Source organism: Curvibacter lanceolatus ATCC 14669 (genome assembly GCF_000381265.1).
Taxonomy (GTDB): domain Bacteria; phylum Pseudomonadota; class Gammaproteobacteria; order Burkholderiales; family Burkholderiaceae_C; genus Curvibacter; species Curvibacter lanceolatus.
The window spans coordinates 167,860-224,578 of the sequence record NZ_KB906253.1 but is presented as its reverse complement, the minus strand read 5'-3'; the positions used below and the strand labels follow the sequence as shown (position 1 = coordinate 224,578).

53 protein-coding genes (2 of these 53 running past the window's edge) are annotated in these 56,719 nt (G+C 65.0%); 34 read left to right on the top strand and 19 right to left on the bottom strand.

The genetic code is table 11. From position 1 onward, the window contains the following. Positions 1–16 carry the 5' end (the start) of a c-type cytochrome gene (locus tag F624_RS0101055; protein ID WP_245573529.1) on the bottom strand. 362 nt of this gene lie to the left of the window's left edge, so 16 of the gene's 378 nt are visible here — the first part of the coding sequence; it begins with the start codon at positions 14–16; the stop codon falls past the left edge of the window. 11 nt (positions 17–27) lie between these two features. Next, complete coding sequence (locus F624_RS0101050) at positions 28–504, bottom strand: MarR family winged helix-turn-helix transcriptional regulator (RefSeq protein WP_019572393.1); 477 nt, start codon at positions 502–504, stop codon at positions 28–30. A gap of 175 nt (positions 505–679) precedes the next feature. On the opposite strand from F624_RS0101050, the gene F624_RS0101045 reads away from it, so the two are divergent. After that, a complete protein-coding gene (locus tag F624_RS0101045; RefSeq protein ID WP_019572392.1) occupies positions 680–1,012 on the top strand; it encodes a hypothetical protein in 333 nt (110 codons plus the stop codon). A 27-nt stretch (positions 1,013–1,039) separates the two neighbouring features. Here F624_RS0101045 and F624_RS0101040 read toward each other — a convergent pair whose 3' ends face one another. Next, on the bottom strand, positions 1,040–1,690 hold the full coding sequence (locus F624_RS0101040) for a DsbA family protein (protein WP_019572391.1): 651 nt from the start codon (positions 1,688–1,690) through the stop codon (positions 1,040–1,042). A 46-nt stretch (positions 1,691–1,736) separates the two neighbouring features. Then, positions 1,737–2,600, bottom strand: coding sequence for an MBL fold metallo-hydrolase (locus F624_RS0101035; protein ID WP_019572390.1), 864 nt, complete (start codon positions 2,598–2,600; stop codon positions 1,737–1,739). Between the two features lie 105 nt (positions 2,601–2,705). Here F624_RS0101035 and F624_RS0101030 point away from each other — a divergent pair, with 105 nt between their 5' ends. Further along, positions 2,706–3,656, top strand: a complete 951-nt coding sequence (locus F624_RS0101030) for a LysR family transcriptional regulator (protein ID WP_019572389.1) — start codon at positions 2,706–2,708, stop codon at positions 3,654–3,656. Here the strand turns inward: F624_RS0101030 and F624_RS0101025 are convergent. Continuing rightward, the gene (locus F624_RS0101025) at positions 3,618–4,613 is read right to left on the bottom strand and encodes a pyridoxamine 5'-phosphate oxidase family protein (protein ID WP_019572388.1); all 996 of its coding nucleotides are present in this window, start codon (positions 4,611–4,613) and stop codon (positions 3,618–3,620) included. The genes F624_RS0101030 and F624_RS0101025 overlap by 39 nt on opposite strands. Then, on the bottom strand, positions 4,610–5,275 hold the full coding sequence (locus tag F624_RS0101020; RefSeq protein ID WP_019572387.1) for a glutathione S-transferase family protein: 666 nt from the start codon (positions 5,273–5,275) through the stop codon (positions 4,610–4,612). Before F624_RS0101020 ends, F624_RS0101025 begins: the two co-directional genes overlap by 4 nt. 110 nt (positions 5,276–5,385) lie before the next feature. On the opposite strand from F624_RS0101020, the gene F624_RS0101015 reads away from it, so the two are divergent. From F624_RS0101015 to F624_RS0101000, 4 genes are all read left to right on the top strand, one after another. After that, positions 5,386–6,294 carry a LysR family transcriptional regulator gene (locus tag F624_RS0101015; RefSeq protein WP_019572386.1) on the top strand — a complete coding sequence of 303 codons (909 nt, stop codon included), beginning with the start codon at positions 5,386–5,388 and terminating at the stop codon, positions 6,292–6,294. Positions 6,295–6,453: 159 nt separating this feature from the next. Next, positions 6,454–8,031, top strand: a complete 1,578-nt coding sequence (gene garD, locus F624_RS0101010) for a galactarate dehydratase (protein ID WP_019572385.1) — start codon at positions 6,454–6,456, stop codon at positions 8,029–8,031. A gap of 47 nt (positions 8,032–8,078) precedes the next feature. Beyond that, positions 8,079–9,137, top strand: coding sequence for an SMP-30/gluconolactonase/LRE family protein (locus F624_RS0101005; RefSeq protein ID WP_019572384.1), 1,059 nt, complete (start codon positions 8,079–8,081; stop codon positions 9,135–9,137). Between the two features lie 114 nt (positions 9,138–9,251). Continuing rightward, positions 9,252–9,989, top strand: coding sequence for a FadR/GntR family transcriptional regulator (locus tag F624_RS0101000; RefSeq protein WP_245573528.1), 738 nt, complete (start codon positions 9,252–9,254; stop codon positions 9,987–9,989). A gap of 33 nt (positions 9,990–10,022) precedes the next feature. Here the strand turns inward: F624_RS0101000 and F624_RS0100995 are convergent, their stop codons facing one another. From F624_RS0100995 to F624_RS0100965, 7 genes are all read right to left on the bottom strand, one after another. Beyond that, a complete protein-coding gene (locus F624_RS0100995; protein ID WP_019572382.1) occupies positions 10,023–10,973 on the bottom strand; it encodes a 2-hydroxyacid dehydrogenase in 951 nt (316 codons plus the stop codon). 30 nt (positions 10,974–11,003) lie between these two features. Next, a complete protein-coding gene (locus tag F624_RS0100990; protein ID WP_169426513.1) occupies positions 11,004–12,017 on the bottom strand; it encodes a Bug family tripartite tricarboxylate transporter substrate binding protein in 1,014 nt (337 codons plus the stop codon). 28 nt (positions 12,018–12,045) lie between these two features. Continuing rightward, positions 12,046–13,041: a Bug family tripartite tricarboxylate transporter substrate binding protein gene (locus F624_RS0100985; RefSeq protein WP_051107294.1), complete on the bottom strand. Its 996-nt coding sequence runs from the start codon at positions 13,039–13,041 to the stop codon at positions 12,046–12,048. Between the two features lie 90 nt (positions 13,042–13,131). Beyond that, on the bottom strand, positions 13,132–14,085 hold the full coding sequence (locus F624_RS0100980; RefSeq protein ID WP_019572379.1) for a 2-hydroxyacid dehydrogenase: 954 nt from the start codon (positions 14,083–14,085) through the stop codon (positions 13,132–13,134). Positions 14,086–14,144: 59 nt separating this feature from the next. Beyond that, positions 14,145–14,921 carry an SDR family oxidoreductase gene (locus tag F624_RS0100975; RefSeq protein WP_019572378.1) on the bottom strand — a complete coding sequence of 259 codons (777 nt, stop codon included), beginning with the start codon at positions 14,919–14,921 and terminating at the stop codon, positions 14,145–14,147. A gap of 74 nt (positions 14,922–14,995) precedes the next feature. Continuing rightward, positions 14,996–15,928 (bottom strand): helix-turn-helix transcriptional regulator, encoded by a 933-nt coding sequence (locus F624_RS0100970; protein ID WP_211224122.1) that lies wholly within the window; start codon positions 15,926–15,928, stop codon positions 14,996–14,998. A gap of 15 nt (positions 15,929–15,943) precedes the next feature. Further along, a complete protein-coding gene (locus F624_RS0100965) occupies positions 15,944–16,636 on the bottom strand; it encodes a fumarylacetoacetate hydrolase family protein (protein ID WP_019572376.1) in 693 nt (230 codons plus the stop codon). A 281-nt stretch (positions 16,637–16,917) separates the two neighbouring features. On the opposite strand from F624_RS0100965, the gene F624_RS0100960 reads away from it, so the two are divergent. Then, complete coding sequence (locus tag F624_RS0100960) at positions 16,918–17,364, top strand: GNAT family N-acetyltransferase (RefSeq protein WP_019572375.1); 447 nt, start codon at positions 16,918–16,920, stop codon at positions 17,362–17,364. 185 nt (positions 17,365–17,549) lie between these two features. Here the strand turns inward: F624_RS0100960 and F624_RS0100955 are convergent, their stop codons facing one another. Next, entirely contained in the window at positions 17,550–18,122 is a 573-nt protein-coding gene (locus F624_RS0100955; protein ID WP_019572374.1) for a TetR/AcrR family transcriptional regulator, read from the bottom strand. Between the two features lie 201 nt (positions 18,123–18,323). Here F624_RS0100955 and F624_RS0100950 point away from each other — a divergent pair, with 201 nt between their 5' ends. The 4 genes from F624_RS0100950 to F624_RS33135 all read left to right on the top strand — a co-directional run bounded on the left by F624_RS0100950 (position 18,324) and on the right by F624_RS33135 (position 26,821). Then, positions 18,324–19,484: an efflux RND transporter periplasmic adaptor subunit gene (locus tag F624_RS0100950; RefSeq protein WP_157443261.1), complete on the top strand. Its 1,161-nt coding sequence runs from the start codon at positions 18,324–18,326 to the stop codon at positions 19,482–19,484. A 36-nt stretch (positions 19,485–19,520) separates the two neighbouring features. After that, positions 19,521–22,676 carry a multidrug efflux RND transporter permease subunit gene (locus F624_RS0100945; RefSeq protein WP_019572372.1) on the top strand — a complete coding sequence of 1,052 codons (3,156 nt, stop codon included), beginning with the start codon at positions 19,521–19,523 and terminating at the stop codon, positions 22,674–22,676. 196 nt (positions 22,677–22,872) lie between these two features. Then, the gene (locus tag F624_RS0100940) at positions 22,873–23,685 is read left to right on the top strand and encodes an ABC transporter substrate-binding protein (RefSeq protein ID WP_019572371.1); all 813 of its coding nucleotides are present in this window, start codon (positions 22,873–22,875) and stop codon (positions 23,683–23,685) included. Between the two features lie 10 nt (positions 23,686–23,695). Continuing rightward, a complete protein-coding gene (locus F624_RS33135) occupies positions 23,696–26,821 on the top strand; it encodes a bifunctional diguanylate cyclase/phosphodiesterase (RefSeq protein ID WP_169426511.1) in 3,126 nt (1,041 codons plus the stop codon). A 135-nt stretch (positions 26,822–26,956) separates the two neighbouring features. Here F624_RS33135 and F624_RS0100930 read toward each other — a convergent pair whose 3' ends face one another. After that, a complete protein-coding gene (locus F624_RS0100930; RefSeq protein WP_019572369.1) occupies positions 26,957–28,210 on the bottom strand; it encodes a D-alanyl-D-alanine carboxypeptidase family protein in 1,254 nt (417 codons plus the stop codon). A 420-nt stretch (positions 28,211–28,630) separates the two neighbouring features. Between F624_RS0100930 and F624_RS0100925 the strand changes: the two genes are divergently transcribed. Further along, positions 28,631–28,825 carry a hypothetical protein gene (locus tag F624_RS0100925; RefSeq protein WP_019572368.1) on the top strand — a complete coding sequence of 65 codons (195 nt, stop codon included), beginning with the start codon at positions 28,631–28,633 and terminating at the stop codon, positions 28,823–28,825. A 148-nt stretch (positions 28,826–28,973) separates the two neighbouring features. After that, positions 28,974–29,675: an enoyl-CoA hydratase/isomerase family protein gene (locus tag F624_RS0100920; protein ID WP_019572367.1), complete on the top strand. Its 702-nt coding sequence runs from the start codon at positions 28,974–28,976 to the stop codon at positions 29,673–29,675. A 21-nt stretch (positions 29,676–29,696) separates the two neighbouring features. On the opposite strand, the gene F624_RS0100915 is transcribed toward F624_RS0100920, so the two are convergent. Further along, entirely contained in the window at positions 29,697–30,449 is a 753-nt protein-coding gene (locus tag F624_RS0100915; protein WP_019572366.1) for an IclR family transcriptional regulator, read from the bottom strand. 145 nt (positions 30,450–30,594) lie between these two features. Here F624_RS0100915 and F624_RS0100910 point away from each other — a divergent pair, with 145 nt between their 5' ends. Then, positions 30,595–31,662 carry an N-formylglutamate amidohydrolase gene (locus F624_RS0100910; protein ID WP_084679360.1) on the top strand — a complete coding sequence of 356 codons (1,068 nt, stop codon included), beginning with the start codon at positions 30,595–30,597 and terminating at the stop codon, positions 31,660–31,662. Next, complete coding sequence (locus tag F624_RS0100905; RefSeq protein WP_157443260.1) at positions 31,659–32,525, top strand: hypothetical protein; 867 nt, start codon at positions 31,659–31,661, stop codon at positions 32,523–32,525. Before F624_RS0100910 ends, F624_RS0100905 begins: the two co-directional genes overlap by 4 nt. 33 nt (positions 32,526–32,558) lie before the next feature. On the opposite strand, the gene F624_RS34595 is transcribed toward F624_RS0100905, so the two are convergent. Beyond that, entirely contained in the window at positions 32,559–32,843 is a 285-nt protein-coding gene (locus F624_RS34595) for a hypothetical protein (RefSeq protein ID WP_157443259.1), read from the bottom strand. 84 nt (positions 32,844–32,927) lie between these two features. Between F624_RS34595 and F624_RS0100895 the strand changes: the two genes are divergently transcribed. Beyond that, the gene (locus F624_RS0100895; protein WP_084679359.1) at positions 32,928–33,374 is read left to right on the top strand and encodes an antirestriction protein; all 447 of its coding nucleotides are present in this window, start codon (positions 32,928–32,930) and stop codon (positions 33,372–33,374) included. A gap of 145 nt (positions 33,375–33,519) precedes the next feature. On the opposite strand, the gene F624_RS0100890 is transcribed toward F624_RS0100895, so the two are convergent. Then, positions 33,520–34,320 (bottom strand): IclR family transcriptional regulator, encoded by an 801-nt coding sequence (locus F624_RS0100890; protein ID WP_019572361.1) that lies wholly within the window; start codon positions 34,318–34,320, stop codon positions 33,520–33,522. Positions 34,321–34,476: 156 nt separating this feature from the next. Between F624_RS0100890 and F624_RS0100885 the strand changes: the two genes are divergently transcribed. The 12 genes from F624_RS0100885 (at position 34,477) to F624_RS0100830 (ending at position 48,816) form a co-directional block, all read left to right on the top strand. Beyond that, complete coding sequence (locus F624_RS0100885) at positions 34,477–35,580, top strand: porin (RefSeq protein ID WP_019572360.1); 1,104 nt, start codon at positions 34,477–34,479, stop codon at positions 35,578–35,580. 14 nt (positions 35,581–35,594) lie between these two features. Further along, complete coding sequence (locus F624_RS0100880) at positions 35,595–36,512, top strand: N-formylglutamate amidohydrolase (RefSeq protein WP_169426509.1); 918 nt, start codon at positions 35,595–35,597, stop codon at positions 36,510–36,512. Then, positions 36,509–37,483, top strand: coding sequence for a Bug family tripartite tricarboxylate transporter substrate binding protein (locus F624_RS0100875; RefSeq protein WP_019572358.1), 975 nt, complete (start codon positions 36,509–36,511; stop codon positions 37,481–37,483). The genes F624_RS0100880 and F624_RS0100875 overlap by 4 nt, the downstream gene beginning before the upstream one ends. 464 nt (positions 37,484–37,947) lie before the next feature. Then, complete coding sequence (locus F624_RS0100870) at positions 37,948–38,874, top strand: hypothetical protein (protein WP_031253765.1); 927 nt, start codon at positions 37,948–37,950, stop codon at positions 38,872–38,874. A 37-nt stretch (positions 38,875–38,911) separates the two neighbouring features. After that, entirely contained in the window at positions 38,912–39,229 is a 318-nt protein-coding gene (locus F624_RS35600; RefSeq protein WP_019572356.1) for a hypothetical protein, read from the top strand. 12 nt (positions 39,230–39,241) lie between these two features. Beyond that, complete coding sequence (locus tag F624_RS0100860) at positions 39,242–41,287, top strand: putative bifunctional diguanylate cyclase/phosphodiesterase (protein ID WP_019572355.1); 2,046 nt, start codon at positions 39,242–39,244, stop codon at positions 41,285–41,287. Between the two features lie 242 nt (positions 41,288–41,529). Continuing rightward, positions 41,530–43,308, top strand: coding sequence for a methyl-accepting chemotaxis protein (locus F624_RS0100855; protein ID WP_019572354.1), 1,779 nt, complete (start codon positions 41,530–41,532; stop codon positions 43,306–43,308). Between the two features lie 209 nt (positions 43,309–43,517). Next, positions 43,518–44,831 (top strand): adenosylmethionine--8-amino-7-oxononanoate transaminase, encoded by a 1,314-nt coding sequence (bioA, locus tag F624_RS0100850; protein ID WP_019572353.1) that lies wholly within the window; start codon positions 43,518–43,520, stop codon positions 44,829–44,831. Next, complete coding sequence (locus tag F624_RS0100845; RefSeq protein WP_019572352.1) at positions 44,821–46,044, top strand: aminotransferase class I/II-fold pyridoxal phosphate-dependent enzyme; 1,224 nt, start codon at positions 44,821–44,823, stop codon at positions 46,042–46,044. The genes bioA and F624_RS0100845 overlap by 11 nt, the downstream gene beginning before the upstream one ends. Next, positions 46,041–46,733: a dethiobiotin synthase gene (gene bioD / locus F624_RS0100840; RefSeq protein ID WP_019572351.1), complete on the top strand. Its 693-nt coding sequence runs from the start codon at positions 46,041–46,043 to the stop codon at positions 46,731–46,733. The genes F624_RS0100845 and bioD overlap by 4 nt, the downstream gene beginning before the upstream one ends. Next, positions 46,730–47,761 carry a biotin synthase BioB gene (gene bioB / locus F624_RS0100835; RefSeq protein WP_019572350.1) on the top strand — a complete coding sequence of 344 codons (1,032 nt, stop codon included), beginning with the start codon at positions 46,730–46,732 and terminating at the stop codon, positions 47,759–47,761. The genes bioD and bioB overlap by 4 nt, the downstream gene beginning before the upstream one ends. 47 nt (positions 47,762–47,808) lie before the next feature. Further along, positions 47,809–48,816 carry a LacI family DNA-binding transcriptional regulator gene (locus F624_RS0100830; RefSeq protein ID WP_019572349.1) on the top strand — a complete coding sequence of 336 codons (1,008 nt, stop codon included), beginning with the start codon at positions 47,809–47,811 and terminating at the stop codon, positions 48,814–48,816. 35 nt (positions 48,817–48,851) lie between these two features. On the opposite strand, the gene F624_RS0100825 is transcribed toward F624_RS0100830, so the two are convergent. Beyond that, complete coding sequence (locus F624_RS0100825) at positions 48,852–49,949, bottom strand: NAD(P)-dependent alcohol dehydrogenase (RefSeq protein WP_019572348.1); 1,098 nt, start codon at positions 49,947–49,949, stop codon at positions 48,852–48,854. 286 nt (positions 49,950–50,235) lie between these two features. On the opposite strand from F624_RS0100825, the gene F624_RS0100820 reads away from it, so the two are divergent. From F624_RS0100820 to F624_RS0100790, 6 genes are all read left to right on the top strand, one after another. Further along, entirely contained in the window at positions 50,236–50,451 is a 216-nt protein-coding gene (locus tag F624_RS0100820) for a hypothetical protein (RefSeq protein WP_019572347.1), read from the top strand. A 10-nt stretch (positions 50,452–50,461) separates the two neighbouring features. After that, positions 50,462–51,445, top strand: coding sequence for a DUF6976 family protein (locus F624_RS0100815; RefSeq protein WP_019572346.1), 984 nt, complete (start codon positions 50,462–50,464; stop codon positions 51,443–51,445). 346 nt (positions 51,446–51,791) lie between these two features. Beyond that, positions 51,792–54,092, top strand: a complete 2,301-nt coding sequence (locus tag F624_RS32005) for an AMP-binding protein (RefSeq protein ID WP_019572344.1) — start codon at positions 51,792–51,794, stop codon at positions 54,090–54,092. Between the two features lie 15 nt (positions 54,093–54,107). Beyond that, positions 54,108–55,085, top strand: coding sequence for an ABC transporter permease (locus F624_RS0100800; RefSeq protein ID WP_019572343.1), 978 nt, complete (start codon positions 54,108–54,110; stop codon positions 55,083–55,085). A gap of 103 nt (positions 55,086–55,188) precedes the next feature. Beyond that, the gene (locus F624_RS0100795) at positions 55,189–56,181 is read left to right on the top strand and encodes a sugar ABC transporter substrate-binding protein (RefSeq protein ID WP_157443258.1); all 993 of its coding nucleotides are present in this window, start codon (positions 55,189–55,191) and stop codon (positions 56,179–56,181) included. A gap of 151 nt (positions 56,182–56,332) precedes the next feature. After that, positions 56,333–56,719: the start of an ABC transporter permease gene (locus F624_RS0100790; protein WP_019572341.1), read on the top strand. The gene runs 1,809 nt beyond the window's last position; the window shows 387 of its 2,196 coding nt (coding positions 1–387); its start codon is at positions 56,333–56,335; its stop codon lies off the right edge, out of view.

Genomic DNA, 56,719 nt, shown 5'->3' with positions numbered 1-56,719 from the left:
GGATTCGTTGAATCAAGACTGTGGCTCTCAGACTTTGCGGTGGGCCGCCACCTTGGTCAGCAGCTCGAACAGCAGGGTGCGCTCACCAGGGCTGAGGTGGCTCAGCAGGTCGGCCTCCATGCGGTCGATGATGGTCTCCAGCTTTTGCACCAGCGCCTCGCCGGCCGGTGTGAGGCGCAGGTGCTGCACGCGCCGGTCGGTCTCGCTGCGCTCGCGTTGCAGCAGACCCCGCTCTTCCAGCCGCCCCAGCAGCAGCGTGAGGTTGGGGCCAGGCACGTTCATGGCCACCGACAGGCGCTTGGGCGTCACATGCTCATTGGAGGCCACCAACATCAGCAGGCTGAACTCCAGCTTGTTGAGCTGGCATGGGGCCTCGATGTTCGCCTTGAAGAGCCGGTTGGTGGGGATGGACGCCTGCGCCAGCTGGTAACCCAGCAGGCGGGTGAGCCGGTGGTGGTCGAGATGGCCTGGGCCGGTGGGGTCGGTGACACGGGTGCTGGGCATACCCGGCTGAGTGTAGCGCCGGCCTGCTGCCCGGCCGACACATCGACCACGACTGCGCCTGTAGATGAAAACCCTGCACAAAGCTAACCGTATAAACTATATATACTGTTTACACAGATTGCATCTTGTCCGATGCGGCACCCCTCAAGCTCCACCTCGAAAGGAGGTTAGAACAATGACTTATCTGCTGGCACTCTTGGGCCTGGCCTTGCTGATGGCATGGCAGCGTCACCTCCACCTGGGGCGCTACCGCACCGTGCGCAGCCGGCGTGTGGGCTGGCTGACCGCCGAATTGCGCTACCGCGACTTCATGGAGGCCCCCAATCAGGAGGCCTATCCCGAACCGCGCGAAGAGCGGCTGGTGGTGTGGCGCCTGTTCGGCTTTGTGGTGTATGTGCGCCGTCGCAGCGTGGCCCTGCCCAGCCAGTGCGACGCACGCATCAACCACATCAGCGAGCGCGACTTTGACGCCCGCTTTGAAAACGACTTTCGGCTGACCGCCTGGTAGGCAGGCCACCTGCAAGGGCTGCTGGCCTCAGCGCCCGCGCACCAGGCTGAGCAGCGCATCAGGTGCGCCATACAGCACCTGCCCCGTCACCACCCGTGAGCCCCCCGCCGCCTGCACCTGCAGGGCCGGCACCCCTTGAAGCCCCAGCTGCTGCCAGGTACTGCGGGCTTTTTGCATGCGCTCACGGGCGTGGGCCAACAGGCCGGCCTCGCCGGCCTGCAAGGCTTGGGCCGCGGCATGCAGGCCCAGGCCATTGAGCAGGGCCACCACCACCGCAGCATCACTGGTGGCCAGGCCATCCACATAGCGGGCGTGCTGCAGGGCGTGCAAGGTGTCCAGCTCGCGCCCGGGGGCGGTGATCTGCACGGCGCTCAAGGCCCGGGTGGCAGGCCCCGAATCGAAGAGGCGCGTGGGGTCGCCCAACACCTGCTCGTGGTAGGCGGGGCTGAACACCTGCCCCGTCAAGGCCTGGATGCGCTGGTCGTTGGCCCAGGCGTAGGCCGCCATGCCGCTGTCCATGGGGCGGGCCGCCTCGTCGGCAAACAGGCCCACGGGGGCCAGGCCCAAGGCGATGTCGGGCTGGCCCTGCAACACCTTGAGGGCCGGCACAGCGCCATAGCACCAGCCGCACAGCGGGTCAAAGAAATAGCGGACCTGGATCGGGGCGGTCTGGTTCATGGGGTACTCCGAGGGCTTGAACAGGATGGGGTGATCGATCAGCGGCTTACCACTTCATCTCGCCCTTGTTGACCTTGGCACCCAGGTCCAGCGACATCGCACCGGGCAGGCCCGGGTAGGCCTGGTTCATGCCCTGCACCACCGCCGCGCTGTTGGCGCCCTTGGCCAGTTGCTGCTCGAAGGTCTTGAGGTAGGCGCTGGTGAAGCTCAGGTTGGCCGGTGTCAGCGGGGTGGCAGCAGCCATGTGGCCGGGCACCACCACCTCGGGCTTCAGGGCGGCCATTTCATCCAGCTGGGCCACCCAGGCGGCACGCTCAGCCACGGTCTGCGTGTCAGCCGTCCAGACGTGCATCTGGCCAAACACCCCCAGGGCGCCGGTGATGGTCTTGATCGAAGGGATCCACACATAGGGGCGGTGCGCCAGCAGGCCTTGGGTGCCACGCAGTTCGATGACTTCGCCGTCCACGCTCAGGCTGTTGCCTTGCAAGGCCTTGGGCAGCACCGGGGTCACCGGGGCGTTGGCGCCCATCTTGGGGCCCCAGTAGGCCAGCTTGCCGGCCAGCTTGGCCTGGATCTTCTCCAGCACGGCCGGGGTGGCCACCACTTCGGCGGCCGGGAAGAAGGTCTTCAGCGTTTCCACACCGAAGTAGTAGTCGGGATCCGCCTGGCTGACCACGATGGTCTTGAGTTGGCGGCCCGAGTCGAGCACATTGGCGGCGATGCGCAGGGCATCAGAGCGGGTGAAGCCGCCGTCGATGACCACCGCCTCCTTGGCGCCATAGACCAGAGTGGAGTTGACGTTGAAACTGTTCGGACCGGCGTTGTAGACCTGCAGCTGCAAGGGCTCGGCCTGGGCGGCGGCGGCAAAAGCCAGGGACACGGTGGCGGCGATGACGGTGGTGCGGAACATGGTGAGATCCTGAGGTTGGGTTGCGATGGGATGAAGTTTAGTTTCGTAAAACGCACAGATAAACCCGATAATCTGCGCATATCTGTTGCACAAATCGACCAAATCATGGACCGACTCACCGCCATGCGCGTGTTTGCAGAGGTGGCCACGGCCGGCAGCTTCAGCGCCGCCGCCGAGACGCTGGAGATGTCACGCTCGATGGTCACGCGCCATGTCGGCGAGCTGGAGCAATGGCTGGGCGCCCGCCTGCTACAACGCACCACCCGCCAGGTGACCCTCACCGATGCCGGCGAGAACTGCCTGCGACGCTGCCAGCAGATGCTGGCCCTCGCCGACAGCCTGCAGGAAGAGACCGACACCCACGGCGACACCTTGCGCGGCCTGTTGCGCGTGACCTGCAGCGTGTCGCTGGCCTACGCGCAATTGGCGGCCATGCTGACCGACTTTCTGAGCCGGCACCCGCAGCTCAAGATCGACCTCAACGCGAGCGAAGCCGCGCTCAACCTGGTCGAGGCGCGGGTGGACCTGGCCATCCGCATCAGCAGCGACCCCGACCCCATGCTGATTGCCCGCCCGCTGGCGCCGTGCGAATCGCACCTGGTGGCGGCCCCGGGCTACCTGGCCCGCCAGGGCCGGCCCGAGCAACCCGAAGACCTGGGCCGGCACCGCTGCCTGAGCTATGCCAACTTTGGCAAGCATGTGTGGCGCCTGTCGCGCGGCGCCGAGACCCGCGAGGTGGCGGTGGCCGCGTATTTCAGCGCCAACGAGGCCACCGCCCTGATGCAGGCCACCCTGGCCGGCGCCGGCATCGCCCTGCTGCCCACCTACCTGGTGCACGCCGAACTGGCCTCCGGCCGGCTGCACACCGTGCTGCCCGACTGGCAACTGCCCACCCTCACCATCCAGGCGCTGTACCCCTCGCGCCGGCAGTTGTCGCCCGCCGTGCGCGCCTTGCTGGATGAGTTGGTGCTGCGCTTTGCCAACCCGCCGTGGCAGGCCGTGGTGCCGGCCCTGGGCTCAGCTGCGCCAGGGCCCCAAACCCTGCACATGCGGTGAGGCCTGAGGTGGGCCCCAGTGCCAGGGCCAGGCCCCACGCAGGTGCAGCACCTGGCTCAGGTGCAGGCGAAGCACACGCTGCGCGCCGGCAAAGCCGTGCAAGGCCGCGGCGTCGGTCAACAGTTGGGCCTGGGCCAGCACGTACAGCAGATCACCCCGCTCGAAGTCGATGAACAACAGGCCCGCACGCGGCTCCAGCAGCAGATTGCCCAGGGTGTTGAAGTAGAAGTTGCCGCTGAAGTCGGGCACGCTGAGCTGGCCGGGGTGATCGACCCGCACAAAGCCCGGCGGGCCGCCGCGGTGCGACACGTCCACGCCCTGGCGCGGGTCGCTGCTGGTGGCGCTGTGCGGGTGCGCAGTGGCCACAAAAAAGGTGTCGGCCTGGGCCACCAGGGCCTGGGCCTCAAGGCTCAAGGCACTGTGCCGCTCAATGGGCTGGGGCAGGACAGCGGCTATGCCGCCAGAGGGGCGAGGCAACAGCTCACGCGCCACGATGTATTTGGGGCAGTTGCCAAAGCTCTGCCCCACTTCGATCAAGGCACTGTCGTCGTCCCGGGCGGTGATGCGGCCATTGAGCCGGTTGCGCCGACGTGTGGCCGGCTCGATGCCCAGCAAGCCCACGGGCCGCCCCGCCTGCCAATGGTCTGAAGTAGGGTCGCCGGGCAGGCCGTTGCCCTGCCAGCGCAGGCGCAGGTGGCGCGGGTCAGGCACCTGCATGAAGCCGGCGCCCCCAACCCGCAACGAGGCCCAGGGCTGGCCGTCCTCGGCCACGGTGCCGGTGACCACAAAGGGCTGCTGGGCGAAGAACTGCTGGTGTTGTTCGGGCATGTGGTCGCGCAGCACCCGCCCACCCGCCTCGGCCATGCGCTCGCGCAGCATGGGAGACACCTGGTGTTGCAAGGCTTGCTCGCCCTCGTGGAAGGCCTCCAGCGGGCCCGGTGGGCGGGCGGCAGTCATGCGCGCAGGCCCACCGGGCTGCGGGGCATGGGCAGAAAGCCCGGCAAGGCCTCCACCCGGCGCAGCCATTGCTGCACCGCCGGGTAGGCCTGCAGCGACACCTGGCCTTCAGGTACCGCCTCGGTGTAGCTGTAAAGGGACAGGTCGGCCAGCGACACCTGATCACCCAACAGCCAGCTTTGCCCTTGCAGGTGCGCCTCCATCACCGCCAGCAGAGCGTGGGCCGTGGCGATGGGGCCCTCGGTTGGGAGCGGGCGCTTGAACAGCACGATGGCGCGGGCCGCTGCCGCACCCTGGGCCAGCGGGCCGGCCGCGATGCTGAACCAGCGCTGCAACCGGGCCTGTTGCAGGGGATCCTGGGGCCACCATTCGGGCCCGGCATACCGGCGCGCCAGGTACACCAGGATGGCGTTGGAATCGGCCAGCGTCAGCTCACCGTCCTGCAGCACGGGCACCTGGCCCAAAGGATTGAGGGCCAGAAAGGCCGGTGTCTTGTGCTCACCGGCCGCCAGATCGACGTCGATGGCCTCAAAGCGCAGGCCCAGCAGCGACAGAAACAGCTCCACCCGGTGGCAATGGCCAGACAGGCGCATGCGATGCAGGCGCAGGTGAGGCGAAGGGTTGGCCGAGGTGGTGGCTGGGGTGGCCGTGGAAGAGGTCATCTGGGGCTCCTGAAGAGGTGTGGAAACAGGGCACGATTCTGGTTAGTTCAATTGATTGAATAAATGCCTCAAAATTGATCTGACTACTCCATAAATCGGATCAATACCCCATGGACAAGCTCAAGGCCATGCAGACCTTTGTGCAGATTGCCGATGCGGGCAGCCTGAGTGCGGCGGCCCGCGCTCAGGGCGGTTCGCTGCCCGCCGTGGTGCGCACCCTGGCCCTGTACGAAGCGCACCTGGGGGTGCGCCTGTTCAACCGCAGCACCCGGCGCATCTCACTCACGCCCGACGGGCGCCAGCACCTGGCCAGTTGCCGGCAACTGCTGGGCGCCGTGGCCGAAGCCGAGGCCGCGCTGCGCGAGGGCGCCACCCAGCCCACGGGCACGCTGACGGTGACCGCGCCGGTGCTGTTCGGCCAGCTGCATGTGGCCCCGGCCGTCACCCGCTTCGTGCAGCAGCACCCCCAACTGCAATGCCGCGTGGTACTGCTCGACCGGGTGGTGAATCTGCTGGAAGAAGGCTTTGACATGGGCCTGCGCATCGGCCACCTGGACGACTCGTCCCTGGTGGCGCGTGCCCTGGGGGAGGTGCGCCGCCCCGTGGTGGCCAGCCCGGCCTACCTGGCACGCGTGGGGCAGCCCCAGCACCCCCGGGACCTGCAACAGGCCAATTGCATCCACCGCATCGACGGCCGCAATGCCTGGGGCCCGTTCCAGGAGCACGGGCGGCTGTTTGACGTGGAGGTCTCGGGCCAACTCGCCTTCAACCACAACGCGCCTGCCGTGGCGGCCTGTGTGCTGGGGGGTGGCTTCGGGCAATTCTTCAGCTACCAGGTGGCGGCCGAGCTGCAACGAGGTGAGTTGGTCGAAGTGCTTCAGGACTTCCAGGGCCCGCCTACCCCTGTGCAGGTGGTCTACCCCCACGCACGCCTGCTGCCGGTGCGGGCCCGCTTGTTCATCGACTGGATGCGGCAGGAACTGGCGGGCTTTGCGCCCGAAGCAGCCCCCCAGGCCTGAGCCACCGCCCACCCGCAGGTGCTTGTGAAGCTGTCTTGACACCAATATTGTTAACGTTACCATTCATGCCTTGATGTCATTGCACATGAATCTACCTGCAAAAGAAGATCAGCCACTTTTAGAAATGACAACGTCTCTCACTTTGATACGCACCAGAACATGACAGAGCCCAGCACCGCCCCCTTGTACATCGCCATGCACGCGCTCGACAACGTGGCCATCGTGGCCAATGATGGCGGGCTGCCGGCAGGCGCCCGCTTCGCGTCGGGCCTGGTGTTGCGCGATAAGGTGCCCCAGGCGCACAAGGTGGCCCTGGTCGACCTGGCCGAGGGCGAGGCGGTGCGGCGCTACAACGTGCCCATTGGCTATGCCTTGCGGGCCATCCCGGCGGGCAGTTGGGTGCACGAAGGGCTGTTGAAGATGCCCGCGGCACGCGAACTGCAAGGCCTGCCCATGGCCACGGTGAAACCCGACCCGCTGCCGCCGCTGTCGGGCTACACCTTCGAGGGCTACCGCAATGCCGATGGCTCGGTGGGCACGCGCAACATCCTGGCCGTGACCCAGACCGTGCAGTGCGTGGCCGGTGTGACCGACTTTGCCGTGCAGCGCATCAAGGCCGAACTGCTGCCGCGCTACCCCCATGTGGACGATGTGGTGGCCCTGGAGCACACCTATGGCTGCGGCGTGGCCATCGACGCACCCGATGCCGTCATCCCCATCCGCACCGTGCGCAACATCAGCCTCAACCCCAACTTTGGCGGCGAGGTGATGGTCATCAGCCTGGGCTGCGAAAAGCTCCAGCCCGAGCGCCTGCTGCCCCCGGGCAGCATCCCCATCCGCGACGAACGCGGCGTGCCCACCGGCGCCGACGCGCCGCTGGACACCATCTGCCTGCAAGATGAGGCCCATGTCGGCTTCATGTCCATGGTCGATCACATCCTGCGCCAGGCCGAGGTGCACCTGCAGCGCCTGAACGCGCGCCGCCGCGAAACCGTGCCCGCCAGCGAGCTGGTGGTAGGCGTGCAGTGCGGTGGCAGCGATGCCTTCTCGGGCGTGACGGCCAACCCGGCGGTGGGCTTTTGCACCGATCTGCTGGTGCGGGCCGGCGCCACCGTGATGTTCTCCGAGGTGACCGAGGTGCGCGACGGCATCGACCAGCTCACCGCCCGAGCCGCAACCCCCGAGGTGGCCCAGGCCATGATCCGCGAGATGGCCTGGTACGACGCCTACCTGAACCAGGGCCGCGTGGACCGCAGCGCCAACACCACGCCCGGCAACAAAAAGGGCGGACTGTCGAACATCGTCGAGAAGGCCATGGGCTCGATCGTGAAAAGCGGCAGCGCCCCCATCAGCGGCGTGATCGCCCCGGGCGAAAAGCTGACCCAAAAAGGCCTGATCTACGCGGCCACCCCCGCCAGCGATTTCATCTGCGGCACGCTGCAGCTGGCCGCCGGCATGAACCTGCATGTGTTCACCACCGGCCGCGGCACGCCCTACGGGCTGGCCGAGGTGCCGGTGATCAAGGTGGCCACGCGCAACGACCTGGCCCGGCGCTGGCACGACCTGATGGACGTGAACGCCGGCCGCATCGCCAGCGGCGAAAAGACCATCGAACAGGTGGGCTGGGAGCTGTTCGAGCTGATGCTCGACGTGGCCAGCGGCCGCAAAAAAACCTGGGCCGAGCAGTGGAAGCTGCACAACGCCCTGGTGCTGTTCAACCCGGCCCCGGTGACCTGACTCTTTCAACCCAAGCGATTTCTCAACCAAAAACCACGGAGACAAGCATGAGCGAACCCCAACCAACCCCGGCCCGCCGCCAATTCATGAAGGCCGCCACCGGCGCCGGCCTGGCCGCCTTGAGCGGGCTGGCCGCGGCCCAGAAGATCGACTTCAAGCCCAACGCCCGCTACCCCGACATGGCGGTCGAAGTGCTGGACCCCAGCTTTCTCAAGTACCGCATCTACAGCAGCTCGGTCGAGCAGTTGGCCAGCGGCATGCGCTGGGCCGAGGGGCCGGCCTACTTTCCGGCCGGGCGCTACCTGCTGGTGAGCGACATCCCGAACAACCGCATCATGAAGTACGACGAAACCAACGGCGCCTTCAGCGTGTTCCGTGAGCAGGCCAACTACGCCAATGGCAACACCCGCGACCGCCAGGGCCGGCTGCTGACCTGCGAACACTCGCTGACCCGCCGGGTCACGCGCACCGAGCACAACGGCAAGATCACGGTGCTGGCCGACCAGTACGAAGGCAAGCGCCTGAACGCACCCAACGACATCGTGGTCAAGTCGGACGACAGCGTGTGGTTCACCGACCCGCTGTTCGGCATCAACGGCGAATGGGAAGGCTTCAAGGCCAAGCCCGAGCAGGCCAGCACCAATGTGTACCGCATCGACCCCAACGGGCAGATCCGCGCCATCATCACCGACCTCGTGAACCCCAATGGCCTGGCCTTCTCGCCCGACGAGAAGAAGCTGTACGTGGTGGAGTGGAAAGGCACCCCCAGCCGCAGCATCTGGTCCTACGACATCGCGGCCGATGGCAGTGCCTCGAACAAGACCAAGCTGATCGACGCCAATGGCCCCGGCGCCCTGGATGGCTTCAAGGTGGACCGCGACGGCAACCTGTGGTGTGGCTGGGGCTCGGACGGGCGCCTGGGCGTGAACCCGGCCGACCACGACGGGGTGCGCGTGTTCAACCCCCAGGGCAAGGCCATTGCCCACATCCACCTGCCCGAGCGCTGCCCCAACCTGACCTTTGGCGGCCCCAAGGGCAACCGCCTCTACATGGCCAGTTGCCACTCGCTGTACGCGCTGTACGTCGAGGCCGAAGGCGCGGTCTGAGGAGCGCTTGCTTTAAATCAGGCCCGGGTCGGGTGGTGTGGCCGTGGCGTCATGCAAAATCAGGACTGGGCTGACACCCGCCTCCTTGACCCCAACCCCGGCCCGAGCTTGACCTTGACCTCTCCCCGCCAGCAGCCCCCCCGCAAAGCCCCAGCCCGAGCGCTGGAACTGGTTGAACAGTTGGCCGCCCGCATCCAGGCGGGCCAGCTGCGCGCGGGCGACAAGCTGCCGGCCGAAGCCGATCTGATGGTGCAGTTCGGGGTCAGCCGCACGGTGGTGCGCGATGCCCTGACCAGCCTCAAGGCGCGGGGCCTGATCTATGCGCACCAGGGCCTGGGCACCTTTGTGGCCACGTTGAACAATGCCCGCCCCTTTTCGATCGACCCGGCCAGCATGCACACCCTGCCCGACCTGCTGGCCGTGCTGGAGCTGCGCATGGGCCTGGAGCCCGAGGCGGCAGCCATGGCGGCCCAGCGCCGCACCGAGGCCCATCTGCAGCAACTGCGCCAGTCACTGGACGCGGTGACGCAGGCCTGGCTGACCAACCTCGACCCGGTGGGTGCCGATTTCCGCTTTCACTGCGAGATTGCCCGTGCCTCGCAAAGCCCGCACTACATCGCGATGATGGGCACCCTCAGCCCCGGCAGCCTGCCGCGCTGCTGGCAGACCACGCAAGACCCGGTGGAAGAAGGCCGGCGCAACTACCTGGACCACGTGGCCGACGAGCACGAAGAGATCTACTCGGCCATCCTGCACCAGCAGCCCGAGGCAGCACGCGCCGCCATGCGCCTGCACATTGCCAAGAGCCGAGAGCGCCACCGCGCGCTCGAAGCGCGCAGCAAAGCAGGTTGAGGCGGCGCACCGTGCCGCCCGCCCGGGGCCAGCTCAGTTGGCCTGCGACACCAACGGCCGGCCGGCAAAGAAGGCTTCCAGGTTCTCGATCACCCGGTCGGCCATGGCCTGTCGGGTTTCGTGGGTGCCACTGGCCACATGGGGCAGCAGCACCACCTGATCCATCTGGCGCAAGGCCGCTGGCACACGGGGTTCGTCCTCGAACACATCGAGGCCGGCGCCGGCAATCGTGCCGTCGGCCAGGGCCTGCACCAGTGCGGCCTCATCGATCACGCTGCCGCGCGCCACATTGATCAGAAAGCCCTTGGGCCCCAGCGCCTGCAGCACGGCCTGGTTGACCAGGTGGAGGGTGGCCGCACCTCCTGCCGCGGCAATCACCAGGAAATCGCTCCAGCGTGCCAGCTCGATCAGGCTGGGCTCGAAGGTGTGGGCCGAGCCCGGCACCGGATGGCGGTTGGTGTAGCGCACGCTCATGTCAAAGCCGCTGGAGCGCCGGGCGATGGTGCTGCCGATGCGCCCCATGCCAAAGATACCCAGCTTCTTGCCGCTGACGCGGGTGGTCATGGGGTACTTGCCCGACTCCCAGGCCCCACGGCGCACAAAACGGTCGCCGGCCGCGATCTGGCGGGCCGCGTCGATCAACAGGCCAAAGGCGAGGTCGGCCACGCAGTCGGTCAGCACCTCGGGGGTGTAGCCCACCTGCACACCCTGTGCAGTGGCTGCGGCCACGTCGATCTTGTCCAGACCCACGCCAAAGCTGGAGATCACCTTCAGATGAGGCAGGGCCTCGATGACCGATTTGTCAACGCCGATGGCGGCCGAGGTGACCAGGCCGGTGAAGCTGTGGCCCTGCGCCTTCAGAAAGGCAGCGGGGTCGGCCTCATCGGCCAGGTGGTGCACCGCGTAGCGGGCCTCGAGTGCGGCCTCCAGCTGAGGCATCTGGCGGCCGATCTGGAGCAGGCGGGGTTCAGTCGTGGTGGTCATGGGAGAAGCTCAGGCCTTTCAGGAGCGTGTTCAGTCAACATGGATGTTCTTGTCGGCAATGATCTGCGCGTAGCGCTTGCGGTCACTGGCAATCAGCTTGGCAAAGGCATCGGGCGTGCTGCCCACGGGCAAGGCGCCCAGCTCGGCCAGACGAGCCTTGACCTCGTCCAGCGCCAGCACCTGGCGGATGTCGGCCGAAATCTTATCGGTGATCTCGCGCGGGGTACCCGCCGGCGCCAAAAGCCCGACCCATGAGATGGAATCAAAGCCGGGGATGGCGCCTTCGGCCAGGGTGGGCACCTGGGGCAGCGCCGGCACCCGGGTCTTGCCGGTGATGGCCAGGGCGCGCACCTTGCCGCTTTTCAGGTGCCCGCTCGATTCGAGCACGGTGGCAAAGCACAGCTGCACATGCCCCGCCAGCAGATCGCCCACGGCCGGGCCACCGCCCCGGTAGGGCACGTGTTGCACCGCCGTGCCCGAGCCGCTCTTGAACATCTCGGCCGCCAGGTGCATCGAGCTGCCGGCACCCGAGGTGCTGTAGCTCATGGCGTCGGGTTTGGCCTTGGCCAGGGCGATGAACTCTTCCACCGTCTTGGCCGGTACCTGGGCATTGACCATCATCACCAGGGGCAGCTCGGCCACCAGCGACACCGGCACAAAGGCCGTGTCAGGCGCATAGGGCATCGATTTGTACAGCGAGGGGTTGATGGCCTGGGTACCGATGTTGCCAAACAACAAGGTGTAGCCATCGCCCTTGGCCTTGGCCACGAAGTCGGCCCCGATCATGCCGGCGGCGCCGCCCTTGTTGTCGACGATGACCGACTTGCCCCATTTCTGGCTCAGGCGGGTGGCGATCAGGCGTGCGCTGGTGTCGGTGCCGCCGCCGGGCGGAAACGGCACCACCAGGGTCACCGGGCGGTTGGGGTAGTCGCCAGCCTGCGCCTGTGCCTGGGCCGGTATCAATGGGCTCAAGGCCATGAAGCCGAACGCGGCCAGGCCCAGCGTGATCAGGCGGCGGGAAGTCGGGTGGCGGGGTGTTGTCATGCGTGTCTCCATGGGTTTTCTTGGGGGTTCATTCGGGTTCAATGCCGGCCTGTTTGATCACCCGGCCCCAGGCCTCGTACTCGGCCTGTTGAAAGCGGGCCAGATCGCCGGCCGAGCCAATGGCCACCTCGTTGCCGGTCTGCTCGACAAACTGGCGCACGGCCGGGGCGGCCATGGCCTGGCGCAGCAGCTCATTGATGCGGGCGATCACCGGCTGCGGCGTCTTGGCCGGGGCGTACAGCGCGTTCCAGTGGTGGGCCTCATAACCCGGCAGGCCCGATTCGGCCAAGGTGGGCACCTCGGGCACCAGGCGCGATCGGCTGGGGCTGCTCACCCCCAGCGCCCGCAGCTTGCCGGCCTTGACCTGGGGCAGGCTGGTGGTGAGGTCGACAATCATCATGTCGACCTGTCCGGCCACCAGGTCCATCACGGCCAGCGGGTTGGCCTTGTAGGGCACATGGTTGAGGCGCACCCCGGTCATGGCCTGGAACTGCTCCACCGCAATGCGTGCCGATGAACTGCCCGAGCCGTAGTTGAGCTGCCCGGGCGACTTGCGCGCCAGCGCGATGAATTCGCTCACCGTGCTGGCCTTCACCGAAGGGTTCACCACCATCAGCATGTTGCCCTGGATCAGTTGCGCCACCGGCGCGAAGTCGCGCAAGGGGTCGTAGGGCAGCTTTTTGAACAGGTGCGGGTTGGCGGCCTGGGTGGTGTTGGTGGTGATGAAGAGGGTATAGCCGTCGGGCGCAGCCCGGGCCACGGCCTGGGCCGCAATGCCACCGAACGCGCCTGCCTTGTTGTCGACCACCACAGGCTGGCCGGTCAGCCGTGCCCACTCGGTGCCGATGGCTCGGGCCAGGCCGTCGCTGGTGCTGCCCGGGCTGGAGCCCACCACCAGGGTGACGGGGCGGCTGGGGTAGGCCGGGGCCTGGGCCCAGGTCAGCCCGGGCAAGGTCAGCAGGGCTGGGGCCAGGGCCAGGCCCCGCAAGGCGGCCCGGCGTGGGTGCAATCGAACAGTACGCATGTCTTTGTCTCCGTCATGAAATGCCGCGGCCGCTTCGCTGGCGGTCTGTGCGGGCAAGGAATGGCTTGCTGGGCTGGCGTGATTTACGTCTCAGGTGCTCAGGCTGTTGTCGGGCCGCTGGCCGGCCAGGGCCTGGGCCAGGCTGGCCAGCACCATCTCGCCCATGGCGGTGCGGGTCTCCCAGGTGGCACTGGCACGGTGGGCCTGCAAGGTGGTGTTGGGCATCGCCAGCAGCGCTGGCGGCACATGGGGTTCGTCGACAAACACATCGAGCCCCGCGCCCGCGATGCGCCCGGCCTGCAAAGCGGCCACCAGGTCGTGCTCGTTGACCAGCTTGCCGCGCGCGATGTTGATCAGGTAGCCCCCGGGGCCCAGGGCCTGCAGCACCTCGGCATTGACAATGCCCTGGGCCTGATCGGCAGCCGCGCACAAGATCAAGGCATCGCTGCGCCGGGCCAGCTCACGCAGATCGGCCACAAAGTCGTGCGGCACATCGGGCATGGCGCGCAGATCGGTGTAGGCCAGCGGGCAGCCAAAGGCGGCAGCACGGGTGGCCACGGCGCGGCCCACGCGGCCCATGCCCACAATGCCCACGCGCATGCCGCTGAAGCGGCGCGCCAGGGGAATGGCGCTGGGCTGGGGGTGCAACGGCCACTGGCCTTCACGCACAAAGCAGTCGCCCGCGCAGATGCCGCGGCAGGTGGCAATCAACAGGCCGATGGCCAGGTCGGCCACGTCTTCGGTCAGCGCGCCCAGCGTGGCCGTCACGTGGATGCCCCGGCTGCGCGCATAGGCCAGGTCGACCGCATCGGTGCCCACGCCGTTGATGGCCACCACCTGCAGCGCGGGCAGCCGCGCCATCAGCTCATTGCGGATGCCGGTGTGCCCGCCGCTGACCACGCCGCGGATGTGCGCGCCCTGCTCGGCCAGAAAGGCCTCGGGGTCGGCCTGTTCGTAGAAGCGATGCACCTGGTAGAGCGCGTTGAGGCGCTCGTTGACCGAGGGGATCAGGATGGGGCTGAGTTGCAGCACATGGGGTTTCATGAGGCGGGCTTTCGGGGCTGGGAGGGGCTGGAGCGTGCGGCGTTGGGAGTGGGGCAGGTTCAGCCGCGGCCCACAAAAGGCATCTGGCTGGCCATCACGGTCATGTTGAGCACGTTGGCCGACAGGGGCAGCGCGGCCACGTAGCGCACGGCATCGGCCACGTGCTGCACGTCCACCATGGGTTCGGCCGCAATGCTGCCGTTGGCCTGGCGCACGCCGCGGGTCATGCGCTCGGACAACTCGGTGAGCGCATTGCCGATGTCGATCTGGCTGCACACGATGTTGAACTCGCGCCCATCGAGCGCAATGCTCTTGGTGAGGCCCAGCACCGCATGCTTGCTGGCGGTGTAGGGGCTGGTGAAGGGGCGCGGCGTGTGCGCCGAGATCGAGCCGTTGTTGATGATGCGGCCGCCCTGCGGGCTTTGCCGGCGCATCAGGCCGAAGGCGGCGCGGGCGCACAAGAACACCCCGGTCACGTTGGTGTCGATCACGTCTTTCCAGCGCTCCAGGGGCAGCTCGTCCATGGGCACGGCAGGGGCGTTGATGCCGGCGTTGTTGAACACCACATCCACACGACCGAAGCGGGTTTCAACCTGCTCGAACAAGGCGGCCACGCTGGCCGGATCGCGCACATCGGTGGGCACCGCCAGGGCGGTCTGGCCGGCCGCCTGGGCCGCCTCGGCCAAAGCGTTCAGGAGCTCGGGGCGGCGCCCAGCCAACACCACGCTGAAGCCGTCCTGCAGCAGTGCCAGGGCCACCGCCCGACCGATGCCGCTGCCGGCGCCGGTGACCACGGCCACGCGTTGGGGAGAAGTTGCTGTGCTGTCGTTGCTCATGAAAATCCTTGTGCGGTAAAAGGTGGGGAAACTGGGGACGAGTTTGGCGATGCGGATGGGGGGGCGGGTCGCCGTCAAGGCGGCTTGGCCGTGCGTGATTTACGGAACTGCGAGGGCGACACGCCCTGCGCCTTGCGAAAGCAGCGCGAAAAATAGGCCTCATCGGCAAAGCCGCAGGCCCAGGCGATGTGGCTGATGGCCTTGTCACCCTGCAGCAACTGGGTGCAAGCCAGGCGCATGCGCCGCTCCAGCACCAGGTCGGTGAAGCTCAGGCCGGTTTCCTTGCGCAGCAGGTGGGTGAGGTAGTTGGGCGACAAAAACGCGGCCGCTGCAGCGCTCTTCAGGTTGAGCCCGGGCTCGCTCAGATGGGCGCGGATGTATTTCTGCACCCGGCCCAGCGCATCGCGCCGGCCCAGGCGCTGCACCTGGCTGCTGCCCAAGTGCTGCAGAGGCTGCTGGTAACGGTTGCACACCAGGCCGATCAATTGCAGCAGGCAGCCGCGCAGCTGCAACGCCCCCCCGAACTCACGCTGGCCGGCGAGGGTGCGCATCTGCGCCACCAGCTGCATCAGGGCGGCAAAGCCGGCCTCATCGCTCAGCACAAAATCCAGATGCTCCTGAAATCGGAATGGCGCCAGTTCCAGCGCATCGGCCAGCGCGATGTCCTCCAGGTCCAGCGGGTCGCAGCTCAGGTGCGGCAGCAAAAACTCCTGGCTGAAATTGACCAGCACAAAATGCCCCTGAGCCGGCTGGGGAATCCAGTGCAAGCGGTGCGGCAACACAAAGGCCAGTGCCCTGGCGGGCAAGCGCCGCACCACGGCCCCCAGGTGGTGGCAGGTCTCAGGCCCCAGGTTGATCTGGATCTGAAAGTACTCATGCCGGTGCGGGCCCGCCGCTGTGGGGCCATCAGCCTTGTCGCGGATGTCGAAATCCAGCTGCGCACTGCGCTGGGCCATACCAAAAGTGGGCACCGGTGGTGCGGAATCAGATCGGGTGCGGCGGGGCATGGCTCAGCGGATCTTTCAGGCCTTGGGCGAGGCCACCAGAAGCTCGAACCGCCCCACCCCGTCGATGCCTCCGCTCACCCGGTCGCCCGGCAGCAAGGGCCCCACGCCGGCCGGCGTGCCGGTGTAGATCAGATCACCCGGATGCAAGGGCACCGACCGGGACAAGGCGCTGATCAAGCGGTCCACCGGGTGCAGCAGATCGACCAGATCGGCCTGCTGGCGCATCACGCCGTTCACACGCAGCCAGATCGCGCCCTGGCGCAGGTGCCCCACTTCCGACACGGGCCGCAAGGGGGTGCAGGTGGCGCAGGCATCAAAGGCCTTGCTGCCCTCCCAGGGCCGGCCGACCGCCTTCGCGGCCTGCTGCAGATCGCGCCGCGTCAGGTCCAGGCCCACGCCGTAGCCCCACACATGGCTCAAGGCCTCGTCGGGGGCAATCTCAAAGCCATGGCGCCCGATGGCCACCACCCACTCGATCTCATGGCAGAAGTCGGCCGTGAGGGGTGGGTACGGAAGGCTGCCCTCGGCCAGACACACCGCATCAGCGGGCTTCATGAAATAGAACGGCTCCTCAGGCACCGCCCCGCCATCGCCCGGCCAGGGGTAGTTGCGGCCGATGCAGTACACCCGGCGCAGCGGAAACCGCGCCTCGCGCCCCAGCACGGGCAGGCTGGGCGGTGCCGGGGGGGCAAACACCAGGGAAGTCATGTCGTCTCCAATAGGGCCGTTCATGGCGACGGCTTGGCAATGAGTGTCGTTGTCATTTCAGAGGCGTTCTTGGACCCAACACTGCATAAATTGGAAAAAACACCGGTGTTCTCGATTGAATTGAAAAATGACAACGCTGTCATTATGCTCAAAAACGATCGGCGATGAGATGGGCGCTTGTCGCCCATGCCACAGCCCGGCGTACCCCTTCCACGCTGGTGTTCAACAGTGCGTGCGCCCATGCGTATCCTTGGGGATCACATCCAGGGAGTCCCTCCGTCATGGAAATCCGGTCGATCACCCCATCCGAATTGAATGAGCTGCTGGCTTTGTACGCCCACCTTCACAGCACCGACGACCCACTGCCCGAACCAGCGAAGGTGCAGGCCGTGTGGCAGGAACTGCTGGCCAACCCGCGTTACCCGTACTTCGGCGCCTATGTGGGCGGGCAGTTGGTGGCCAGCTGCAACCTCACGGTGATTCCAAACCTCACGCGGGGATGCAGGCCCTATGGGGTGATCGAGAACGTGGTGACCCACGCCGAGCACCGCCAGCACGGGTACGGAAAAGCCGTGCTCAGGCACGCGCTGGACCAGGCCTGGTCCATGGGCTGCTACAAGGTCATGCTGCTCACGGGGCGCAAAGACCCGGCCACGCTCCGGTTCTATGAATCCGCCGGCTTTGACCCCCATGGCAAGCAGGCCTTCATCGCCAAACCGCCGGGCTGATGGCCCCAGGCCTGAGGCCCGTGCTGCCGAGGGGCCCGATCAGAGCTTCCGAATGAAAACTCAAGCAGATCCAGAGCGGCGCGGCACCTGATCCAGGTTGGGGCCCCCTGCACGAGGCTATCGAAGGGGTCATCACGCGAAAAAACAGGCCCGGCACGCACCACCGTGCTCGCCCGCCACGGGGCTCAACGGCCTGCGGGACTCTGGGCGCCGGCCAGAAACAAGGTCTCGATCATGCCCGGCAGGCTGGCCCGCGCAATGCGCCCTCGCCGCTCGGCATCCATCAGGCCGGAGAGCAAGGAGATCAGGCTTTCACTGAGCACGGCGGCGCCGATCTCGATGCGAAAAATGCCCTCACGCTGGCCCCGCACGAAGAACTCGTCGAGCACCGAGAAGTAATCCGTCCAGGTCGCTGCAGCTCGGGCGTCCTGCAAGGTGTCTGGTTTCCAGTAGTAAATCATGAAGGCCGCCAGCTCGCTGTGACGCAATTGGCCCTCGATGAAGCGTCGCAAGGCATCCACCGTGGGCGCCTTGTCGAGCTCTGCCTCCTCCAAGGACCGATTCATCAGATGGGCACCGTGGGCCATCAGCCGATCGACCAGTTCTTCGCGGGTTCTGCTGAATCGGTAGAGCGTTGCCTTGCTGATGCCAATGGCTTGTGCAAGCTCCTGCAAGGTCGCTCGTGGCTTGTCGACCAAGGCAAGGGCAAGAGCGGCGAGAACACGCTCGTCTTCGGCATTCAAAGGGGTGCTGGTCATCAGTAGGGAATGCTTTCGTGCCTGCGCTCCAAAGCCTGGGCGCGAGGGGAGATGCACTTGTTATGCGCCCATTCTAATTTCGGCGACCTGTGCGGCAAAAGAGTCTGACTCGCCTAGAATGAATCTTTTTTGATTCATTTGAATCTTTTTACATCTTCTTCTCATCCGGCATCCAGAGCCCCCTCTCTGATGAACAAGTCCATGCTCCGCTATTCAGAACGAACCGCTGCCTCGGTTTTCGCAACCGCCATCAGCACGCTGCTGGTCGCCTGCCAACCTGGCGGGTCGGTCACGCAGGCCGAGCCCCAGCGGCCCACTGTCGAGGTCGTGAAAGTCGAGCTGCAGACCCTGCCTCTGGTGCAGGACTTGCCCGGGCGCCTGGTCTCGACCCGGGTGGCCGAGGTGCGCGCCCGGGTGGCGGGGATTGTGCTGGCGCGTCATTTCCAGGAGGGGTCTGATGTCAGACCCGGCCAGTTGCTGTTCAGCATCGACCCCGCACCGTTCCGTGTCGCCCTGAACCGGGCGGAAGCCGAGCTGGCCAAGGTCGAAGCCGCCCTGGCCGAGGCCGAGGCCGTGCTGCGCAGATACCAGCCCCTGGTCAAGGCCAATGCCATCAGCCAACAGGAATTCGATGCCGCTGCAACCGCCGTCAAGACCCAGGCGGCCAATCGCCTGGCCGCCAAGGCGGATGTCGAGTCGGCCCAGATCAATCTGGCGCACTGCGAGGTCAAGGCCCCGATCGCGGGGCGGATCGGTCGGGCCCTGGTCACACAAGGCGCCCTGGTAGGGCAGGGCGAAGCCACCGCGCTGGCCAACATCCAGCAATGGAGCCCGATCTATGTCGACTTTGTGCAGCCCGCAGCCGAAGTGGTGCGACTGCGCGAAGCCCAAGCCAGCCTGCCCAAAGGCCACACGCTGTTGCCAAAGCTGCAGATCAGGCTGGAAGGCTCAAACCGGGTTCATGAGGGCCGCCTGCTGTTCTCGGACATCACCGTCGACCCCAGCACCAGCCAGGTCTCCTTGCGCGGTGAATTCAACAATGCGGAGGGCCTGCTGATGCCGGGCATGTATGTGCGGGTGCTGATGACCCAGCGCCAGGACACCCAGGCTGTCTTGCTGCCGCAGCGCGCTGTCAAGCCTGTTGCCGAGGGGCCCTCCCAGGTCCAGGTGGTCGGGGCCGATGACAAGGTGGAGGCCCGCGCCGTGCAGACAGGCGCCATGTATGGCGCGAACTGGCACATCGCCCAGGGGTTGCGCTCCGGCGAGCGGGTGATCGTGGGGGGGCAGCAAGTCCGCCCAGGCGACCTGGTCAGCGTCAAACCCTCTTCGGCTCCCACAGCAGGGCCAGCCGCCCAGCGTTGAGCCACCGACCCTTGTCCGAACCTGAGAACCCCTGAGATGTCTGCATTTTTCATTGGCCGCCCCAACCTGGCCTGGGTCGTCGCCATTTTCATCACCCTGGCGGGCCTGCTGGCGATCCCTTCGCTACCGGTCTCGCAGTTCCCGGTGGTGGCACCGCCCCAGATCACCGTGACGGCCACCTACCCTGGTGCCTCGGCCAGCACCGTGGTCAGCTCAGTCACCAGCATCCTGGAAGAGGAAATCAACGGAGCGCGTGGGCTGTTGTACTTCGACTCGTCCAGCTCCAACAGCTCGGCGGAAATCACCGCCACCTTCAAGCCCGGCACGGATCCGGCGCTGGCCCAGGTGGACGTGCAGAACCGCCTGAAAAAGGCCGAGGCCCGCCTGCCCACGGCCGTGACGCGCCAGGGCCTGCAAGTCGAGCAGGCCAACGCCAGCTTCCTGCTCATCTACGCCCTCAACTTCAAGGGCGATGACGAAGGCCAAGACGTGGTCGCGCTGGCAGACTACGCGGCACGCACCCTGAACAACGAGATTCGACGCATTCCAGGCGTGGGCAAGCTGCAGTTGTTCGGGTCCGAAGCGGCCATGCGGGTCTGGGTGTCGCCACAGAAGCTGCTGGGCTATGGCCTCTCAGTCGCCGATGTGAACAACGCCATTGCGGCTCAGAACGTGCAGGTGCCGGCCGGCAGCTTCGGCAGCCGGCCCGGCACGGTGGAGCAGGAACTGAGCGCCACGCTGGCCGTCAAGGGCATGCTGGAATCGCCCGAGGAGTTCGGCCGCATTGTGCTGCGGGCCAACCGGGACGGCTCCGCGGTCAGGCTGTCGGATGTCGCCAGGCTGGAGATCGGGCGCCAGGACTACAGCTCCGAGAGCCGGCAAAACGGCAAGAAGGCGGTGGCCGTGGCCGTCCAGCTGGCCCCTGGGGCCAATGCCATCCAGACGGCCGATGCCGTCAAGGCCCGCCTGCAGGAGCTGGCGGCCAACATGCCAACAGACATGGAGTACTCGATCGCCTACGACACCTCCTTGTTTGTCAAAGTGGCCATCCAGAAGGTCATCCAGACCTTGCTGGAAGCAGTGGTCCTGGTGTTTCTGGTGATGTTCCTGTTCTTGCAGAACGTGCGCTATACCTTGATCCCCACCATCGTGGTGCCCGTCTGCCTGATGGGTACTTTTGCCGTGATGTGGGGCCTGGGCTTTTCGGTCAACATGATGACCATGTTCGGTCTGGTGCTGGCCATCGGCATCCTGGTGGACGACGCCATCGTGGTGGTGGAGAACGTCGAGCGACTGATGGCCGAAGAAGGCCTGTCGCCCCAGGACGCCACCCGCAAGGCCATGACCCAGGTGAGCGGCGCCATTGTCGGCATCACCCTGGTGCTGGTGGCGGTGTTCCTGCCTCTGGCGTTCATGTCCGGGTCGGTGGGGGTGATCTATCGCCAGTTCTCCCTGTCCCTGGCCGTGTCGATCCTGTTCTCGGGATTTCTGGCCCTCACACTCACGCCGGCTTTGTGCGCCACCTTGATCAAACCGCCAGCACCAGCAGGTCACACCGATCAGCGTGGCTTCTTTGGCGGGTTCAACCGTGCCTTCGCCGGCCTGACAGGTCGCTTCGAAAAGCTCAACAGCCGTTTGCTGCGCCGAACCGGTCGCGCCATGGGCGTGTACCTGCTGGCCCTCGGTCTGCTGGGCTGGCTGTATGTGCGGGTGCCGGAGTCGTTTGTGCCAGCCGAAGACCAAGGCTACTGGATGGTCGATGTGCAACTGCCCCCCGGGGCCACCTACCCCCGGACCGAGGCCCTGGTGAAGCAGGTCGATCAGTACCTGATGTCGCGCGAAGGCATGGACTCGGCCTTCAGCATCCTGGGCTTCAGCTTCTCGGGCATGGGACAAAACGCGGCCTTGGGCTTCCCCAGCCTCAAGGACTGGTCGCAGCGCAGCAAAGGCCAGACCGTCGAGAGCGAGGTGACGGCCTTCAATCAACGCTTTGGACAGCTGCCGGACGGCACCGCCATGGCGGTGATGCCGCCACCGATCGACGGGCTGGGCAATGCCGGCGGATTTGCCTTGCGCCTGCAAGATCGGGGCGGACTGGGTCGTGCCGCACTGACCCAGGCCCGCGACGCGCTGCTGCAGCAAGCCAGTGCCTCCCCGGTGCTGGCCTACGCCATGATGGAAGGCCTGCAGGACGCGCCCCAGCTGCGCCTGGACGTGGACCGCGCCAAGGCGGAGGCCCTGGGCGTTGGCTTCGAGAGCATTGCCACCACGCTGTCCACCGCGTTCGGCTCGGCGCTGGTGAATGACTTTGCCAACGCCGGACGCCTGCAGCGCGTGGTGGTGCAAGCCGACGCCCAGGAGCGCATGACCCCCGAGAGCCTCCTGGCCTTGCATGTGCCCGGCCGTGCCGGCGCACAGGTGCCGCTGAGTGCCTTTGTGAAGGCAGAGTGGGAATCCGGGCCCGTGCAGATCTCGCGCTACAACGGCTACCCGGCCTACCGCATCATGGGCGACGCCGCCCCAGGGCACAGCACCGGCGAGGCCATGGCCGCCATCGAGCGCATCCTGTCGACCCTGCCCAAGGGCATCGGCTATGAGTGGACAGGGCTGTCCTACCAAGAGCGCTTTGCGGGGCAGCAAGCGCCATTTCTGTTTGCGCTGGCCATCGTGGTGGTCTTCCTGCTGCTGGTCGCCTTGTATGAGAGCTGGGCCTTGCCTGCCTCGGTGATGCTGATCGTGCCGCTGGGTGCCTTGGGATCGGTGTTGGCGGTGTCCGCTTTGGGCCTGGCCAACGATGTCTACTTCAAGGTGGGCCTGATCACCATCATCGGACTGGCCGCCAAGAACGCCATCCTGATCGTCGAGTTTGCCAAGGCCTTGCACGAGCAAGGGCACACGCTGGTGGACGCCGCCAGGCTGGCCGCCCGGCTGCGCTTTCGGCCCATTGTCATGACGTCGCTGGCCTTCATTCTGGGCGTGTTGCCGCTGGCATTGGCCCACGGCGCGGGCGCCGCCAGCCAGCGCTCGCTCGGTACCGGGGTGGTCGGAGGCATGCTCAGCGCCACCTTGCTGGGCGTGGTGTTTGCACCGATCTTCTTTGTCTGGGTGCAGACGCTGTTCAAGCGCAACGCCCCAGCCGACAGCAAGGAGCCCGTCATGACAGCCCATGAAGGCCACGAGGACGCCCCATGAACACCCGAGCATGACGATCCACAGCCCGCGCGGGGGGCGGGTTCAGCGGCTATCTTGATGCGAGTCAATGCGGCCTGCAGGGCCTGTGGCTAAGCTCAGGGTTGCTGGATGGGTCGGCATCGGGGTGGCATGCTGCGCACCCGACCAAGCTGAACCCGCAGGGAAATCTGGCGTATTTTCTTTGCCAGGGTCTCTCATGAAATTTCGCAACATGGCCTGCTTGGTCTGGGTCCTTACCTGGGTTGGCGCCGTACCTTCGTTCGTCCAACCGGCCTGTGCCGCCCCGCCCGATCGGCTGCAACGCATTGCCAGCAGCCGCACCCTGCGCGTGTGCATCTGGCCCGACTATTACGGCATCTCGTTTCGCAACCCCAAGACCCAGCAACTGACGGGCATCGACATCGACAATGCCAACGATGTGGCAACGGCCCTGGGCGCCAAGGCCCAGTTTGTCGACAGTTCATTCGCGACGCTGATCGACGACTTGCACAACGACCGCTGTGACATCGCCATGTTTGCCATCGGCATCACGCCCCAGCGCCAGAACAAGCTGCGCTTCACCCAGCCCCACCTGGCCAGCGACATCTACGCCATCACCACCAAAAGCAACCGCCGCATTCAACGCTGGGACGACATCGACCGCCCGGGCGCGGTGGTGGCCGTGGCCAAAGGCACCCTGCATGAAAGCGTGATGAAAGAGCGCCTCAAGGCGGCCGAGTTGCGCGTGGTGGACACCCCGGCCGCGCGCGAGCAAGAGGTGCAATCGGGCCGGGCCGATGTCTTCATGACCGACTTTCCGTTCAGCCGCCGCATGCTCGATTTCAACGACTGGGCCCGCCTGATCTCGCCCCCTGAGACCTACCACATCACCCCCTACGCCTGGGCCATGGCCCCGGACGAAGCTGCCTTGCAGGCCCGGGTCGACCAGATCCTGGTGGCCATGAAGCGCGACGGTCGCTTGATGACGAATGCGAGCCGCTATGGGCTGGGGCCCATTGTGGCCCGGTAGGCCCGCGCCCGTGTCACGCACACCGGGCGAGCCGCCCGTTCCAAACGCTCCACCCGCCCTGACAGGGTCGTCGGGCCGACCAGTCTCCAGCGCCGTTCGCAAGGGCTCGCTGCTGGCGGCCCTGTTGCTGATACTTCTGTTCGGCTGGCTGGCCGCGCTCGGCGGCTTTCTTTGGAAGTCGCGCAACGACGCGCTCGACAACGCCAGGCAGACCGCCGAAATCCACGCCCGCAACTTTGAAGAGCACCTGACCCAGACGCTGCAGATTGTCGATTTCAGTGCCCACGGCCTGAACACCCCCAGGCCGGTCGAGCCGCTCACACCCCGCCTGCTCGACCTGCTGCGACCCTCGCCCTCGCTGCGTTCGCTGTCCGTGCTCGATGAGCAGGGCCGGGTCGTGGCCAGCACCGATGCGGCCAACCTGGGCATGTGGGTCGACCTTGCCAGCTACTTTCCTTCGGCAGCGATCGAGGCCGATGTGCTGCGCATCGGCATGCCCCAGATCGGGCGCGACTTGCACTCGGCAGAGCGGCTGGTGGCACCCCAGGGCATCGCGCCCGATGCGCCAAGCTTTGTGCCGGCACTCAAGCGCCTGAGCGGCAACCCACAACGCCGCTGGCTGCTGGCCAGCCTGAACCCCGACTACTTCCTGAACCATGCCACCCACCTCTTGCCCGACCCCCTGGGCCATGTGCAATGGCTGCGCTACGACGATGTGCTGCTGATGTCGTCCAGCCTGAGCGAGCACACCGGCACCCACGAGGCTGCAGGCCGTGTGGCTGGCCTGCTCAGTCAGCGCGAACATGGCACCCTGCAGCAGACCCTGCCCGGAAGCCAAGCCGTGTTGACCTCGTACCGTGCCTCCAGTCGCTACCCAGTGGTGCTGGCCGTGCATTTGCACGAGCGGGCCGTGCTGGCCGCCTGGGCCCGGCAGGCACGCCAAGTGCTGAGCGTGGCCTTGCCCGCCCTGATGGCCCTTCTGGGAGTGGGCGGAGCCCTGGTTTGGCGCCAGCGCCGCCTGGACCACAAGACGGCCGAACTGGCCGAACAACGGCGCCTGGCTGCCAGCGTGTTCGAGAGCAGCCTGGACGCCATCATCGTCACCGACGCCCAGGCGCAGGTGCTGTCGGTCAACTCGTCGTTCGAGCGCGTCACGGGCTACGGCGCGGCCGAGATCATCGGCCACACACCGCGCCTGATGGCCTCAGGCCTGCACGACGCGGCCTTTTACGCTGCGCTGTGGCATGAGGTGCACACCGTGGGCCGCTGGCAGGGCGAGATCATCAACCGCCACAAGTGCGGCCACCTCTACACCGCCCTGCTGCGCATCCACGCCGTGCTGGACGACGCAGGCCGGTTGTGCCACTACGCCGGCCTGATCACCGACATCAGCGAACGCAAGGCCGCAGAAGAGCGCCTGCAACTGGCCGCCAGCGTGTTCACCCATGCCAACGAAGCCATCATGATCACCACCCCCGAGGCCGACCTGGTGGAGGTGAACGAAGCCTTCGAGCGCATCACCGGCTACCGCCGCGACGAAGTGCTGGGCCGCAACGCCCGCCTGCTCAACTCGGGGCATCAGGGGCCCGCCTTCTACACCCGGCTGTGGGAGTCGCTGCAGCAGGAAGGCCGCTGGACGGGCGAGATCTGGAACCGACGCAAGTCCGGCGAAGTGTTTGCCGAGATGCTGACCATCAACGCCGTGCGGGGCCCCGAAGGTCAGGTGCTGCGCTATGTGGCCCTGTTCTCGGACATCTCGACCCAGAAGCAACACGAGATGCGGCTGGAGCACATCGCCCATTACGACGCCCTCACCGGCCTGCCCAACCGTGTGCTGCTGTCAGAGCGGCTCAACGCTGCCCTGCCCGAGGCCCGACTTCAATGCCAGCCTCTGGCGCTGGTGTTTCTCGACCTCGACGGTTTCAAGTCCGTGAACGACCGCTACGGCCACGACAAAGGCGACAAGCTGCTGCAGACCCTGGCCGAGCGACTGCAGGGCGCGCTGCGCGAGGGCGACACACTGGCCCGCTTGGGAGGCGATGAGTTCGTGGCCGTGCTGGGCGGCCTGAACCGCAAGGAAGATGCACTGCCGGTGCTGGAACGCCTGCGGGCCAGCGCCGCGCAAGCGATTCGCCTCGATGGCGTTGATCTGGAGGTGTCGGCCAGCCTGGGTGTGACCTTCTACCCCCAATCCGGCGAGGTTGATGCGGACCAGTTGCTGCGCCAGGCCGATCAGGCCATGTACCAGGCCAAACTGGCCGGGCGCAACCGCTACCAGATCTTCGATGCCGAGCACGACAGCCTGATGCAAGACCAGCACAAGGCACTGGCCGCCATCCAGGAGGGCCTGCAAAGCGGTGCCTTCGAATTGTTCTACCAGCCCAAGGTCAACCTGCGCACGGGGGCCCTGGGCGGCATGGAGGCCTTGCTGCGCTGGCGCCATCCCCAGCAGGGCCTGCTGTTGCCCGGCGCCTTCCTGCAGCCGCTGCAGGGCAATCCCCTGCTGGCCAGCGTGGGCGAGTGGGTGCTGGACAAAGCCCTGGCGCAACGCGAGCTCTGGCGGGCCCAGGGCCTGGACATCCCGATCAGCGTCAACATCGATGCCACCCACCTGCAACAGCCCGACTTCATGGCACGCCTGCGCACCACCCTGGCCCGCCACAGCCCGCTGCAAGCGGGCGACCTGGAGCTGGAGATCTTGGAGACCAGCGCCCTAGACGACACCGCCACCGTCTCGCGACTGATGCGCGAGTGCCGTGACATCGGCATCGGCTTCGCCCTCGACGACTTTGGCACCGGCTACGCTTCGCTGACCTACCTGCGGCGCTTGCCGGCCAGCCTGATCAAGATCGACCAGAGCTTTGTGCGCAACATGCTGGAAGACCCCGAAGACCTGGCCATCCTGAAAGGCGTGCTGGACCTGGCCACCGCGTTCCGCCGCAAGGTGGTCGCCGAGGGCGTTGAATCGCTGGACCACGGTCTGGCCCTGCTGGAGCTGGGCTGCGAATGGGGCCAGGGCTTTGCGATTGCGCCCCCCATGCCCGCCGAGCAGGTGGCCGGCTGGCTGGCCACCTGGCGGCCGGACGCGTGTTGGACAGCAGCCCGGCTGGAGCTTGACGAGGCGCTTGAGGCTTGAAAAACGACGGGGCTGGCGTCTTCACACCAGCCCCCCACCGAGCGGCTGCCCCGGCGACTCAGCGGCACAGGCTTGAGCCCATGCAGACCGCCCGCCCGCTTCGGGTCAGGCCGTGTCGCTCAGGCCCAAGCGCACTCACTTGCCGAACAATTTGGCCAGGTGCTGCCAGGCGCGCAGCATCAGACCGGCACGCTCGACCTCGGCCTGGGCTACCAGGGGGGCTTCGCCCACCGGCTTGCCGTTCGAGGTGGCCACCACCTTGCCGATGACAGCGCCCTTGGCCACCGGGGCCTCCAGGTCAGGCTTGATTTCCACGGCCGTCTGCACCTGCTGGCCGCGCGGCACGGTCAAGGTCCAGGGGGCTGCCAAGCCCGCGGCGACCGTGTCAGCCTTGCCAAAGGCGACCTTGGCGGTGCCCACCACCGCATCCGGCTGGAACGGGGTGGCCTTCTCGAAGGTGCTGAAGCCCCAGCCCAACATGGCGCGGGTCTGGTCGGCACGCGCCTGAGGGCTGCTGGTGTTGAGGATGACCGTGATCAGGCGCATGCCGTTGCGCTTGGACGAGGTGACCAGGCAGTAGCCGGCCTCTTCGGTGTGGCCTGTCTTCAGGCCGTCCACGGTGGGGTCGGTGTACAGCAGCGCATTGCGGTTGCCCTGCTTGATGCCGTGGTACTTGAACTCGCGCTCTGCGTAGATCGGGTAGTAGTCGGCGCTGTCGCGGATGATGGCGCGCGCCAGGATGGCCAGGTCACGCGCGGACGACTTGTGATTCGGGTCGGGCAGGCCCGTCGGGTTCATGAAATGGCTGTGCGTCATGCCCAGGCGCTGGGCTTCGGCGTTCATCAGCTTGGCAAAGCCCTCTTCAGAGCCGGCCATGTGCTCGGCAATCGCCTTCGAGGCGTCGTTGCCCGACTGGATGATGATGCCGCGCAGGATGTCGATCACCGTGGCCTGGCTGTTCAGCGGCAGGTACATGCACGACTCGGTGCTGGAGCCTCGGCACCAGGCGTTCTGGCTGACCGAGACCAGATCGGCCTGCTTGAGCTTGCCGGAGCGCAGCGCCTGCTCGACCAGGTAGCTGGTCATCATCTTGGTGAGCGAGGCGGGCGGCAAGGGCTCATCAGCATTGGCTGAGGCCAGCACCTCGCCGGAGTCAAAGTCCATCAGCAGCCAGGCCTTGGCGGGCAGGGCCGGCGGGCTGCCCGCCAGGGTGGTCTGCGCCGCCAGAGGCGGCAGGGCGTTCGCAGCGGCGGCAGAAGCAACGGCCTTCTTGGGCGACGCGGCTTTGCTTGCATGGTGTCCCGCCGCAAAAGACGCCGCGCTGGGCACCAGGGCGCCCGCAGCGATGGCGAAGATGACAGGGAGGATGGAGAAGGTCTTGGTTTGCATGGCGTTTTCAATCGGTTCGCCGATTGTCGCGAATCGGCAGAGGTGATTGTCCCCCCATCGACCTTGTCGATCAGGCTGAAAGGGGCGCAGACGGGCAGAAAAGTCTCTGCCCAAGCCCGATTCACGGCGGCTACAGGCCTCGCGCCGCGGCAGATCGGGCCCCCAAGGCCTGCCCCATGGGGGCTTGACGCCAAGGCCGATGAATCGCCCCGCTACGGGAGGGGGCAACGCAGGATTTACACACTGAAACATCTGAGCCCCACCGCTCTCTGGTGCGTGGCACCCTGCTGGATCAGGTGGCAGGGCTGTTCACACGCTAGCAGCCATGTTGCATGCAGGCCCTGCCCAACACTGCGAGTCAGGCCTTGGTCAGCTTCGAGCGATTAGGCTGGCGACACAACAAGGCCCAGATGAATCCGCATGCGACTGCCCGCAGAACCCTATTTCAGCGACTCCGAGATCGAGCTTGAAACCCGGCCCTGGGTCGCAGGGCCTGACGGCCTGACCCAGCCAGGCATGGCCTTGGGTCCGTATTTGATCAGGATGATGGGCACCGCCATGGCCTTGAGCATCACGCTGGCCGTGCTGGCCTATTGGTTGGACCAGTTGGCTTGAAGCCCCAGGCGCTGAAACGCCCGCCCCAACTGGCCTCCGGCCCGGATCCACCCACCTGCGCCGTCGCATCAGTCTTTCTCCGCGCCTCGGCCCCTCCCACCAAAGCCTCTGGCACCATGGCGAACCTTTGATTGCCCCTGCTGCTGCCATGACTGCCTCACCCAAACTGCTGACGCACACCGAGCAAGGCGTGCTGACCCTGACGCTGAACCGCCCGGGCAAGCTCAACGCCATCGACAACGAACTGGCCGAGGCCTTGCTGCAGGCACTGGAGGCTGCGCGTGACAACACGGCGGTGCGGGCCATTCGCCTGCGTGGCGAGGGGCGTGCCTTCTGCGCGGGCCGTGACGTGTCGGCAGCCCCCACCGAACAAGACCTGGTGCTGGTGCAATCGGTGTCTCAGGCCCTCGTGGGCCATCCCCGACCCGTGCTGGCCGAGGTGCATGGGTGGACGGTGGGGGCCGGCTTCGAGTGGATGCTCAATGCCGATGTCGTCGTGGCCGCCGAGGGCACACGCTTCAAGCTGCCAGAGGCCTCGCTCGGCGTGTTCGTGACCGGCGGCCTGACCGCCACGCTGCCGGCCATGGCCGGGCTGGCACGGGCCAAGGCCCTGACCCTCTTGGGTGATGAGTTCAGCGCCCGCGAGGCCCGCGACTGGGGCCTGATCTGGCGCGTGGTGCCCGATGCAGCACTGCAAGCCCACGGCTTGCAGACGGCCCAACGCCTGGCCGCGCTGCGGCCCGACGTGGCCACCCAGTTCAAGCGGGTGCTCAACCAGATCGGCCTGGCTGGATTTGATCAGGCCGTGGCCGAGGAAAACCTTGCCCAGCGGCGACTGCAGGCAGGCTGACAGGGTCGGCGTGGACTGGCCTCAGGCGCTTTGAATGGCCACAGTGATGGTGGCAGCCGCCGTGTTGAGCGAAGCCATCAGCTCGGCCTGGCGGGCCTGCAAACGGTGCGTCGGACCACTGATGCTTAGGGCGGCCATCACCTGCTGTTGACGATCGAAAATGGGCACTGCAAAGGCAGAAACGCCACGGGTCATTTCTCCGCATGACAAGCTCAACCCTTGCTGCCGGATGCGCTTCAGCTCCAGGGCCAGTCGGCTGGGTTGGTGGATGGTGAGTTCGGTATAGCGCGGCAATTCGCTTGCCATCAAGGCTTGCCGCACATCCTCAGGGGCATAGGCCAACAGCAATTTGCAAGATGCGCCCGCGTGCAGGCGGCGCCGACTGCCCGCCCGGCTGGCAATGCGCTCATGGTGCACGCACTGCCAGCGGTCCACACAGACCGACTCCAGACCATCACGCACACGGATCTGCACGTTCTCATTGCAAGCGGCCGCAAGATTCAGCAAGTAAGGACGGGCCAAACGCACCAGATCCACTTGCTCCTGTGCGGCAATGCCCAGATAAAGCGCCTGAACATCCAACCAATAGGCGGCCGTCCGACCGCGCCGCTGCACCAGTCTCCGCTGCTCCAACGTGTAAAGCAGCCGAAAGGTGCGCGCCTTGGTGTTGCCTGAGCGCGCAGCCAATTCGCTCACGCCCAAGCCTGGGGAATGGGCCACTAAAAGCAGCAGGGCCAAAGCGTGGTCAACAGCAGCAACGGTGTAGTCGGTCATGCTCTTAGCCTATTATATTTATCATAACCATCAATTCATACAATGAAACAGCGGGCGTTTTTCTGCAAAATCTGATGTTATCTGTATTGAGAATCAATATCAACCTCTCTAGCATTCGTTTTTATCGAAAACATCGATTTACCGAATGTCTGCCCACCACCGATCCCCGCCATTGAGAGAGGCCGCTGCGCCAACCTACCTGAACCAGGAGCCAGGGAAATGCGCCCAGCCTGCCTCCATCGGAGGCAAACCTGCTGACCGCGCGCTCTCGCAAGGGGGTCGCTACGCCGACCTGGATCACGGCGGGTGGGCAGCGCACGACCATCCGGCCTACCTGGTCATTCCACCCAAGGCACCCATTGGGCTTCCACTGGTCATCGATCTGCCGCACAGCCATGCCCAATGGCCCCACGGAATGGCAACCGCTGCAGCTGCCAGCGTGCTCGGCTCAGTGAGCGACGCCTATGTGGACCAGTTCTGGCTCAACGCCTGCCAGGCGCGCGCGCCGCTGCTGCTAGCCCGGTTTCACCGCGCCTTGATCGACGCCAATCGAGCGCCCTCCGATATCGACCCACAACTGCTTTGCACGCCTTGGCCTGGCACTGTGCGTCCATCGATTCATTCGAGCCGAGGCGTTGGCCTGATCCGCAGATGGGCTCTGCCGGGCATCCCCATCCACGACCACCTGTTGACGGTGGCCGATGTTGAGACTCGGATCGCCCATTTCTACGAGCCCTACCACCAGGCCCTGGCAGGCCTGATCAACCAGGTGCAAGGCCGGTTTGGCCATTGCCTGCACATCAGCGCACAAGCCATGAAGCCCGTCGGCAGCGCCATGAACCACGACCCCGATCTGCCCCGACCGGACTTTGTCGTGAGCCACCTCAATGGCCTGGCCTGTGCGCCGGCCTTGACAGCCTGGGTGGTTGATCTGCTGCGCAGTCAGGGTTTCGAGGTCTGGGTCAACAGCCACTACATGGGTGCCGAGTTGATACGCCGTCACGCCCAACCCCTGCTCGGCCGTCATGGCCTGCAAATCGAAATCAATCAGGCCTTGTACCTGGACGAGACAACCAGGCAGCCAGGTCCCAGCTTCAACAACCTGGCCCGAGTGCTGCAGTCCATGCTCGACGGCCTCGCCGCCAATCCGCAACGCCTGGCAGACCTGTGTCTGCCAGGGGGATCGGCGGTCACCGAGGCCCAGGAGCGATGACCCGGCCACCCTTCTCCCCCGAATCGGGGGCCCCTCCCGTCGAAGCCAAGCTCAAGGAGCCTGTCGACAAGCCCTCTGCGGCGGGTCCGGCGATGGCCCTGCTGATCCAGGCCAATGCCCTGCTGAAGGCTGAGCAGACACGCACCCAGGCCACCGCCGTGGCATTGCAACACCTGCAAAGTGCCTTGCTTCATTTCGAGCGGTCATTGATCGAGATAAGCCCTCCGGCCCGACGCGCCGCGTCATGGAGGATGGACCTCCCGCCCAGATCCACAGAGTCGGACCTGAACACCTTGAACAGCCTGCTGCAAGCCTGCAACACCCTGGACCAAAGCCTCAAGGAGCTGATCCTCGGCAGCGCACAAGTCACTGGCCCTTGCGTGCTCGGTACGGACAGCGGCGTGGTGGCTTTGCGCAGCCGGGTCAGAAGCACCTTGCTTTTGAATGTCGATGGCCACAGCCTGATCCACTACGGTTTGCAGCTGAACGATCAAGGGGTCTACGGATTCAACATCGGAGACTGCCAGGCCACCTTGAAGCGGAGCCCAACCGGTCTGGCCAACGTGCTGGGCAGCACCGGACACGCACACCCCAGCGGTGTGCTGGGAGCCTTTGTTGGCATGGTCAGGGCCTGGACCGATCGCCACACGGGTCTGATCCGCCAACGACTGCACACCCTGGAGGCACGGCAACGCAACACGATGCAACGCCGGGCTTGGTTGTGCGACCGATGCGAACAGGCGCTGGCTCCCCGAGTGGCCCAGCTGAAGCTGCTGCAAAGGTTGAGATCGGACCTTCAGATGACGGGCCAACGCTTGCACGACCTGGGTCGCCATGACCCCGCCGGGCAGATGCCCCCTTGATGCCTCCGCCCGGACGCCAGGTCGAACTCCATTTCATTTTCTTTCAAGCCCATGCCCTTGCAACACGAACTTCCCACTCTGATCAGCCGCCTGCGTCAGGCGACGGAGCGCCTGGACTGGAATGCACTCGCCCTGACCCACCTGCAGGTGGTCAGGCTGTTGCTGAAGACAAACCACGTGCTCGCCAATGACCGGCCAGACTTCCAGCGCCTGTGCGATGCCCACGCGCATGCGTGCCAGCTCAGCCAGAAGGCCGAACGTTGCTTGCAAGACGAAGTTCAGACCTTGCGAGACATCCTGGCTGACGGAAGAAGCCATGAAAGCCCATGAACCTGGCGCTGAAACCCAGCCAACGCCCCCTCAACAGCCCTCGCCCACCCGAGCCATACCCACTACTTATCCATGTCTTCCGCCTCTCAACCCCTCCCTGGTACCGGCACCGTAGCCGTCCACGTTGTCCCCACCCAGCACCGCAGCACCTTGCTGTCCCACCTGTTCGGCTTTCCCGATGCCACCCATTTCGAAAGCCTGGTCTACAACTGGGGCCAGACCTTCATCGTCGAAGGCAACCGGGATGACTGGGAGTTCGTGAGACTCAGCAACCAGGGCTTGTATCTGTTCCCCGGACGAGACCCAGCCCGTCCGGTGCGCCTGAAGATCGATGGGAGTGGATTTGACGAAGAAATGCCCAGCCATGTGGCGGGCATCGTGGTCACCTGCGTGGCGTTGTCCTACCTGCATCAAATGGGCTCCGAACAGGCCCATCGCCACACCCAGAAGCTCAGTGACTACTTTGTGCGCTTGCAATCAGCCAGCCAGATTTCACGTGCTCTGCAAGGATTGTTCTGAGGCAATACGCAGACGCGCGACCTCGTCAGCAAAATCGGTGATCGAGTTCATGAGCCCCGGCCAAGAGCCACTGAGTCAGCGCGGCAAGTGCGTGCAGCCGCAACACGAACGCCGCCTTGATGCGGCAGGGCCTTCGCACCGACCGTCAATTGTCTGCGCTTGCTGCAGGGCCTGTCACAGCCTCGACGTCGACTTCGCCCGCAAGAACCCGCGACATGCGACGCGCTGCGCTGCACAACTGGGCCACCAACTGCGCCTGGCTGGCCTGAAGGCGCTCCATGGGGCCGGTGATGCTCAGGGCAGCCAGTACTTGACCGCTCTTGCCCCGCACCGGCGCCGCAAACGCACCGAACCCAGGCGTTATTTCACCCATCGAAACACTGTAACCCTCCGCATGGATGCGGCTGATCTCCTGGGTCAGCCGGCTGCGGTGGGTCAGCGTCTGCGGGGTGTAGCGTGGCAGCTCACTCGAAAACAAGGCCTGCCGCACCTCCTCTGGCGCATAGGCCAGCAGCAGTTTGCAGGAGGCCCCGGCGTGCAGGCGGCGGCGGCTGCCAGCCTGGCTGCGGATGGGCTGGTCGCGCGCACTTTGCCAGCGGTCAATGCACACCGAATCCAGCCCGTCACGCACCCGCAATTGCACGTTCTCATGGCATTCGCCCCCCAGCGCCAGCAGGAGCGGCCTGGTCTGTCCCACCAAATCGACCTGCTCCTGGGCGGCCACGCCCAGGTACAACGCCTGCACATCCAGGTGATAGGTGGGGACCTTGCCCATGCGGGTGACCAGGCGCCGCTGCTCCAGGGTGAACAAAAGACGGAAGGTGCGTGCCTTGGTGTTGCCCGATCGTTGTGCCAGTTGGCTCACGCCCAGGCCAGGGTTCTGCGCTACCAGCAACATCAAGGCAACGGCCTCGTCAACAGCAGAGACGGTGTAGTCGGTGGTCATGGTCGGGAAGACATCTTGATGAATTTATGTTTCATTGATTGAAAAACTTAAACGAAATCTACCACTAACGGGTTTCAACTGTTTCTATATATGCCCCTAAATCATAGGATACACATCGCCGGCAAGTCATTTCAATCAACGAAACGAAAGAAACCCATGAAGAACAGCCCCGTGAGCCTGCTGACGCTGGCCGGCGCCACCGCAATGGCGGTGCTCTGCGGATCGGCCAGTGCTGCCGATGACGCCGACGAACCCAATAGCCCCGTTACCCGCAGCAGCCTGAACCTGTACGGCCGCATGGACCTGAGCGTGGAAACCGTGCATGCTGGCGCCAAGTCAAACGTGGGCTACGGCACCGCCGGTGCCAGCCGCACCCAGATGTCTGACAACACCTCACGACTGGGCTTTCGGGGCGTGGAAGACCTCGGCGCTGGGCAGCAGGCCGTGTTCGGCATCGAGTTCGGTATCAACGCGCCCAACGGCAGCCTGGTGTCGCCGCCAATGCGCAACGCCTACGTGGGCCTGCGCGGGCCCTGGGGCACGCTGAACATGGGGCGACTGGACTCCGACACGCCCACGGGCTCACCGCTCTATTCGCAAGCCGCCCGCAATCTGCGCTGGATCGTGCATGACGCCGGGGTGGTGGCGATCGGCACCCGGGTGCTGAACGGCAACAACCGGGTGTCCAATGCCCTCACCTACAAGACGCCCGACTTCAGTGGATTCAATGCTGTGGCGCGGGTCAACCTGGCCGGGCCCGATGCCACCAACCCCACGACCAACCCGGCACTGAAATCGCCCGACGATTTCAAGCAATACCAAGTGGCGCTGAACTACAAAAATGGCCCCTGGGGCCTGGGCACGGGCTACGGCTGGGATGAAAAAAAGGGTGGCTTCCTGGTCAACGATTTCAAGAACAAGGCCCAGGTCGTGGCCAGCTACGAGGCCCCGAGCTTCAAGACCTACGCCCTGCTGAGCCAGGAACAGTTCAATGCCGCACCGGGTGCCCGTTCAGCCGTCAAGGTGTGGCTGATCGGCGCCACCGTGCCCTTTGGTGTGCACCGCGTCACGGCCAACCTGATGCAGCGCGACGTGCAGACTGACCCAGCCGGCAAGCTGAAGAAATTCCAGGCCGACTACAGCCACAGCCTGAGTGCGCGCAGCACCCTGTATGTGTTTGTCGATCGCGACGTGAGCAACAGCCACCTGCCCAACAGCCAGGCCACCGGTGTCGGGGTAGGCATGCTGCATCGTTTCTGATGGCGGAGCCGAACTTGAACCCACTGCCCCTGACATCGGGCCCGTCGCCTGCCTACGACCTGTTGCCGGCACGGCCTGACGGCCCGCACCTGCCCTTGGTGATCGACTCCCCGCACAGCTGGCCTCACTGGCCCGAGGACGTCCCCACCCTTGCCCCCTGGGCCGCCATCCGAAGCTCATGGGATGCCCATGTGGATGCGCTTTGGGCCCAGGCCGCCAACGGGCGCGCACCGGTGCTGTCGGCGCGGTTCCACCGCTCGCTGATCGATGTGAACCGCGCCCGCGACGACATCGACCCCGCCATGCTCGACGCCCCCTGGCCCACCCCGCTGGCGCCCAGCGAGAAGTCCGAACGTGGCTTCGGCTTGATCCGGCGCCTGGCCTTGCCAGGGGTGCCGATGTACCACCACGCCCTGCCGGTGAGCGAGGTAGAACGGCGGCTCAGCGCCTACTACGACCCCTACCATGCTGCGCTGGCCACACTGATCGACAGTACCCAGCAACACTTCGGTCACTGCCTGCATCTGGACTGCCACTCGATGAAATCGGTGGGCAACGCCATGAACCACGACGCAGGTCGCGCAAGGCCCGATGTGGTGGTGAGCGACCTGCATGGCCAAAGCGCCGCCACAGAGGTGACCCAAGCTGTGGCGGAGTTGCTGCGCGCCCAAGGCCTGTGTGTCTCGATCAACGACCCCTACGAAGGGGCAGAACTGATCCACCGCCACGGCCAACCCACCCGCCATTGCCACAGCCTGCAGATCGAGCTGAACCGCGCGCTCTACATGGATGAGGCCCTGTGCACCCTCACGCCGGGCTATGGCTTGCTGGTGCAAGCCTTGCATCGCATGCTCAATGCGCTGGCAGATGACCTTCCTACCCTGCTGCAAGGCCCGATCCAGCCCTCGCTCGTCCCCCTTGAAACACCATGAAGAAGACCCTCATGCCCATCCTGAACCGCCTGCAGGCCTTGGCCTGCGGCCTCGCCCTGGTCGCCACCGGTGCCCTGGCCGCCTACCCCGACAAGCCGATACACATCGTGCTGCCCTTTCCGGCCGGGGCGGCGGCCGACACCGCCATGCGCGTGATCGCGACGCAACTGACAGAACAGTTGAAACAGCCCGTCATCATCGACAACAAGCCCGGTGCGCCGGGCTTCCAGTCGGTGGCCTCGGCCCCTGCTGACGGCTACACCCTGATCCTGGGGGCAGGCTCGCACATCGTGACCGAGCCCATGATCAAGACCCGCCTGGCCTACCAGCCCGAACGCGACCTGACGCCTGTGGGCATGGTACTGACCAATACCCCGGTGTTCACGGCCACACCGTCCCTGGGGGTCAAATCGCTTGGCGATCTGCTGAGCCTGTTGAAGCGCAAGCCAGACGAGCTCAACTACAGCTCAGGTGGTGTGGGCAGTCCCAACCACCTGGCCATGGAAGCGTTCCAGCAAGCCACCGGCACCCGCCTGGTCAACATCCCCTACAAGGGCGGCGCCCCCTCGGTGAACGACCTGGTGGCCGGTCATGTGCAGGTGGGTATCAATGCCATCCCTAGCGTGATCCAATACATCCAGGTGGGCAAGTTGCAACCGCTGGCCGTGGCCGCGCCCCGCCGTCATGCCAGCCTGCCACAGGTGCCCACCTTCACCGAATTGGGCGTGAGCGGACTCGACTACGAGATCTGGTACGGGCTGTTCGCCCCCGCCAAAACACCCAAGGCGCTGGTCCTGCAGATCAACAAGGCTCTGCAGACCAGCTTGGCCGACCCCGGTGTGGTGCGCCAGTTGAAGGCCCAGGGCGCCGAGCCGAGCCCAGGCAGCCCCGAAGCCCTGGCCGGCTACATCCGGCGCGACACCGAGAAATGGCGCCAGGTGATCCGCAACAGCGGCATCCGTCCGGAATAGAAAGCCATCGCCTGCGGCGCATGCAGGTGCGATGAAAAAGACGGCCCACTCAGCTGCCCTCTAGGGCGAGCCGACTGGGCCGGCCCGGCGCCAAACCTGACCCGGTATCCGAGCCCATGGAGCAGCAAAACATGGCCGACGGACAACCCCTCTGCATGACCTCCATCTGCCCCCCCGGACACCCATGGCGCAGACAGCGCAGGTTTCGGCGCCCAAGGCCCTGAGTCATAGCCCAAGGCGACATGGCTGCGCAGGCCAGCCTGCATGCAGACGTCCACAGCGCCTGGCAGACCAGCCTGGGCCCCGGCCGAGCGCGATGAGCAAGCACACAACCAGCCAGTCAGCCACCCTGAGCAGAGCTCATATCACGGGCGATCCCGCCCGTTCGCTACCGCACGCTGATGTGCTGCTCCATTGCAACGGATGTACAACTCGTCATATTCATCAGATATGTCTTTCAATTCATGTCGCTCACGCTCCATGCTTTGCCAAGAGTTGTCGGCGCCTTGGCCTTACTGGCCATGGGCCTGCCTGGTATTGCAGGGCTTGAACAAGCGCCGGCGTCACAGAGAATGCCGGCCGTCCGGCGCATCGACATCAAGTTGGCGGCGGCCGACGAACTGAACCCACTGATCGCCTACCGTTCGGCCCTCATACGGCTGGCCATGCAGGCCAGTGGCAAGCCATACACATTGACCCACTGCGAAGTTCCCATGACCTCGACGTCCGATCTGCGCTACGTCGAGTTGATCAAAGCGGGAGAGGTTTGCAATGTGTTCGTCACCTCAGCAGGTAGCCGCCTGACGGAGGGACTGACGCTCATTCCGTTTCCGATTTACCTGGGCGGCGGCGGCTACCGCGTGCTGCTGGCCAACCCGCGCGGCATGAAGAATGCCGGTTCGATCACACGCATCGAACAGCTGAAAAATCACCCCATAGGCTCTGGCCTGGACTGGGTCGACACCGACATCCTGCAAACCAATGGGTTTGAGGTGGTGAAGGGCAGCTACCTGAACCTCTTCGAAATGCTGAAAGTCGGCCGCTTTGACTACCTGAATCGTTCAATTTTCGAGGCCACATCAGAACTGGGTCGTTACGGCACCGAGCAACAGCTGGGTTTGGTGCAAGACATGCTGCTGATCTACCCCGAAGACTTGTTCTTTTACACCACCCCGGGTCGCGATGACATTCGCGCCAGCCTGCTGGACGGGCTGCAAAAAATTTACCGCAGTGGTGCATTGGCGACCCTGATCGAGACCCACGAATCCACCCGCAATGCGAAGCAGTACCTGCGATCACACAACTTGCGTATTTTCCGGATCAAGAACCCGCGCCTCCCTGCAGCGGAACGCAAGGCCATCGAGACCTATACGTTGAAATGGCTGAAATAGGCCCTCCACCCGACTGCTCCAGTGCTGAGAGGTTCGAATGAGAAATATCGTCAATGGTCTGGGCTTTTACATCGTCCTCGCACTGCTGATTGGGCTGTGCAGCCCCACGGTCATCGCGCTGACCGTCTTGACTCACGTCAGAGAAAAACAGATCAGCATCGAGATCCAGGACCTGGTCGACTCCAAAGTACAAACGCTGCAGCGCAACCTCATGTTGCCTCTCTGGAACATGGACAAAGCGGGCATGCAAGCCATCGTGCAATCCGCCATGCTGGACGAGCAAGTCGTGGCAGTGGAGATCCGCAGGCCCGATGGCAAGGTGCTTGTCACATCTGACGAAGCATCGCGCCACTAAGGCACCCTGATCATGAAATCAGCCGAACTGTTACTGCCGCAAAGCCACCAGGACATGAAAATCGGCCAATTGCGCGTACTGGTTTCAGACCAGCAAATGCAACTGAAGCTGAGGGCCGACAAAACTTTCTATAGCTTGGTCCTGCTTTGCCAAGCTGCCGTGTCGCTGCTGATGATTGGCTGGGTGGTCTATCGACGCGTCCTGGCACCGCTGCACAAACTCACGGTCGCCGCCGAATCCATCCAGGCAGGTCAATTCAACAACCCGATTGTGGTTCGGCAGGCCGACGAAATCGGAGTTCTGGCGCACCAGATGGCGCTGATGCAAAAAAGCCTCAAGAATCTGTTCGAAGAACAGGCGGCCATTTTGAACAACATCCCCGTGGGTGTGCTTTTCACACGCCAGGGCACCGTCGAGTTCATCAACCATGCCGGCAAGCGCACCTTTGGCGCACAGAACGAAGAGCTTGCAGGCCAAGCATGTGATCGCCTCTTGATGGATCCCATGCCCCCCATAACCCCGGGTGGCGCAGCACCGAAGAGGGGGCAGGCAAGCGGCCCGTTTGCAGGCCAGCTGATTAACTTGAGGCGGATGGATGGCAGCAGCTTTCCGGCAGAACTGCGAACGGCCGCGATGGGCAGTTCGCAAGAGTCCGATCAGCGCCTTTGGGTGGTCATCGACGTCTCGGAACGAATCGCCGCCGAGCAACAGATTGACCGCTTGGCGTTCTACGACCCCGTCACACAACTGCCCAACAAGAACCTGCTGATGGACCGCCTGCGGCAATCCATGGCAAGCCAGGCGGCGAATGGTGAAGTCACGGTTTTGTTTTTCCTGGAGATCTACAACGCCGATATGGCCCACGGTTCGCTGGAGCCCGACAAAGTTGACGGGCTCTATGCCCAATGTGCCCAACGCCTGATCGAGCGTCTGGAGAGCCATCAAACCATGGCACGTGTAGTCGGTGAGAAATTCAGTCTGATCAGCAGCCTGAAGATCGAGGCGGCCGCCGAAGGCATCAAATACTGCGAAGCCCTGGCCCAGGGCCTGATCGATTCGCTCTCACGTCAGCCGCTCCTGAGCGACCTCAAATTCGGCTGCTCGGTGAGCGTGGGCATCAACATCATCGAAACCACCAGCATCACAGCTGAAGAGGCCATGATGCAGGCAGAAATGGCGATGGTGCAAGCCCGTGCTGCAGGGCGAAATACCTTCCGGTTTTTCAACCCTTTGATGCAACGACTGGCGAATGAGCGCACCGTCATCGAAGCTGAACTGCGGCAGGCCATCGTAGAGAAGCAGTTTGTGGTGTTCTATCAGCCTCAGGTCACCTTTGAAGGTGAGGTGGTGGGAGCCGAGGCACTGGTGCGTTGGAGACACCCGCAACGGGGTTTGCTTTCGCCGGCGCACTTCATTCAGATTGCAGAGGATGCCGGGCTCATGAGCGACATCGGTCAGTTGGTGCTGGAGACCGTCTGCACGGACCTGGAACACTGGCAGACCACAGGGCTCCTGAATGAACTGGTGGTTGCCGTCAACGTCTCGGCCCAGGAGTTCAAATCCGTCGACTTTGCCACTGGCTTCTGCCAAATCCTGGACCGGCACCAGATCCCGAACCACCACGTGAAGTTGGAACTGACCGAAAGCATGATGGTCGACAACATCGAGGATGTGATTGCGAAGATGCACGTCCTCAAGGCCCATCACGTGACCATCTCTCTGGACGATTTTGGTACCGGGTACTCTTCGCTGTCCTACCTTGGCCGCTTTCCCATCGACCAGATCAAGATTGACCAGAGCTTTGTGCGTGACATGCTGCTCGACGCCACCAAGGCCAGCATCACACGCACCATCGTCATGCTGGGCGAGAGCCTGGGACTGTCGATCATTGCAGAAGGCGTCGAGACCGAGGACCAGCGCAATATGCTGCGTGCCCAAGGCTGCTCGCTCTATCAGGGCTATTGGTACAGCAAACCCATTCCTGCTGAAGACTTCATGGGCTTGCTCAAAAACATCAAGGTACCAGTGCACCAAAAAAATCAAGCTTTCCCCAAGTGACTGGTTCGCAGAAATTAACCAAACAAATAAAGCCCCTCTATCAGCACAAATACAGGTTGCAACATAGAATAAAAATTGGCAAGACGTCAAACATCTGACGAAATATATTAAAAAATTCCTCAAGGAAACCATTAATCATCTTGAAAAGATGAGGCACAGGGATGCGCGCTGGCAGTGGGGCTTCTTATTTCATCAAATAAGTACCGACTGCGAACTTTCCAACCATAAATAGTAGATTTGAAATGAAAATTCATTCCATCCCCCTGCGTCAACAATTCCTCTTGCTTTTTTTTCTGTTGCTGACCACCGTCATCGGATCAAGCCTGATGCTTTGGCGACTGGACAAAGCCGAGCTGGCGGTCAGCAACGCGCATCGCAATCGCGACATGTCTTACAGACTCGCAGATGAGCTTCGGCAAAGCTCCGACGACTTGACGCGCCTGGCGCGCACATATGTGGTGACAGGTGACCCCCGTTGGGAAAAGCAATACAACGAAGTCATTGAAATCCGGGCTGGCAAGACACCCCGCCCGAACAATTACCAAGGCATTTATTGGGATTTTTTGGCCGCCGATGTGCCCGTGCCTGGGCGCGGGGGTGCAGGTGAATCAGTAGCCTTGTTGGATTTAATGAAACGTGCTGGCTTTTCTGAAGCAGAATTCACCAAGTTACAAGAGGCAGCCAACAGCTCAAACGACCTGATACGGACTGAGATTATCGCCATGAACCTTGTAAAAGGTCTAAGGGATGATGGCAAGGGGAATTTTTCAATCCAAGGTAATCCAGATTTGGAAAAAGCCCGCGAATTAATGCACGGCCCGGAATACCATCGATTCAAAGCCAAAATCATGGGCCCGATCAATGATTTCTTCGGATTGCTGGAGCAACGCACGGCGGGTGCCATTCTGGCTGCAGAAGGGGTCGCTACACAGTGGCAAATCATTTTTGAAGTTTTCACCGCAGGAATGCTGTTGATTTTCTTTCTCGTGCTTCGAAGCATTTTCAATCACACGATTTCGTCTGTGAAACAGGCAGCTGCATTTGCCAATCAAGTGGCGCAAGGCGACCTCACAGCCAAGATTCCCCGGGCCGCCAACAACGAGGTGGGTCAACTGCTCAACAGCCTGGGGGATATGAACCACAGCCTATCCCGGCTGGTCGGCACCGTCCGCACAGGGGGAGAGGCCATTCACGTGGCCAGCAACGAGGTTGCCACAGGGAATCAAGACATGTCGGAACGAACAGAAAGGACGGCTGCAAGCCTCGAGGAAACCTCGGCCTCGATGCAACAGTTGACTGGCGCCGTGAATCAGAACGCAGCCGCGGCCAAGGAGGCCTCCAAACTGGCCCACGGAGCAGTCACCGTCGCCATTCGTGGCGGCGGTGTCGTCGATGAAGCAGTCAGCACCATGGGCAACATCACGGCAGCTTCTCATCGAATTTCAGACATCATCGGCACGATCGATGGCATCGCTTTTCAAACCAACATCCTGGCGCTGAATGCCGCCGTCGAAGCGGCTCGCGCAGGCGAGCAGGGGCGCGGGTTTGCGGTGGTGGCCAGCGAGGTACGCATGCTGGCACAGCGCAGCGCAGAAGCGGCCAAGGAGATCAAGACCTTGATCCATGACAGTGTCGAAAAAATCGACACCGGAAGCACCCAGGTTCAAGCTGCCGGCCAGACCATGAAGGAGATCGTCACGCACGTCCAGCATGTGAGCTCTCTCATTGGCGAAATCAGTGTCGCCAGCGAAGCGCAGAGTCATGAGATTCGGCAAATCGACGAGGCCATCCGCGAGTTGGAGCAGGTCACACAGCAGAATGCCGCGCTGGTTGAGGAAATGACAGCCACCTCAGAAAGCCTTCGACAACAGGCCGATGGCCTGCAAGACACCGTCAGCGTCTTCAAGATCGAGGAATTACCCCTTTGGGGTGCCGACGGCGAGCAGCGTCCCGGCCAACACTCGGATCGCAGCACCCAGCCAAGGCTGTCGCCACCAAGCCCTGCGCCATCCGGGCACTGAACTCCCCCCAGGTGCTCGACCACCCCAACGCGGCGGTGGCCGAGCGCGGACCGGGATCCCCCAGAGAACCGACTGGATGCCTGGCTTGCATGCCCCAATACCCGCTCCGAAGACCTTGCTTCGGCGAGTCAAACAAAAGCAGGCCCTTGTTTCAGTGACTGATTCGCACTGACTGGCCGCATGCCAAATGACTCCTAAAATCCGCACCCATGACGCATGAAGCACAAGCCGATTGGCAACACCGCTCCCTGGCTGCCGTATGGCACCCCTGCACCCAGATGGCTCGGGCCGAGCAAGTTCCGCCCCTGCCCATGGTCCGTGGCCAGGGCCCCTGGCTGCACGACAGCGCGGGCCGGCGCTACTTCGATGCCAACAGCGCCTGGTGGGTGAATCTGTTCGGCCACTCCGATGCCGGGCTTAACACCGCCATCAAGGCCCAGCTCGACACCCTGCCCCATGTGATGCTGGCGGGTTGCACGCATGAACCTGCGGTGCGTCTGGGCGAGCGCCTGGGCCAGCGCACCGGTGGTGCCCTGGGCCATGTCTTCTTTGCCTCCGACGGTGCCAGCGCCGTCGAGATTGCGCTCAAGCAGAGCTTTCACAGCTGGCGCAATCTGGGGCAGGGCGAGCGGCGCGAGTTTGTGTGCCTGCGCAACGGCTACCACGGCGAAACCCTGGGCGCCCTGGCCGTGACCGATGTGGCGGTGTTCCGCGATGCCTACGACCCCTTGCTGATGCGGGCCCACATCGTCGAATCACCCGACAGCCGCCTGGACAATGAAGCCGCCGCCTTGCAGGCCCTGCGCGATCTTTTGCAGGAACGCGGCCCGCAGATCGCAGCGGTGATCGTCGAGCCCCTGGTGCAATGCGCGGCCGGCATGGTGATGCACTCGCCCGACTACCTGCGCGCCGTGCGGGCCCTGACACGTGAGGCCGGTGTGCATCTGATTGCCGACGAGATCGCCGTGGGTTGCGGCCGCACCGGCACCTTTTTTGCCTGGGAGCAGGTCGACACCGCGCACTGGCCTGACTTCATCACCCTGTCCAAGGGCATCACGGGGGGCACCCTGCCGCTGTCGCTGGTGTTGACGACCGATGCGGTGTACCAGGCCTTCTGGAGCCAGGACGTGGCACGAGGCTTTCTGCACTCGCACTCCTACAGCGGCAACGCCCTGGCCTGCGCGGCCGCCAATGCGGTGCTGGACCGCTTCGATGCAGGCCAGATCGAAGCCAACCGGGTTCAGGCCGCCGCCCTGACCCGCGCCTTTGCCCCCCTGGCCGATCACCCCCGGGTGCGCCACCTGCGCCAGCGCGGCATGATCCTGGCGTTCGACGTGAGCGATGCCGGCGAGCGCTTCAGTGAGCGCTTTCACCTGGCGGCCCGCCAGCGCGAACTGCTGATCCGCCCCATCGGGGCCACCGTGTACCTGATGCCGCCCTACCTGATCGACGACGAGGCGGCCCGGTTCCTGGCCAGCGCCGTCACCCACACCCTGGACGAGGTGCTGCACCATGCTGCTTGAGCACCTGCAAACCCAGCTCGACGGCATTGCCGCGCGTGGCCAGACCCGCGTGCAGCGGGTGGCCCACACGCCCACGGCACCCCGCCAGACACTGAGCGGCCCGGACGGCCAAGCCCGCGAGCAGCTGATGTTCTGCTCCAATGACTACCTGGGCCTGGCCAGCCACCCCAGCATCGCCACCGCACTGGCCGAGGGCGCACAGCGCTGGGCTGGTGGCGCCGGCGCCTCACACCTGGTCAGCGGCCACACCGAGGCCCACGAGGCCCTGGAGCACACGTTGGCCCGGTGGTTCGAGCCCCATGTGCCCGAGGCGCGCTGCCTGGGCTTCAGCACCGGCTACATGGCCAACCTGGCTGTCACCGCCACCCTGGGCGACGCCGAGGCCGAGATGTTCTCGGACGCCCTCAACCACGCCTCGCTGATCGATGGCATGCGCCTGGCCAAGGCCGCGGTACAGCGCTATGCCCACGCCGACATGGCAGCGCTGCGCGCCCAGTTGATGGCCAGCCGGGCCAAGGTGAAGCTGATCGTCAGCGACACCGTGTTCAGCATGGATGGTGACATCGCCCCGGTGCCGGATCTGCTGGCGCTGGCCGAAGAGTTCGATGCCTGGCTGATCCTGGACGACGCGCACGGCTTTGGCGTGCTGGGCCAACGGGGCCGGGGCACGCTGGAGCACTTCGGGCTGCGCAGCCAGCGCATCATCCTGCTCGGCACCCTGGGCAAGGCTGCGGGGCTGAGCGGCGCCTTTGTGGTGGCCCACGAGCGCATCATTGCCTATCTGTTGCAGGCCGCCCGCCCCTACATCTTCACCACCGCCTCGCTGCCTGCGGTGAACCACGCACTGCTAACCAGCCTGGCCTTGATCGAGGGCGAACTGGGCCAGCATCGCCGGGCCCGCCTGCAGGCCTTGCAGCAGCAATTCAGCGCCGGCGTGACCGAGCTGCTGCAGGTTTTCCCCCACCTGCCCTGGCGCCTGATGCCGTCGCCCACCCCGATCCAACCCCTGGTGGTGGGGCTCAACGATACCGTCATGGCCCTGGCCGCCGCATTGGACCAGGCCGGCCTGCGCGTGCCCGGCATCCGCCCCCCCACGGTGGCCGAAGGGCAGGCTCGCCTGCGCGTCACGCTGTGCGCCTCTCACACGGCGGCCGATGTGGCCCGTCTGCTGCAGGCCTTGTACAAGGTGGCCCACAATCTGGAGGGTGCATGAAGGCCTTTTTCATCACAGGCACCGACACCGAGATCGGCAAGACCGCCGTCACTGCGGGGCTGACCCGCCTGGGCAGGCAGATGGGCCTGCAGAGCCTGGCCGTGAAGCCAGTGGCTGCAGGCCAGGGGCTGGTGGACGGACACTGGATCAATGACGACGTGCAACGCCTGCTGGCGGCCACCGATCTGCCGCTGAGCCCCCATCAGGTAGGCCCTGTGCAACTGCGCGAGGCCTGCGCCCCGCACATCGCGGCACAGCTAGAAGGCATGCGCGTGGATCGCGCGGCCTTGCTGCACTCGGTGCAAAAAACGCTGCGCCTGGCCGAGCTGGGCTTTGTCGAGGGCGTCGGGGGCTTTCGGGTGCCGCTCACGGCAGACTGGGACACCGCCGACATGGCCTGCGACCTGGGTCTGCCCGTGGTGCTGGTGGTGGGCCTGCGCCTGGGCTGCATCAACCATGCCTTGCTGACCGCCGAGGCCATCCGAGCCCGGGGCCTGACCCTGGCCGGCTGGGTGGCGAACACGGTAGATCCAGCCTTGTCCCACCAAGACCCCAACATGCAGACATTGAAGGCAGAATTGCGTACCCCCTGCTGGGGCCATGTGCCACGGCTGCCAAACCCAAGCCCGGCCGCCGTGGCCGCCCACTTGAGCATGAACGCACTGCGTCAGGCATTGGAAAACACATGAACCCGAACCAGATCCAAACCCGCACCCCCACCACCGACGCCGACCGCTTCAACGCCCAGCCCTGGAGCGTGGCCCAGGTGCTGGCCCTGCTGGAGCTGCCCTTCAACGACCTGATGTACCGCGCCCAGCAGGTGCACCGAGAGCACTTCGACCCCAACGCCATCCAGTTGTCGAGCCTGCTGTCGATCAAGACCGGCGGCTGCGAAGAGGACTGCAAATACTGCCCGCAATCGGCCCACTTCGACACCGGTCTGAAGGCCGACAAGCTGCTGCCCCTGGCCGAGGTGCTGGAAGCGGCACGCGCTGCCAAGGCCAATGGCGCCACACGCTTTTGCATGGGCGCGGCCTGGCGGTCCCCCAAGCCACGCCATGTGGAGGTCATCGGCGAGATGATCAGCGAGGTCAAGGCCCTGGGCCTCGAGACCTGCCTCACCGCCGGCATGCTGGCCGACGGGCAGGCCGAGCAGCTGCGCGAGGCCGGGCTGGACTATTACAACCACAACCTGGACACCTCGCCCGAGTTCTATGGCCAGATCATCACCACCCGCACCTACCAGGATCGGCTCGACACCCTGGAGCGGGTGCGCGATGTGGGCCTGAAGGTGTGCTCGGGCGGCATCGTGGGCATGGGCGAATCGCGCCGCGAGCGCGCCGGCCTGATCGTGCAACTGGCCAACCTCCAGCCCTACCCCGAGTCGGTGCCCATCAACAACCTGGTGCAGGTCGAGGGCACGCCCCTGGCCGGCACCCAGGCGCTGGACCCGCTGGAGTTCGTGCGCATGATCGCGGTGGCGCGCATCTGCATGCCGCGCGCCATGGTGCGGCTGTCGGCCGGGCGCGAAGAGATGCCCGAGTCGCTTCAGACGCTGTGCTTTCTGGCGGGCGCCAACAGCATGTTCTATGGCGACAAGCTGCTCACCACCAGCAATCCCCAGGCCGAAAAAGACCGGCAACTGCTGCAACGCCTGGGCATGCATTGCGCCAGCGAGGAACAGACCAAAGTCAACCTGGGCAGCACCGTCAGCTGAGGGGCTCAGGTCTGGTACGCTGGCCGGACCTCTGCAGCAAGCACCCGATGAAGACCACAGCACCCAAGAAAGCGGCCACCCTGCACGACGTTGCCCGTGAGGCGGGCGTCTCCTTGATCACGGCCTCACGCGCCCTGAGCAAGCCTGAGCTGGTGTCTGAGAAGACGCTGGAGCGTGTGAAGCTGGCCGTGGACGCCACCGGCTACCTGCCCAACCTGCTGGCGGGTGGCCTCAAATCGCGCAAAAGCCAGATGATCGCGGGCATTCTGCCGGCGGTCTCCGTGGCGCAGTTTCTGCCCACGCTGCAGGCTTTGACCGACACCCTGGCCCAGGCGGGCTACCAGCTCATCCTGGGGCAAAGCGGCTACAACCAGGCCCGCGAAGATGCCCTGATCAACACCATGATCAGCCGCCGCCCCGACGGCCTGTTCATGGCCGGGCTGGTGGGCTCGGCCTCGGCCCGCGAGCGGCTGGTGCAGGCCGGCATTCCGGTGGTTGAATCGTGGGATTACAGCGACCGGCCGGTCGACATGCTGGTGGGCTTCTCGCACCTCAAGGTGGGTGGTGCCATTGCCGGCTACTTTCTGAGCAAGGGCTGGAAGCGGGTGGGCATGGCCAGTGCCGACGACCACCGGGCCCGCCAACGATGCGAAGGCTTTGTGGCCACCTGGGGCCGCGAGGTGCCTACCGCTTTCGTACCGGCCCCCAGCGGCCTGGCCCTGGGGCGCCAGGCGCTGAGCCAGTTGCTGGCGCAAGCGCCCGACCTGCAAGCCATCTACTGCAGCTCGGATCAGATGGCCCAGGGCGTGATGATCGAAGCCCAGGCCCGGGGCCTGCGCGTGCCGCAGGACCTGGCACTGTGCGGTTTTGGCAATGCCGAGTTTTCGGCCCATGTGGAGCCGGCCCTGACCACGGTGAGCGTGGATGGCCGCCTGATCGGCGAGCTCTCAGCCCGGCTGATCCTGGAGCGCTGCGCCGGCCACACGCCCCAGCAGCCGATCGTGGACATCGGCTTTCAGATCCTGGAGCGCGCCTCGACGGCCCAGAGCCCCTGAAGACGGGGCCTGAGGGTCCACCCCTGGTGGGCTGGTCAGGGCTTGATCGCCACCTTCAACACGCCGTCACGCTGGTGCGAGAACAGATCGTAGGCGGCCACGATCTGGTCCAGGGGATAGTGGTGGGTGACCAGCACCCCCAGGTCCAACCGGCCTGAGGCCAGCACGTTCATCAGGCGGCGCATGCGCTCCTTGCCGCCCGGGCACAGGGCTGTGTTGATGCGGTGGTCGCCCAGGCCAGCGGCAAAGGCCGACAGCGGGATCGTCAAGTCGCTGGAATACACACCCAGGCTCGACAAGGTGCCCCCGGGTTTGATCACGCGCAGGCCCGCTTCGAAGGTGGCCTGGGTGCCCAGGGCCTCGATGGCCGAATCGGCCCCGCGCCCGCCGGTGAGCTTCAGCACCTCGGCCACCACGTCGCAATCGTGGAAGTTGAGCGTCACATCGGCCCCCAACTGCTTCGAAATGCCCAGTCGGTGCGCATTGCCGTCCACCGCAATGATGGTGGTGGCGCCCAGCAGGCGTGCACCGGCCGTGGCACACAGGCCGATCGGGCCCTGGGCAAACACCACCACGGTGTCGCCGATGCGGATGTTCGCGTTCTCGGCACCCTTGAAGCCGGTGGACATGATGTCGGGACACATCAGTACCTGCTCGTCGGTCAGGCCATCGGGGATGGGGGCCAGGTTGGCCTGGGCATCGGGCACCAGAACGTACTCGGCCTGGGTGCCATCGATCAGGTTGCCAAAGCGCCAGCCCGCCGTGGCCTTGAAGCCGTGGCAGCCGCACAGGCCCTGGGGCACCAGGTAGCTGCCGTCCTGCGAAGGGGCACCGTCCTGCGCGGCGTACGAGTTGAAGTTGGGGCAGATGGCCCCAGCAATCACGCGCTGCCCCTCTTGGTAGCCCTGCACGGCGCTGCCCAGTTTCTCGATCACACCCACAGGCTCATGGCCCACGGTCAGGCCCCGGGCCACCGGGTACTCGCCTTTGAGGATGTGCACATCGGTGCCACAGATGGTGGTGGTGGTGATGCGCAGCAGGGCATCGTTCGGACCGACATCGGGGATGCGCTTGTCGACCAGTTCAATGCGACCGGGTTCGACGAAGACGGCGGCTTTCATCAAGGTACTCATGGGCTGGCTCCTGAAGATAGGGTGCGCGCAAGGGCGCGCCTCCCCACTCTAGGGCCGCTGCAAGGCGAAACCATGACTCAGCGCAAGAAGACTTGCCGGACTGCCACAAGCCATTTCGCGACGATTTGTCATTGAGTTTTGTCAAGGACCGAGCTAACAAATAAATCATTAATACGGGTTATAAATTGTTGCTTATTGTTTTTTTAATGATCATAAAGATACAATTGACACTCAGACGGCGAATCAATTGATATTTACGGTCGTCAGAACAACTCTGGAGCACAACATGGCCATTCCGGCTCTCAACCATCCCTGCTGGCAAAAGCTTGCAGCAGGCGGACTCAGCAAAATCCGCACGCAGCACCTGGGCACCCAATTGCTGGCCAAACGCATCGAACGCAGCACCGATCCGCTGCCCGCACGGGCCGCCGAGTTGCATGCCTTCTTCACCAAGTGGGAGCGCATTCTCCCGACCGAAGTCGCCCAACTGACCACCCTCTGAGGACCGAACCATGAACCAACTGATCTCTGTGCAGGCTGCGGCCGAGCTGATTCGCCAAGGCACTCCACTGAGCCTGGCCGGCCCTGAATCCGCGCTGGACCAATTGCCTGCAGGCAACTGGATTGGCGGCACCATCCCCTACTTCATGGTGCCCTCCGGTGGCGTCGTGGTGCAAGACGGCCAGGTGTTTGCCACCGACCTGTCGCCCGCCGGCGAAGTGAGTTTTGCCAGCTACGGCCCCGAGGCCCTGGGTGACATCAGCCGCAACGGCCCCGACAACGGCTTTGCAGTGACCATCATCCCGGCCGGTAGCAGCTCACATCAGAAGTTCGCCGCGGACGCCGCCAACTTCGAAGACGCCTTCCTCAAACCCACCGTGGGCTGGATCGCGGGTGTGCATCTGTCACAACTTGGCACCGTCAACCCCAAGGTCTACGACGGCCGCACCGCCACCAAGTACGAAGACCGCGCCGTGGTGGCCTATGTCAAGCTGCCCGCCGACAAGCTGGCCTCGATCGAGATCGTCAACCTGTTCGAACCCGGCACGGGCGACCTGCTGCAGTTTGAGCAAACCGCCTTCGAAGTGGACCAGTGCCTGGTGAATGGCCAACCGACCAATTTCGCCACCTATGTGCGCGAGCGCGGCCTGGAAAATGGTCAGTTGCCTCTGGTGGGTGACTTCGCAGGCGCCCACGTCAACGCCTCGCTGCAAAGCGTGGGCGAGGCGGGCGGCAAGGTGGTGCTGTATGCACCGGTCTTCCCTGGGGTGGATTACCACTTTGCCAAGCCCGTGGGTGACTACGCTGCGGCCTTCCGCGCTCGCCTGGCGGACCAGAGCACGGACGGCCTGGCCCTGTCGTGCAACTGCATCCTGAACTTTGTGTTCGGCGAGCTCGAAGGCAAGGCCATCGGCGGCATGGCCGGCCCCATCACCTTTGGCGAAATCGCCTACCAACTGCTGAACCAGACCATGGTGAGCGTGCGCGTGCACTGAACTGAACGCCCCGCCCCCCCCGCCCCCGGGTCTGTGCTTTCTGGCATGGGCCCGGGGGCTTTTTTGCTTGTCACAGGCCGGGGTCAGGTCTGTTTCAAACGCCGTCCTGCCCGAGCCAGGTCCGCAGCCCCCAGCCAGCCACCTGAAGAGGTCCGACCCAGAGCAGGCCTGGCTGCAAACCGAGGGCAACAAGCCCGAACTGGGTGTCACGCATCCGACAGATGGTGCTTTGCATCAAAGGGTTTTCCTTAGCTGAAAAGCCTTTCAGGAGGTCTATCTTTCCGCCAGTCGACAAGCTTACCCGCCGGTAACCTGATCTCGATGAAGCCAGGAAAGGTCGGTACCCGTGCCTAAAACTGTTGCTGCAAGCGCCCCGAGCGGCAAGTCGCCCGAGCCCGCGGGCTCGCCCTGGGCCACCCGCCATGAACGCGAACCCGCGCGTCAGGCCAAGAAGGAAGCCGTGCTGCTGGCCGCCGCCCGGCTGTTCACCAAAAACGGCTTCCAGCACACCTCGCTGGACGACATTGCGCGCAGCCTGGGGGTGTCCAAGCCCACGCTGTACTACTACGTCGACAACAAGGAACAGATTCTTTTCGACTGCGTGGAACGGGGCCTGGCCGAGTTTCACACCGGCCTGGCCCAGCTGCAGGGCCAGGGCCTGAGCGGGCGCGAGCGCCTGCGCGCCGCCATGGCCTTGTACGCCAGCGTGGTGACGGGTGATTTCGGCCAATGCGTGATCCGCCTGGGCGAAGACACCCTGCCCGAAGAGCGGCGCCGCGAGCTGCGCCGCCTCAAGCGCCAGGTGGACGCCGATTTCCGGGCCCTGATCGACGAGGGCATGCTGGCCGGCTGGATCGTCACCGGCGATGCCGCCGTGGCCTCCTTCACCGTGGTCGGCGCCCTGAGCGGCATCGGTCGCTGGTACCGGCCCAGCCAGCACAGCGCCGAGGCCTTGCGCCACGCCGTGGACCACTGCCTGGAGATGTTGTTGCGTGGCGTCCTGAGCGCGCCCACTGCAACCCAGGCCCACCCCGCCCAGACTGGAGACAGCATGCCCCTGACGCGTCGCGAAACCCATTTCCAGAACCGGGTGCTGCGCTGCTACAGCGATCGTCCGGCCAGCCTGGCCCACATGATGCTGAAAGCCGCCCAGACCCACCCCGACGCACCGGCGCTGGTGTCAGGCGAGCTGCGGCTGAGCTGGCGTGAGCTGCAACACACGGCGGCCCGATACGCCGCCGGTCTGGCCCGGCTGGGCGTTCAGCCCGGTGACCGGGTGGCCTTGCACATGGCGAACCGGCCTGAGTTCGTGCTGTTGGCCCTGGCCTGCGCCTGGATGGGTGCCGTGCTGGTGCCCATCAGCGACCGGGCCCGGGGGCTGGAACTGGCCCATGCCCTGGCCGATTCCGAGGCCGTGGCCGTGGTGTGCGCGCCCGAGCTGGTGGAATGGTTTCCGCACGATGCCCCATCCCCAGGCTTGCGCTGGCGGCTGGTGTGCGGCAGCCAGGCCGTGGCCGGTTTCAGCGCCCTGTCGGGCCTGCTGCAAGGCGAGGCCATGGCCCAGCCCCATGCCGTGCCCGAAGACGAACTGGCCGTGCTGCTCTACACCTCGGGCACCACCGGCAAGCCCAAGGGGGCGATGATCTGCCAGCTCAACATCATCCATTCGGTGATGCACTTTGCGCAGGTGATGGCCTTGGGGCCCCAGGAGCGCACGCTGGTGGCGGTGCCTCTGAGCCACGTCACGGGCCTGGTGGCCCAGCTCTACACCATGCTGCACTGCGCTGGCTGCCTGGTGCTGATGCCCCCTTTCAAGGCCGGCGAGTTCTTGCGCCTGGCAGAGGCCGAGCGCATCACCCACACCATCATGGTGCCGGCCATGTACAACCTGTGCCTGCTGCTGCCCGATCTGCACACGCACGACCTGGGGCACTGGCGCATCGGGGCCTTTGGCGGTGCCTCGATGTCGACCGCCACCATCGATGCGCTGGCCCAGCGCCTGCCGGGCCTGACGCTGATGAACGCCTATGGCGCCACCGAGACCTGCTCACCCGCCACGATCATGCCGCCCGGCCAGACCGACCACCACCGCGACAGCGTGGGCCAGGCCGTGCCCTGTGGCGAGGTGTGCATCGTCGACGACGATGGCCGCGAGTTGCCGCGCGGCAGCGTGGGCGAGATCTGGATCGCCGGGCCGATGGTGGTGCCGGGCTACTGGCGCAACGAGGCGGCCACCGCCAACGAGTTCCGGGGGGGCTTCTGGCGCTCAGGCGACATCGGCAGCCTGGACGCCGAAGGCTATCTGCGCATCCTCGACCGCAAGAAGGACATCATCAACCGCGGGGGCTACAAGGTGTACTGCGCCGCGGTGGAGAACGTGCTGGCCGAGCATCCGCAGGTCATCGAGGTGGCGCTGGTCGGCGTGCCCTGCGCCGTGCTGGGCGAACGCGTGCATGCCTTCGTCACCGTGCGGGCGCTGGGCGACGACACCCAGGCCCCGGTGCTGCAGGCCTTCTGCGCCGAACGCATGGCCGACTACGCCGTGCCCGAGACCTGGACCATCGACACCGAGCCCTTGCCACGCAACCTCAACGGCAAGCTCGTCAAGCGGGAGCTGCGCCGCTCGCTCAATGCCGCCCTGACCTGACCCTAGGAGCCCACCATGACCCTCCCCAAGCTGCGTGCCACCCAGCAGACCATCGTGTTTGCCCTGTTCATCGTGATGTTCCTGGGCTTCACGGTGCTGCTGCCCGGCTTCTCCAACCTCGACAACCTGCTCACACTGCTGCAGAACGTGGCCATCCTCGGCATCCTGGGGCTGGGCATGGCGGTGGTGGTCATCGGCCGCGGCATCGACATCTCGATGATTGCCGCGCTGGCCGTGCCCGCGGGCCTGATGCTGCAGCTGGTGGCCAACGGGCAGTCGATGGCCTCGGCCGGGCTGATGGCGCTGGGCCTGTCGCTGGCCTTTGGCCTGGTCAATGGCTGGCTGATTGCCTATGCCGAGGTGCCCTCGCTGTTCACCACTCTGGCTTCGGGCCTGTTTCTGGCCGGTCTGGGCCAGGCGGCCATCTTCCAGCTCGAGGTGGTGCAGTGGCCCGCGGCGCTGGATGCCGTGGCCGGCATCGGGCGCGGCTCGCTCGGCGGCATTCCCATGCCCGTGATCATGTTTGCGCTGGCCTCGGCCCTGATGGCCTTGCTGCTGCGCAAGGTGCGCGCCGGCGCGTTCATCTACGCGATTGGCGACAACCCCTTCAGTGCCCGCGCCACCGGCCTGCCCACGCGACCGGTGATCGTCTTCGAGTACGTTCTGGCGGCCTTGATCGGGCTGTTTGCAGGCCTGGTGATGGCGGCCTCCGTCAACAGCATGCCCACCCGCATCTACAACTCGACCATGGTCTATGACGTGGTGCTGGTGGTGGTGCTGGGCGGCATCGGCCTGTCGGGCGGGCGCGGCGGGGTGGCCAATGTGGTGATCGGCACGCTGCTGATCGGCACCATGCTCAATGGCATGACCATCATGGACATCTCGTACTCGGTGCAGAACATCATCAAGGGCCTGGTGCTGCTGGCCGCGATTCTGATCGACTCGGTGCTCAACCCGCGCAACGAAGAGACGGCCCAGCAGGGCGACATCTAGAGCCCCCCACCCCTTCCGTTTTCGGTACGCCGCACGCCCGGCCTCAGGCGCTTTTGATCCTCAAACAAGCAAGGAGACAAGCATGCAAAACACAGGAAAGTGGATGACAACCCTCACCGGTCTGGCGCTGGCCCTGGGCCTGGCCGGCAGCGCGCTGGCCCAGAGCAAAGGGCTGGACGAGCCGTTTCGAGACGGCTACAAGAAGGCGCTGGCGGGCAAGACCGTGGGCTACATCCCGGTGGCCATGGGCTTTGACCTGGCCCAGGGCTGGTACCAGGGCCTGAAGAAAGAGCTCGAGCCCTCGGGCATGAAGGTGGTGGCGCGCGACCCGAACTGGAACACCAATGCCGGCGCCCAGGCCTTCACGTCGCTGATCGCCGAGAAGCCGGCCGCCATCGTGATCCACAACCCCGATGTGCAGACCTATGCCAAGCTGATCAAGAAGGCCGAGGACGAGGGCATCTACGTGGTGCAGATCAACATGCGTTCGGCGCAGCCGTCGACCGTGTTCGTCGGGGCCGACTGGGTGGACATCGGCGAGCGCACCACCAGCGCGGTGGTCGAGGCCTGCAAGGGCAAGTCGAACAAGATCGCCATCGTGCAGGGCGCCCCCACGGCGGCCGCCAGCGCCTACACCCTCAAGGGCGTGGAGAACGTGCTGGCCAAGAACCCGGCCGTGAAAGTGGTCTCCAACCAGGCCGCCGACTGGGACGCCGCCAAGGCCAAGGCCCTGACCCAGACCGTGCTCAAACAGCACCCCGATCTGTGCGGCATCGTGGGCTTCTGGGACGGCATGGACATCGGCACCGCCGCAGCCATCAAGGAGGCCGGCCTGACGGGCAAGGTGTACCTCGCCACCTCGGGCGGCGGCGAGCAAAAGGGTGCGTGCGACATGGTCAAGAGCGGTGGCTTTGACTACGACATCAGCTACGACGTGCCCACACAGGCCAGCAACATGGCGGCCATGATCAAGTGGCTGGTGCAAAACGGCCTCAAGGCGGGCCAGGCGCGGCAGAACATCTACACCACGCTGATCCCGATCACCAAAGAAAACGCCGGCACCGACGGTACCTGCTGGAAGCTGGCCGCCAAGTAAGCCAAGCCCCAAGCCGCCTGCGCGGCTGTGCGGCTGCGCGCGCATCAACCGTGCCTCAGCACCCCCAGGGGCCGCTGGGCCGGCCCCCCCAACGCCGGCGTCCGGCCTGCCCCTGTGCCAGGGGCGCTTCACCGATGGATGGAAACCTGCCATGAGTGACCCTTCAAGCACCACCTTGCCACCTCTGTTGCAGGCGGGCGCGCCGCCGCGCCAGGGCCCGGACGCGCCAACGTGGTCCGAGACACTGACCCGCCTGCGCTACCGCTATTGGCCCGACCACTGGGTGGGCGAGATCCTGTCCAAGCGCTGGACCGAGACCGCCATCCCGGTGATCCTGCTGCTGGCGGTGCTGATCGCCTCGGGCCAGTTGCTGCCCAACTTCTACAGCATGGCCGTGCTGGCCGACACCTTGCGGCAGGCCGGCGAGGTGGGCTTCGTGGTGCTGGGCCTGGCCCTGGTGATGATCGTGGGGGGCATCGACCTATCGGTGGGGTCGATCTTTGCGCTGACCAATTTCAGTGCGCTGATGATGATGCAC

Coding starts and splice junctions, on each gene's coding strand:
- F624_RS0101050 (WP_019572393.1), bottom strand. CDS start 504: ATGCCCAGCACCCGTGTCACCGACCCCACCGGCCCAGGCCATCTCGAC.
- F624_RS0101045 (WP_019572392.1), top strand. CDS start 680: ATGACTTATCTGCTGGCACTCTTGGGCCTGGCCTTGCTGATGGCATGG.
- F624_RS0101040 (WP_019572391.1), bottom strand. CDS start 1,690: ATGAACCAGACCGCCCCGATCCAGGTCCGCTATTTCTTTGACCCGCTG.
- F624_RS0101035 (WP_019572390.1), bottom strand. CDS start 2,600: ATGTTCCGCACCACCGTCATCGCCGCCACCGTGTCCCTGGCTTTTGCC.
- F624_RS0101030 (WP_019572389.1), top strand. CDS start 2,706: ATGGACCGACTCACCGCCATGCGCGTGTTTGCAGAGGTGGCCACGGCC.
- F624_RS0101025 (WP_019572388.1), bottom strand. CDS start 4,613: ATGACTGCCGCCCGCCCACCGGGCCCGCTGGAGGCCTTCCACGAGGGC.
- F624_RS0101020 (WP_019572387.1), bottom strand. CDS start 5,275: ATGACCTCTTCCACGGCCACCCCAGCCACCACCTCGGCCAACCCTTCG.
- F624_RS0101015 (WP_019572386.1), top strand. CDS start 5,386: ATGGACAAGCTCAAGGCCATGCAGACCTTTGTGCAGATTGCCGATGCG.
- garD (WP_019572385.1), top strand. CDS start 6,454: ATGACAGAGCCCAGCACCGCCCCCTTGTACATCGCCATGCACGCGCTC.
- F624_RS0101005 (WP_019572384.1), top strand. CDS start 8,079: ATGAGCGAACCCCAACCAACCCCGGCCCGCCGCCAATTCATGAAGGCC.
- F624_RS0100995 (WP_019572382.1), bottom strand. CDS start 10,973: ATGACCACCACGACTGAACCCCGCCTGCTCCAGATCGGCCGCCAGATG.
- F624_RS0100990 (WP_169426513.1), bottom strand. CDS start 12,017: ATGACAACACCCCGCCACCCGACTTCCCGCCGCCTGATCACGCTGGGC.
- F624_RS0100985 (WP_051107294.1), bottom strand. CDS start 13,041: ATGCGTACTGTTCGATTGCACCCACGCCGGGCCGCCTTGCGGGGCCTG.
- F624_RS0100980 (WP_019572379.1), bottom strand. CDS start 14,085: ATGAAACCCCATGTGCTGCAACTCAGCCCCATCCTGATCCCCTCGGTC.
- F624_RS0100975 (WP_019572378.1), bottom strand. CDS start 14,921: ATGAGCAACGACAGCACAGCAACTTCTCCCCAACGCGTGGCCGTGGTC.
- F624_RS0100970 (WP_211224122.1), bottom strand. CDS start 15,928: ATGCCCCGCCGCACCCGATCTGATTCCGCACCACCGGTGCCCACTTTT.
- F624_RS0100965 (WP_019572376.1), bottom strand. CDS start 16,636: ATGACTTCCCTGGTGTTTGCCCCCCCGGCACCGCCCAGCCTGCCCGTG.
- F624_RS0100960 (WP_019572375.1), top strand. CDS start 16,918: ATGGAAATCCGGTCGATCACCCCATCCGAATTGAATGAGCTGCTGGCT.
- F624_RS0100955 (WP_019572374.1), bottom strand. CDS start 18,122: ATGACCAGCACCCCTTTGAATGCCGAAGACGAGCGTGTTCTCGCCGCT.
- F624_RS0100950 (WP_157443261.1), top strand. CDS start 18,324: ATGCTCCGCTATTCAGAACGAACCGCTGCCTCGGTTTTCGCAACCGCC.
- F624_RS0100945 (WP_019572372.1), top strand. CDS start 19,521: ATGTCTGCATTTTTCATTGGCCGCCCCAACCTGGCCTGGGTCGTCGCC.
- F624_RS0100940 (WP_019572371.1), top strand. CDS start 22,873: ATGAAATTTCGCAACATGGCCTGCTTGGTCTGGGTCCTTACCTGGGTT.
- F624_RS0100930 (WP_019572369.1), bottom strand. CDS start 28,210: ATGCAAACCAAGACCTTCTCCATCCTCCCTGTCATCTTCGCCATCGCT.
- F624_RS0100925 (WP_019572368.1), top strand. CDS start 28,631: ATGCGACTGCCCGCAGAACCCTATTTCAGCGACTCCGAGATCGAGCTT.
- F624_RS0100920 (WP_019572367.1), top strand. CDS start 28,974: ATGACTGCCTCACCCAAACTGCTGACGCACACCGAGCAAGGCGTGCTG.
- F624_RS0100915 (WP_019572366.1), bottom strand. CDS start 30,449: ATGACCGACTACACCGTTGCTGCTGTTGACCACGCTTTGGCCCTGCTG.
- F624_RS0100910 (WP_084679360.1), top strand. CDS start 30,595: ATGTCTGCCCACCACCGATCCCCGCCATTGAGAGAGGCCGCTGCGCCA.
- F624_RS0100905 (WP_157443260.1), top strand. CDS start 31,659: ATGACCCGGCCACCCTTCTCCCCCGAATCGGGGGCCCCTCCCGTCGAA.
- F624_RS34595 (WP_157443259.1), bottom strand. CDS start 32,843: ATGGCTTCTTCCGTCAGCCAGGATGTCTCGCAAGGTCTGAACTTCGTC.
- F624_RS0100895 (WP_084679359.1), top strand. CDS start 32,928: ATGTCTTCCGCCTCTCAACCCCTCCCTGGTACCGGCACCGTAGCCGTC.
- F624_RS0100890 (WP_019572361.1), bottom strand. CDS start 34,320: ATGACCACCGACTACACCGTCTCTGCTGTTGACGAGGCCGTTGCCTTG.
- F624_RS0100885 (WP_019572360.1), top strand. CDS start 34,477: ATGAAGAACAGCCCCGTGAGCCTGCTGACGCTGGCCGGCGCCACCGCA.
- F624_RS0100875 (WP_019572358.1), top strand. CDS start 36,509: ATGAAGAAGACCCTCATGCCCATCCTGAACCGCCTGCAGGCCTTGGCC.
- F624_RS0100870 (WP_031253765.1), top strand. CDS start 37,948: ATGTCGCTCACGCTCCATGCTTTGCCAAGAGTTGTCGGCGCCTTGGCC.
- F624_RS35600 (WP_019572356.1), top strand. CDS start 38,912: ATGAGAAATATCGTCAATGGTCTGGGCTTTTACATCGTCCTCGCACTG.
- F624_RS0100860 (WP_019572355.1), top strand. CDS start 39,242: ATGAAATCAGCCGAACTGTTACTGCCGCAAAGCCACCAGGACATGAAA.
- F624_RS0100855 (WP_019572354.1), top strand. CDS start 41,530: ATGAAAATTCATTCCATCCCCCTGCGTCAACAATTCCTCTTGCTTTTT.
- bioA (WP_019572353.1), top strand. CDS start 43,518: ATGACGCATGAAGCACAAGCCGATTGGCAACACCGCTCCCTGGCTGCC.
- F624_RS0100845 (WP_019572352.1), top strand. CDS start 44,821: ATGCTGCTTGAGCACCTGCAAACCCAGCTCGACGGCATTGCCGCGCGT.
- bioD (WP_019572351.1), top strand. CDS start 46,041: ATGAAGGCCTTTTTCATCACAGGCACCGACACCGAGATCGGCAAGACC.
- bioB (WP_019572350.1), top strand. CDS start 46,730: ATGAACCCGAACCAGATCCAAACCCGCACCCCCACCACCGACGCCGAC.
- F624_RS0100830 (WP_019572349.1), top strand. CDS start 47,809: ATGAAGACCACAGCACCCAAGAAAGCGGCCACCCTGCACGACGTTGCC.
- F624_RS0100825 (WP_019572348.1), bottom strand. CDS start 49,949: ATGAGTACCTTGATGAAAGCCGCCGTCTTCGTCGAACCCGGTCGCATT.
- F624_RS0100820 (WP_019572347.1), top strand. CDS start 50,236: ATGGCCATTCCGGCTCTCAACCATCCCTGCTGGCAAAAGCTTGCAGCA.
- F624_RS0100815 (WP_019572346.1), top strand. CDS start 50,462: ATGAACCAACTGATCTCTGTGCAGGCTGCGGCCGAGCTGATTCGCCAA.
- F624_RS0100800 (WP_019572343.1), top strand. CDS start 54,108: ATGACCCTCCCCAAGCTGCGTGCCACCCAGCAGACCATCGTGTTTGCC.
- F624_RS0100795 (WP_157443258.1), top strand. CDS start 55,189: ATGACAACCCTCACCGGTCTGGCGCTGGCCCTGGGCCTGGCCGGCAGC.